The 57,671-nt window shown below is 30.6% G+C and carries 54 protein-coding genes and 1 other RNA gene (2 of these 55 running past the window's edge); 48 read left to right on the top strand and 7 right to left on the bottom strand.

The annotated features are described in order from the left end of the window. The 15 genes from B5S50_RS06495 to B5S50_RS06425 all read left to right on the top strand — a co-directional run. Positions 1-530: the 3' portion of a glycosyltransferase family 2 protein gene (locus B5S50_RS06495; RefSeq protein WP_217303388.1), read on the top strand. Its footprint begins 472 nt before the window's first position; only the last 530 of its 1,002 coding nucleotides appear in the window; its start codon lies beyond the left edge, outside the window; the stop codon is at positions 528-530. A 38-nt stretch (positions 531-568) separates the two neighbouring features. Continuing rightward, a complete protein-coding gene (locus B5S50_RS06490) occupies positions 569-1,858 on the top strand; it encodes an O-antigen polymerase (RefSeq protein ID WP_013240042.1) in 1,290 nt (429 codons plus the stop codon). 51 nt (positions 1,859-1,909) lie between these two features. Then, complete coding sequence (locus B5S50_RS06485) at positions 1,910-2,890, top strand: acyltransferase family protein (RefSeq protein WP_013240041.1); 981 nt, start codon at positions 1,910-1,912, stop codon at positions 2,888-2,890. A 180-nt stretch (positions 2,891-3,070) separates the two neighbouring features. Beyond that, positions 3,071-4,612 carry a murein biosynthesis integral membrane protein MurJ gene (murJ, locus tag B5S50_RS06480; protein ID WP_217303387.1) on the top strand — a complete coding sequence of 514 codons (1,542 nt, stop codon included), beginning with the start codon at positions 3,071-3,073 and terminating at the stop codon, positions 4,610-4,612. 40 nt (positions 4,613-4,652) lie between these two features. After that, a complete protein-coding gene (locus B5S50_RS06475; RefSeq protein ID WP_217303386.1) occupies positions 4,653-5,858 on the top strand; it encodes a maltose ABC transporter substrate-binding protein in 1,206 nt (401 codons plus the stop codon). Between the two features lie 81 nt (positions 5,859-5,939). After that, positions 5,940-7,256 (top strand): nucleotide sugar dehydrogenase, encoded by a 1,317-nt coding sequence (locus B5S50_RS06470; RefSeq protein WP_217303385.1) that lies wholly within the window; start codon positions 5,940-5,942, stop codon positions 7,254-7,256. A 29-nt stretch (positions 7,257-7,285) separates the two neighbouring features. Continuing rightward, positions 7,286-8,389 carry a Gfo/Idh/MocA family protein gene (locus tag B5S50_RS06465; RefSeq protein WP_217303384.1) on the top strand — a complete coding sequence of 368 codons (1,104 nt, stop codon included), beginning with the start codon at positions 7,286-7,288 and terminating at the stop codon, positions 8,387-8,389. Between the two features lie 68 nt (positions 8,390-8,457). Then, positions 8,458-9,207, top strand: a complete 750-nt coding sequence (locus B5S50_RS06460) for an acyltransferase (RefSeq protein WP_217303383.1) — start codon at positions 8,458-8,460, stop codon at positions 9,205-9,207. Between the two features lie 20 nt (positions 9,208-9,227). After that, positions 9,228-10,280: a non-hydrolyzing UDP-N-acetylglucosamine 2-epimerase gene (gene wecB / locus B5S50_RS06455; protein WP_217303382.1), complete on the top strand. Its 1,053-nt coding sequence runs from the start codon at positions 9,228-9,230 to the stop codon at positions 10,278-10,280. A gap of 34 nt (positions 10,281-10,314) precedes the next feature. Beyond that, entirely contained in the window at positions 10,315-11,574 is a 1,260-nt protein-coding gene (locus B5S50_RS06450; RefSeq protein ID WP_065077755.1) for an O-antigen ligase, read from the top strand. Positions 11,575-11,770: 196 nt separating this feature from the next. Then, positions 11,771-12,883: a glycosyltransferase gene (locus B5S50_RS06445; protein ID WP_217303381.1), complete on the top strand. Its 1,113-nt coding sequence runs from the start codon at positions 11,771-11,773 to the stop codon at positions 12,881-12,883. 14 nt (positions 12,884-12,897) lie between these two features. Further along, positions 12,898-14,448 (top strand): murein biosynthesis integral membrane protein MurJ, encoded by a 1,551-nt coding sequence (gene murJ / locus B5S50_RS06440; protein ID WP_217303380.1) that lies wholly within the window; start codon positions 12,898-12,900, stop codon positions 14,446-14,448. A 25-nt stretch (positions 14,449-14,473) separates the two neighbouring features. Beyond that, positions 14,474-15,481 carry an acyltransferase gene (locus tag B5S50_RS06435; RefSeq protein ID WP_254306722.1) on the top strand — a complete coding sequence of 336 codons (1,008 nt, stop codon included), beginning with the start codon at positions 14,474-14,476 and terminating at the stop codon, positions 15,479-15,481. A 105-nt stretch (positions 15,482-15,586) separates the two neighbouring features. Beyond that, positions 15,587-16,240: a sugar transferase gene (locus tag B5S50_RS06430; protein WP_217303379.1), complete on the top strand. Its 654-nt coding sequence runs from the start codon at positions 15,587-15,589 to the stop codon at positions 16,238-16,240. A gap of 1 nt (position 16,241) precedes the next feature. Beyond that, positions 16,242-16,955: a WecB/TagA/CpsF family glycosyltransferase gene (locus B5S50_RS06425; protein WP_065077751.1), complete on the top strand. Its 714-nt coding sequence runs from the start codon at positions 16,242-16,244 to the stop codon at positions 16,953-16,955. Between the two features lie 65 nt (positions 16,956-17,020). Here B5S50_RS06425 and B5S50_RS06420 read toward each other — a convergent pair whose 3' ends face one another. Both B5S50_RS06420 and pdaA read right to left on the bottom strand, forming a co-directional pair. Further along, positions 17,021-17,434, bottom strand: coding sequence for an Rrf2 family transcriptional regulator (locus tag B5S50_RS06420; protein ID WP_065077750.1), 414 nt, complete (start codon positions 17,432-17,434; stop codon positions 17,021-17,023). Positions 17,435-17,568: 134 nt separating this feature from the next. Beyond that, positions 17,569-18,435: a delta-lactam-biosynthetic de-N-acetylase gene (gene pdaA, locus B5S50_RS06415; protein WP_065077749.1), complete on the bottom strand. Its 867-nt coding sequence runs from the start codon at positions 18,433-18,435 to the stop codon at positions 17,569-17,571. Positions 18,436-18,589: 154 nt separating this feature from the next. On the opposite strand from pdaA, the gene B5S50_RS06410 reads away from it, so the two are divergent. From B5S50_RS06410 to sigF, 4 genes are all read left to right on the top strand, one after another. Beyond that, entirely contained in the window at positions 18,590-20,353 is a 1,764-nt protein-coding gene (locus B5S50_RS06410) for a TaqI-like C-terminal specificity domain-containing protein (protein WP_065077748.1), read from the top strand. A gap of 436 nt (positions 20,354-20,789) precedes the next feature. Continuing rightward, positions 20,790-21,125: an anti-sigma F factor antagonist gene (gene spoIIAA / locus B5S50_RS06405; protein WP_217303378.1), complete on the top strand. Its 336-nt coding sequence runs from the start codon at positions 20,790-20,792 to the stop codon at positions 21,123-21,125. A gap of 14 nt (positions 21,126-21,139) precedes the next feature. Continuing rightward, the gene (gene spoIIAB, locus B5S50_RS06400) at positions 21,140-21,568 is read left to right on the top strand and encodes an anti-sigma F factor (protein WP_065077746.1); all 429 of its coding nucleotides are present in this window, start codon (positions 21,140-21,142) and stop codon (positions 21,566-21,568) included. A 9-nt stretch (positions 21,569-21,577) separates the two neighbouring features. After that, the gene (gene sigF / locus B5S50_RS06395) at positions 21,578-22,333 is read left to right on the top strand and encodes an RNA polymerase sporulation sigma factor SigF (protein ID WP_065077745.1); all 756 of its coding nucleotides are present in this window, start codon (positions 21,578-21,580) and stop codon (positions 22,331-22,333) included. 78 nt (positions 22,334-22,411) lie between these two features. Here the strand turns inward: sigF and B5S50_RS06390 are convergent, their stop codons facing one another. Continuing rightward, the gene (locus B5S50_RS06390; protein WP_217303377.1) at positions 22,412-24,763 is read right to left on the bottom strand and encodes a transglycosylase domain-containing protein; all 2,352 of its coding nucleotides are present in this window, start codon (positions 24,761-24,763) and stop codon (positions 22,412-22,414) included. An 81-nt stretch (positions 24,764-24,844) separates the two neighbouring features. On the opposite strand from B5S50_RS06390, the gene yunB reads away from it, so the two are divergent. Further along, entirely contained in the window at positions 24,845-25,558 is a 714-nt protein-coding gene (gene yunB / locus B5S50_RS06385; RefSeq protein ID WP_254306721.1) for a sporulation protein YunB, read from the top strand. Between the two features lie 51 nt (positions 25,559-25,609). Here the strand turns inward: yunB and hpt are convergent, their stop codons facing one another. Next, complete coding sequence (hpt, locus tag B5S50_RS06380) at positions 25,610-26,131, bottom strand: hypoxanthine phosphoribosyltransferase (RefSeq protein WP_065077743.1); 522 nt, start codon at positions 26,129-26,131, stop codon at positions 25,610-25,612. Between the two features lie 336 nt (positions 26,132-26,467). Here hpt and hflX point away from each other — a divergent pair, with 336 nt between their 5' ends. From hflX to B5S50_RS06355, 5 genes are all read left to right on the top strand, one after another. Beyond that, complete coding sequence (hflX, locus tag B5S50_RS06375) at positions 26,468-28,255, top strand: GTPase HflX (protein ID WP_217303376.1); 1,788 nt, start codon at positions 26,468-26,470, stop codon at positions 28,253-28,255. A 155-nt stretch (positions 28,256-28,410) separates the two neighbouring features. Then, the gene (locus B5S50_RS06370) at positions 28,411-29,307 is read left to right on the top strand and encodes a nucleotidyltransferase domain-containing protein (protein WP_065077741.1); all 897 of its coding nucleotides are present in this window, start codon (positions 28,411-28,413) and stop codon (positions 29,305-29,307) included. Positions 29,308-29,449: 142 nt separating this feature from the next. After that, a complete protein-coding gene (locus B5S50_RS06365; RefSeq protein WP_065077740.1) occupies positions 29,450-30,871 on the top strand; it encodes a PLP-dependent aminotransferase family protein in 1,422 nt (473 codons plus the stop codon). Positions 30,872-30,925: 54 nt separating this feature from the next. After that, the gene (locus tag B5S50_RS06360; RefSeq protein WP_217303375.1) at positions 30,926-31,582 is read left to right on the top strand and encodes a YigZ family protein; all 657 of its coding nucleotides are present in this window, start codon (positions 30,926-30,928) and stop codon (positions 31,580-31,582) included. A gap of 124 nt (positions 31,583-31,706) precedes the next feature. Continuing rightward, the gene (locus tag B5S50_RS06355) at positions 31,707-32,447 is read left to right on the top strand and encodes a YebC/PmpR family DNA-binding transcriptional regulator (RefSeq protein WP_065077738.1); all 741 of its coding nucleotides are present in this window, start codon (positions 31,707-31,709) and stop codon (positions 32,445-32,447) included. 500 nt (positions 32,448-32,947) lie between these two features. Here B5S50_RS06355 and mltG read toward each other — a convergent pair whose 3' ends face one another. Continuing rightward, positions 32,948-33,742, bottom strand: coding sequence for an endolytic transglycosylase MltG (mltG, locus tag B5S50_RS06350; protein ID WP_242872141.1), 795 nt, complete (start codon positions 33,740-33,742; stop codon positions 32,948-32,950). A 316-nt stretch (positions 33,743-34,058) separates the two neighbouring features. On the opposite strand from mltG, the gene B5S50_RS06345 reads away from it, so the two are divergent. The 21 genes from B5S50_RS06345 (at position 34,059) to ssrS (ending at position 55,040) form a co-directional block, all read left to right on the top strand. Beyond that, positions 34,059-34,883, top strand: coding sequence for a ComEC/Rec2 family competence protein (locus B5S50_RS06345; protein ID WP_065078659.1), 825 nt, complete (start codon positions 34,059-34,061; stop codon positions 34,881-34,883). Positions 34,884-34,943: 60 nt separating this feature from the next. Beyond that, entirely contained in the window at positions 34,944-35,546 is a 603-nt protein-coding gene (locus tag B5S50_RS06340; protein ID WP_217303374.1) for a hypothetical protein, read from the top strand. Between the two features lie 276 nt (positions 35,547-35,822). After that, positions 35,823-36,419 (top strand): Holliday junction branch migration protein RuvA, encoded by a 597-nt coding sequence (gene ruvA / locus B5S50_RS06335; RefSeq protein ID WP_065078661.1) that lies wholly within the window; start codon positions 35,823-35,825, stop codon positions 36,417-36,419. Positions 36,420-36,433: 14 nt separating this feature from the next. Then, complete coding sequence (ruvB, locus tag B5S50_RS06330) at positions 36,434-37,480, top strand: Holliday junction branch migration DNA helicase RuvB (protein WP_065078662.1); 1,047 nt, start codon at positions 36,434-36,436, stop codon at positions 37,478-37,480. 28 nt (positions 37,481-37,508) lie between these two features. Then, positions 37,509-38,534, top strand: coding sequence for a tRNA preQ1(34) S-adenosylmethionine ribosyltransferase-isomerase QueA (gene queA, locus B5S50_RS06325; RefSeq protein WP_065078663.1), 1,026 nt, complete (start codon positions 37,509-37,511; stop codon positions 38,532-38,534). Positions 38,535-38,549: 15 nt separating this feature from the next. Then, entirely contained in the window at positions 38,550-39,674 is a 1,125-nt protein-coding gene (tgt, locus tag B5S50_RS06320; RefSeq protein WP_065078664.1) for a tRNA guanosine(34) transglycosylase Tgt, read from the top strand. Positions 39,675-39,710: 36 nt separating this feature from the next. Beyond that, positions 39,711-40,037 carry a preprotein translocase subunit YajC gene (yajC, locus tag B5S50_RS06315; protein ID WP_127722421.1) on the top strand — a complete coding sequence of 109 codons (327 nt, stop codon included), beginning with the start codon at positions 39,711-39,713 and terminating at the stop codon, positions 40,035-40,037. A gap of 60 nt (positions 40,038-40,097) precedes the next feature. Next, positions 40,098-40,466: a TIGR04086 family membrane protein gene (locus B5S50_RS06310; RefSeq protein WP_217303373.1), complete on the top strand. Its 369-nt coding sequence runs from the start codon at positions 40,098-40,100 to the stop codon at positions 40,464-40,466. Positions 40,467-40,562: 96 nt separating this feature from the next. Next, positions 40,563-40,700: a six-cysteine ranthipeptide SCIFF gene (gene scfA / locus B5S50_RS06305; protein ID WP_013240005.1), complete on the top strand. Its 138-nt coding sequence runs from the start codon at positions 40,563-40,565 to the stop codon at positions 40,698-40,700. 86 nt (positions 40,701-40,786) lie between these two features. Next, on the top strand, positions 40,787-42,154 hold the full coding sequence (scfB, locus tag B5S50_RS06300) for a thioether cross-link-forming SCIFF peptide maturase (protein WP_065078667.1): 1,368 nt from the start codon (positions 40,787-40,789) through the stop codon (positions 42,152-42,154). Between the two features lie 142 nt (positions 42,155-42,296). Continuing rightward, positions 42,297-43,571, top strand: a complete 1,275-nt coding sequence (gene secD / locus B5S50_RS06295) for a protein translocase subunit SecD (protein WP_217303372.1) — start codon at positions 42,297-42,299, stop codon at positions 43,569-43,571. A gap of 1 nt (position 43,572) precedes the next feature. Then, positions 43,573-44,448 carry a protein translocase subunit SecF gene (gene secF / locus B5S50_RS06290; RefSeq protein WP_217303371.1) on the top strand — a complete coding sequence of 292 codons (876 nt, stop codon included), beginning with the start codon at positions 43,573-43,575 and terminating at the stop codon, positions 44,446-44,448. A 158-nt stretch (positions 44,449-44,606) separates the two neighbouring features. Continuing rightward, the gene (locus B5S50_RS06285) at positions 44,607-45,455 is read left to right on the top strand and encodes a DHH family phosphoesterase (protein WP_217303370.1); all 849 of its coding nucleotides are present in this window, start codon (positions 44,607-44,609) and stop codon (positions 45,453-45,455) included. Positions 45,456-45,556: 101 nt separating this feature from the next. Further along, positions 45,557-46,075, top strand: a complete 519-nt coding sequence (locus B5S50_RS06280; protein ID WP_217303369.1) for an adenine phosphoribosyltransferase — start codon at positions 45,557-45,559, stop codon at positions 46,073-46,075. Positions 46,076-46,181: 106 nt separating this feature from the next. Continuing rightward, positions 46,182-48,359 carry a bifunctional (p)ppGpp synthetase/guanosine-3',5'-bis(diphosphate) 3'-pyrophosphohydrolase gene (locus B5S50_RS06275; RefSeq protein WP_217303368.1) on the top strand — a complete coding sequence of 726 codons (2,178 nt, stop codon included), beginning with the start codon at positions 46,182-46,184 and terminating at the stop codon, positions 48,357-48,359. Between the two features lie 14 nt (positions 48,360-48,373). Then, the gene (dtd, locus tag B5S50_RS06270) at positions 48,374-48,823 is read left to right on the top strand and encodes a D-aminoacyl-tRNA deacylase (protein WP_217303367.1); all 450 of its coding nucleotides are present in this window, start codon (positions 48,374-48,376) and stop codon (positions 48,821-48,823) included. Between the two features lie 282 nt (positions 48,824-49,105). Beyond that, the gene (locus B5S50_RS06265; protein WP_217303366.1) at positions 49,106-49,705 is read left to right on the top strand and encodes an MBL fold metallo-hydrolase; all 600 of its coding nucleotides are present in this window, start codon (positions 49,106-49,108) and stop codon (positions 49,703-49,705) included. A 551-nt stretch (positions 49,706-50,256) separates the two neighbouring features. After that, positions 50,257-51,687 (top strand): coproporphyrinogen III oxidase, encoded by a 1,431-nt coding sequence (locus tag B5S50_RS06260; protein ID WP_217303776.1) that lies wholly within the window; start codon positions 50,257-50,259, stop codon positions 51,685-51,687. 78 nt (positions 51,688-51,765) lie between these two features. Further along, a complete protein-coding gene (gene hisS / locus B5S50_RS06255; protein ID WP_217303365.1) occupies positions 51,766-53,016 on the top strand; it encodes a histidine--tRNA ligase in 1,251 nt (416 codons plus the stop codon). 15 nt (positions 53,017-53,031) lie between these two features. After that, positions 53,032-54,804 (top strand): aspartate--tRNA ligase, encoded by a 1,773-nt coding sequence (aspS, locus tag B5S50_RS06250; RefSeq protein WP_217303364.1) that lies wholly within the window; start codon positions 53,032-53,034, stop codon positions 54,802-54,804. Between the two features lie 59 nt (positions 54,805-54,863). Further along, a non-coding RNA gene (ssrS, locus tag B5S50_RS06245) (6S RNA) lies at positions 54,864-55,040 on the top strand. Here ssrS and B5S50_RS06240 read toward each other — a convergent pair. Next, entirely contained in the window at positions 55,038-55,706 is a 669-nt protein-coding gene (locus B5S50_RS06240; RefSeq protein ID WP_065078677.1) for a DUF6483 family protein, read from the bottom strand. The two genes, ssrS and B5S50_RS06240, sit on opposite strands and share 3 nt — an antisense overlap. 193 nt (positions 55,707-55,899) lie before the next feature. On the opposite strand from B5S50_RS06240, the gene B5S50_RS06235 reads away from it, so the two are divergent. Beyond that, positions 55,900-56,538, top strand: a complete 639-nt coding sequence (locus B5S50_RS06235; RefSeq protein ID WP_217303363.1) for a hemolysin III family protein — start codon at positions 55,900-55,902, stop codon at positions 56,536-56,538. Between the two features lie 263 nt (positions 56,539-56,801). Continuing rightward, a complete protein-coding gene (locus B5S50_RS06230; RefSeq protein ID WP_065078679.1) occupies positions 56,802-57,338 on the top strand; it encodes an MEDS domain-containing protein in 537 nt (178 codons plus the stop codon). A gap of 111 nt (positions 57,339-57,449) precedes the next feature. Here B5S50_RS06230 and B5S50_RS06225 read toward each other — a convergent pair whose 3' ends face one another. Next, positions 57,450-57,671, bottom strand: partial view of a hypothetical protein gene (locus B5S50_RS06225; protein WP_065078680.1) — the final stretch only. The gene runs 429 nt beyond the window's last position; only the last 222 of its 651 coding nucleotides appear in the window; its start codon lies off the right edge, out of view; the stop codon is at positions 57,450-57,452.

Here is a 57,671-nt window from a genome sequence, read left to right as displayed (position 1 = left end):
GATTTGTAGATACGGTTTGGAATGGAGCTTTTTGGAGATGGGTATTTGATAAAGTAGGACTTTACAATGAAAGTTTAGCTAGAAGTGAAGACAATGACATGAATAATAGAATATTAAAAGCTGGATATAAAATATACCAGAATAAAGACATAATATCCTATTATAAACCAAGAAGTAGTGTAAAAAAGATAATATCTCAAAATTTTGCAAATGGGAAGGAAATTGGAGGTTCTTTAATTACGAACAGGGAAATAGTTAGAATAAGGCATCTTGTACCTTTAATTTTTCTTCTTACCATACTGCTGTTTGGTGCAACATATAGATTATTTTTACTCAGCAAAGTTATAGAAATTTTAGCACTGGGGAGTTATTTCCTTGTGGATATACTGGAATGTATAAAGATAGGTTCAAAGAATGGCATAAAGTATATGCCACTTATGTTTATATTATTTTTCTTGCTGCATATTGCCTATGGAGCAGGAACTGCAGTTGGATTTTTTAAATCACTTGTACTTGGTAGATCTAAATGATAAGTCATAAGTGATTAGTGAAAATAGGAGGTTTCTGGATGATACATAAAATTTACAATATGATAAATAAGGATAGCAAGATATTATCTATTATCCTATATTTATTCATAATAGCTGCACTAACATTTGGATATATACATTCAATAGAGTACTATAAATCTTTTAATTTTATAATAAATCAGGGTATTTTGAAAAGGTCACTTATTATGCTGCCTTTGTTTGTAGTTATAATATATACGGCTGTTTTTTTACTGCCTCATAGAATTGAAGAACTGACAAGTTTGTATTGGCTTTTGTTTTTAATTTTAAGTACTACACCACTTCTAATAGTATATATTATGAGCGGACTTGGAGATAGTAAAAATTCACCAGTATTTATATATACAATAGCTGCAGTAGGATTAATAGGAGTTTTGCTTACTAGTAAGTTTGATTTTAAAATACCTCAAATAAATATTAGTCCTAAAACTTTTTGGATAGGCTTAATAGCATTTATGGTAGTTGGCTATGGTTATATAATCTATAAGCTTGGAATGCCTACTAAAATAATTCAGGCTTTTAAAGATGTATATTCGGTAAGGCTGGATTACAGGGATCATGCAGGGAAATTTGTAGATTATTTTGTACAGTGGCTTGGAAATATAATAAATCCATTTATACTTGCATTTTTAATGTACAAGAGAAAATATAAACTTGTATTCATACCTTTTGTACTGCAGCTTGTGTTATATGGATATGCTGCATATAAGACTCAATTTGCAGTTCTACTCTTAGCACCGTTTTTTGGAATGATATTGAGATATGGAATAAAGAGAAGCTTTATAGAAAAAATAATGGCACTTGCCGTAGCACTTGGAATTGCAGCATTGTACCTAAAAAAATTATCAATATATTTACTCATAATAATAAGAGTGTTCTTATGGCCTTCACTTATAGCACTAGAGTATTTTGATTTCTTTTCTATGTACCCTAAGATGAAGTTAGCTCAGGGCATACTAGGACATTTCTTTAAAAATATATACAATATGGATCCTAATTTCTATATGGCTACAGTTTATTATGGAAGACCGGATATGAGGCTAAATGTAACCTGGTATGGGGATGCCTATATGAATTTTGGAATTATAGGTATAGTCATATTTGCAATACTGCTTTATTTTATAATGATAATCATAAGATCTGTAGAAAGCAAAAATATACTTTTAGTATCAACGCTTCTCTTTGGAGGCATAATGGCACTATTTAATGGGCCTATACTTACTACACTGCTCACTAGTGGATTGGGTCTTGGAGTACTTTTGGCATATTTGCTGCCTAAGGAAATATAATTAATTTTACTAAGTTTTTAGTATTGATTGCTTGTGGAGGAGTAAAGAGTGATGAAGAAGTATTATAAGGATATGGATATAGCTAGAGGAATAGGTATATTTTTAGTAGTGCTGGGACATTCGTTTCCTGATTCAGCGTTTAATGGCAGTGCATTTTATGCCTATATATATAAACTCATATATTCATTCCATATGCCTTTCTTTTTTGTTATATCAGGTTTTTTCGCCTATAAGATATATAGTATAAAGACTGTAAGAGATTATGGCAGTTTTGTTTATGGAAAATTTAAAAGACTTATGGTTCCATATTTTGCAGTGTCACTAGTGGCGGTGCCTATAAAATTATATATGAATAACTATGCTGCGAGACCGGTAAAGCTAAACAGCCTCATAACAAATATATTGATTTATCCTTTAGATATTCCAATACAATATTTTTGGTTTATATATACATTATTTTTCATATTTGCAGTCGCACCAATTTTTAAAAAATTACCTATAAATTTGACTTTAGTAATAACTTTGCTTTTTAATCTGTTGTTTACAAAGCAAATAGGTTTATTTTATGTGTATGGTGTAATTCATTATTTGTTTTACTTTTTCTTCGGAGTATATTTGAAAAATACTTACGATAAATGGAATAATATTAAAAATAAGTACGCTATAGTTTTAGTATTTTCTATAGTTCTTATGGCTATGAATGTATTTGATGTGGGAAAGGAAGTGTATCCTTACTACAACCTAGTTACATCTCTTCTCGGAAGTAGTATATTTTTAATGGTATCCCAACTCATAATGAATACTTCAGGTGGAGAATTGTTTAGAAAAGTGGGAAAATACAGCTATGATATTTACCTCTTGTCCTGGTTTTCACAAACAGGAGCCAGGGTTTTATGTTATCAAATGTTGAAATTAAATTATAGCTTTGTAATTGTAATAATGATTTTAGTAGGATTTATACCTATTTTAATATGTAAATGGATACTTAATAAAATACCTATACTAAGTAAAGTATTTTTAGGACATAAGTAAAGATGTTAACAAGCTATTTTCAATTCGTTGTATATGGAATTGATTAGTGATAAAATACTTGAAGATATAATTTACACATTAGGCATTTAAAAGAAAATAGGATAGCATACTAACTGGCTATTTCTTTGAAAATGCTTTAGGCAGTGCTTAGATGCAGGTAGGATAATTTTGGAGGAAAATATGAAGAAAGATGGACTTGTTAAAGCTGCTGGTGTAGTAATGGCAATTTCAATGGCAAGCAGGGTAATAGGATTTGTAAGGGATGCACTTATTGCCAGTGCATTTGGAGCATCTGCTAGTTCAGATGCCTACACTATGTCACTTACCATACCAAATTTGATGTTTAATTTGTTTGGAATTGCAATTACTACCACTTTTATTCCAATACTCAGTGAAACATATAGTAAACATGGCAAAGAAGAAATGTTTAAATTTGCCAATTGCATAATGAACATCCTAATGATTATTTCGTTGTTTTTATGTGTTTTAGGATGGATATTTACTACAGATATAGTTAATGTAATTTCTAATTTTAAAGGTCAAAGATATAATTTAACCATATTATTAACTAAGATGAGTATGATAAATATACTTTTTTTGAGTTTAAACAGCGGCTACACGGCAGTGCTTCAAACTTTAGACGATTTTACAGCTCCAGCATTAGTTGGAATAGCAATGAACATACCTATAATAGCTTATGTGCTAATGGGAAGTCATTATGGAATTGTAGGCCTCACAGCAGCTACTATGATTGGAAACGGACTTCAGATAGTGGTACAAATCCCATGGCTTATAAAAAATAAGTATAAATATAGTCCTAAAATAAATTTAAAAGATCCTAAGATTAAAAAAATGCTTTCATTGATTGCTCCAGTTGTGATTGGAACTGGCGTTAATCAGGTAAATGAAGTAGTTCAAAAGAGAATGGCTTCTACTCTTGTAGTAGGAAGTATATTGGCACTTGATTATGCAAATAAGTTAAATATGCTTGTTTATTTCACTTTTGCATCTGCAATAGTTACGGTTATATATCCTTCTTTATCTAGGGACGGAAGTCTTAAAAATTACGAAGATTTTAAGTCACATATAAGCATAGCAGTAAATAATATCAATATCATAGTAATACCAGCTATAGTAGGAATGTTGATACTTAGAGTTCCTGTAATAAGTGCACTCTTCATGCACGGTGCCTTTAATAGGCAGGCAGTTAATATGACTGCTGATGCACTACTTTTCTTGGTATCTGGACTGGTATTTTGGGGAATAAGAGATGTATTTAACAGAGCTTTTTACGCTATTCAAGATACTACTACACCTATGATAAATGGTGCATTAGGTGTAGCTGTAAATATAGTTATGAGCATAGTACTTGTGAAAAAGATGGGTATAGGAGGACTTACTTTAGCTACAACAATTTCTGCATTTGTAAGCTGCGTGCTTTTAGCTAAGGATTTAAGAAAAAGAGTTGGAAATATAAATGGATTTAATATGTTTAAAGTTGGAATAAAGATAATGACAGCTGCAGGTACTATGGGAGTGTGTATATTTTTAATAAATAATTTCCTGGGAAATTTACTAGGTGGATTTAAGGGACAGCTTTTGACACTCTTTATTTGCATCATAGTTGGTATAGCAGTGTATGTGATTATGCTGCTTATATTAAAAGTACAGGAGCTTGCTAATATAATAAATTTGGTAAAAAAGAAATTAAAAATTGCATAAATTTGCTAATTAATGCGGTGAAAAGGAGAAGAAAGTTCTAATGAAGAGATTTTATAAACTTATATCTGTGGTTTTGGTATTTGCACTTTTTTTAACTGGATGCACCACAGCAGATACTGCAGGTACAGGTAAAAATGACAAGGAAATAGTAATTTGGTCACATCTTACAGATCCTGAAATAGCAGAACTTAGGACTTTAGCAGATCAGTGGTCCAAAACCTCGGGATACAAGGTGATAATTCATTCAGATAAAGGAGACAACAGGGCTTATATTGAAGCATCCTTACGTAATATGGAACCAGATATAGAATTTGGAGTATCACATGACAGGATGGAAAAACTTCATAATGAAAAATTACTAGCACAGGTTCCAGATAACATTATAGATAAAAATAAATATATACCATCGGCACTTGAAACTGTATCTTTTAAGAATAAGATGTATGGAATACCTATATCTGTGGAAACCTATGGACTTTATTATAATAAGGATAAAGTTAAAAAGGTACCTAATACACTGGAAGAGCTGATTTCAATGGGAGAAAAACAGGGATTTCAGTATGATATAAATAACTTTTATTTAAGTTTCCCTATCCTTCAAGCAAACGGTGCTTATATATTTAAAAAGGAAAATGGTGATTACAACGTAAAAGATATAGGACTTAATAATGAAGCTGCAATTAAGGGATATACCATGGTTCAGGATATGGTGCAGAAGTATAAGTTGATGCCCGAAAATATAGATAGTATAACTGCAAGAAACAATTTTAAAAGTGGAAAAACAAGTTTCTATGTAAGTGGATCCTGGGATCTTCAAGAACTAGATGCATCAGGGCTTAATTATTCTGTAGTACCTTTCCCAAAATACAATGGTAAACAGATGACATCCTTTGTAACGGCACAAGTAGGTTATGTAAGTTCTAAGTCCCAACATCAAAAAGAGGATTGGAGTCTTATGAAATATCTCATTAATCATTCTAGTACTCCACTTTTTAAAATAACAGGAAGAATTCCTCCGTATAAAGTGGATTACAACATAAAAGAAGTGAAAAATGACCCTAAGGAAAGAACTTTTGTACAGCAGTCTGAGTATGGGCAAATACTGCCAAATGTATCTGAGGTTCAGGCTCTTCAAAATGCAAACAAGGTAATGACAGAGCTTACTTCCGGAAAGATAACTCCAAAGGAGTGTGGACAAAAAATAGAAAAGGATATACTTGATTTTATTATAAAAGAAAAGCAATAGTATGTATATGAAGATGACAAAGAAATTGGGTTGTATTATAATGAAAAAAGTAGAAATGATGCTAAACTAGGAGGTAAAAAGATGTCGCAGTTGAGAGATGAATTAATTCAAAAATTAGAGAATAGGAAAGCTAAGTTAGGAGTAGTAGGATTAGGATATGTAGGACTTCCACTTGCAGTAGAAAAAGCTAAAGCAGGGTATGAAGTTATTGGATTTGATGTTCAGGATAAAAAAGTTGAATCGGTAAATGAAGGACATAACTATATTGGTGATATAGTGGATTCAGATTTAGAGAAATTAGTTAAGGAAGGAAGACTTAAAGCTACTACAGATTTTAGTTTTGTAAAAGATGTAGATGCAGTTTCTATATGTGTGCCTACTCCATTAGATTTATATAAACAGCCAGATATATCATATGTAGTTAGTTCCACTAAAAGTGTTGCAAAATATTTGCATAGAGGAATGCTTATAGTACTTGAGAGTACTACTTATCCAGGAACTACAGAAGAAGTGTTAAAGCCTATACTAGAAGAAGGCGGACTTAAATGTGGAAAAGACTTTTTCCTTGCATTTTCACCAGAAAGGGTAGATCCAGGTAATAAACAGTATAAGACAAAGAATACCCCAAAGGTAGTAGGAGGATGTACTCCTGAATGTACAGAAGTGGCAGCTACATTATATAGAAATATATTAGAAAGTGAAATATATACTGTATCCTGTCCTGCAGTAGCAGAAATGGAGAAAATACTTGAAAATACTTTCAGAAATATAAACATAGGTCTTGCTAATGAAATGGCTGTACTTTGTGAAAGAATGGGAATAGACGTATGGGAAGTAATAGACGCAGCCAAGACAAAACCTTATGGCTTTATGGCTTTTTATCCGGGACCAGGACTTGGAGGACATTGTATACCTCTTGATCCATTTTATCTTTCATGGAAAGCAAAAGAATATGATTATCATACAAAATTAATAGAGACTTCTGGAGAAATAAATGATTTTATGCCAGAATTCGTAGTTGATAATGCTATGAAGCTTTTAAATGGACATAAAAAAGCTATGAATGGCGCAAAAGTACTTCTTCTTGGAGTAGCTTATAAGAAGGATATAGATGATTTAAGAGAGTCACCAGCCCTTAAAGTAATAGACCACTTGGAGAAAAATGGAGCAGAGGTAATTGTAAGTGATCCATTTATTTCTGAATTCAAACGTAATGGAAAAGTATACCATACAGTAAAATGGGAAGATGTAATAGATGAATCTGATATAGTAATTATAACTACAGATCACAGCCCTTATGATTATGAGGCTATAGCAGAAAGAGCTAAAATTGTTTACGATACAAGAAATGCTACTAAAGATGTAAAAAATAACAGAGAAAAAATTCATAAACTATAAACAAATATTACTTTTTAAGAGGTGTTTTTATGAGTAAATTGAAATTTGCCATCTTAGGATGTGGAAGAATTTCTTACAAACATGTAGAAGCTCTAGCAGCTAATAAAGATGAAGCTGTTTTAGTAGCAGTTTGTGATTTAGTAGAAGAAAAAGCAGAGCAAAGAAAAAGTGAGTACATAGAAAAAGTTGGAGATGCTAAAGTAGCAGTTTATACTGACTATAAGAAAATGCTTGAAGAGCAGAATATAGATGTAGTTACTATAGCTACTGAAAGCGGATATCATCCTGAAATAGCAATGTACTGCATGAACGACAAAAAGCATGTAATATGCGAAAAACCTATGGCACTTTCAATAAAAGATGCAGATGATATGATAGAATGTTCTAAAAAGAACAATGTAAAATTGTGCGTAAGCCATCAAAATAGATTTAATAAACCAGTGCAGCAGCTTAGATCTGCTGTTGAGGAAAATAGATTTGGCAGACTTGTAAATGGTACAGCTAGAATACTATGGAATAGAAATATGGGATATTATCATCAGGCACCTTGGAGAGGAACCTGGAAGCTGGATGGTGGAACATTGATGAATCAATGTATACATAATATAGACTTACTTCAATGGATGATGGGAGGAGAGATAGACACTGTTTACGCTCAGTGTGATACTTTCTTAAGAGATATAGAAGCTGAAGATTTTGGAGCTATTGTTATAAGATTTAAAAATGGAGCTATAGGTATAGTTGAAGGTACTGCTTGTGTTTATCCTAAGAACCTAGAAGAAACTTTAAGTGTCTTTGGAGAAAAGGGAACAGTATGCATAGGTGGACTTGCAGTAAATAAGATAGAAACCTGGAATTTCGAAGATCATAAGGATTTAGATGATGAAATATTAAAATCACAAGAGGGAGATCCTGATACTGTATATGGTTTTGGACATATACCTCTTTTCAAAGATATGATAGATGCAATAAATAATAATAGAAAGCCACTTATAGATGGAGAAGAAGGCAAAAAGGGAATGTCTATAATTTTGGCGGCTTATAAGTCAAGGCTTACAGGTATGCCTGTAAAATTCCCTATGGGAGATTTTTCAACTATGGATATGGTTGGAGTGAAAAAAATAAACAATTAGCAGTTAAGAATTGAGAATGGAGGCCTTTCATTCTCAATTCTTAAATATGCAGGAAAAGGAGAATAAGTATGTCTGAAAATTATATATCAGATACTTCAAAAGTTGGCAATAATGTAAGTATAGGAAAGTTTGTAGTTATTGAAGACGATGTTACAATAGGAGATAACTGCATGATAGGTCATAATGTAGTTATACATAAGGGAAGTAAAATTGAAGCTAATGTAAGGATAGATGACAACAGCGTAGTAGGTAAAGAACCTATGAGATCAGTGAACAGTATATTTAAAGATGAGAAAAAATTTGATTCTGCTGTTATAAAGGATGGATGTCTTATTGGAGCTGGAGTTATAGTATACTGCGGTTGCGTTATAGGTGAAAATACACTTATTGCAGATTTGGCTACAATCAGAGAAAATGTAACTATAGGAAGTAAAACGATAATAGGTAGAGGGGCTGCTATAGAGAACTTCTCTAAGATAGGCTCTAACTGTAAAATTGAAACAAATGTATATATTACAGCTTACTCAGAAGTAGAAGACAATGTGTTTATTGCACCTGGAGTTGTAACTTCAAATGATAACTTTGCTGCAAGATCTAAGGAAAGATACAAACATTTCAAAGGTGTTACAGTAAAGAAGGGTGGAAGAATTGGAGCTCAAGCTACTATACTTCCAGGTAAGATAATAAATGAAGATGGATTTGTAGCAGCAGGCAGTGTTGTTACAAAGGATGTGGAAAAGGAAATTATTGTAGCAGGTAATCCTGCTAAACAATTTAGAAAAGTTCCAGAGGATCAACTTCTTAAAAATCAACAGTAAACTTTGCAGGGAGGAAAAACATGAAGGTATTAACAGTTGTAGGGGCAAGGCCTCAATTCATAAAGGCTGCTGCGGTATCAAATGTAATAAGAAAACACCATACAGAAATATTGGTTCATACGGGTCAGCATTATGATGAAAATATGTCAAAGGTATTTTTTGATGAACTCAATATACCAAAACCAGATTACAATTTGGAAGTGGGTTCTGGAAGTCACGGAAGACAGACTGGAATGATGCTTATAAAATTAGAAGAGATATATGAAAAGGAAAAGCCAGATTTTGTACTTGTATATGGAGATACAAATTCAACTCTTGCTGGAGCATTGTGTGCAAGTAAGCTTTTAATTCCTGTAGCTCACGTTGAGGCAGGACTTAGAAGTTTTAATAGAGATATGCCTGAAGAGCAAAATAGAGTTCTTACAGACCATTTGTCTAATCTTTTGTTTGTTCCTACAGAATCAGCAGTGGAAAACCTAAAAAATGAGGGAATTATAAAAGGTGTGCATAATGTAGGAGATGTAATGTTCGATGCAGTACTTAATTTTAAAAAGTTAGCAGAAGACAAGAATCAGATTATAAAAGAAATTGGACTTCAGGGTAAGGAGTATATACTAACTACTATACATAGAGCTGAGAATACAAATCACATAGATAGATTAAAAAATATAGTTGAAGCTTTAAATGAATGTAACAAAGTTGTAATACTTCCACTTCATCCTAGAACCAAAAAATATATGACAGATTACGGACTTAAATTTAATGAGAATATAAAGGTTATAGAACCTGTGGGATATCTAGAGATGATAAATCTTGAAATGAATTCTGAGAAGATAGTAACAGACAGCGGTGGAGTACAAAAAGAAGCCTTTTTCATGAAAAAACCTTGTATAACTATGCGAGATGAAACTGAATGGGTAGAAACCGTAAAAAATGGCTGGAACGTAGTAGTTGGAACTGATAAGGAAAAGATATTGGATAGTATAGTGAATTTTATACCTAATAAGGAACAAAAAGATATATTTGGAGATGGAAATGCTTCTGGAAAAATACTAGAAATATTAGATAAATAAATTCTACGGCAGCATTTCATATGGAGGTGAAGTTTTGTTTTTAGATAGATTTTTGTACTTATTGATCTGTGCTTATATAGTACTGCTTCCGCTTTTGCCGAATAAGATGGCACTAGGAAGAATAAATATTCCTCCTGCAGATTGTATACTAGCATTTATTTTGATTGGATACTTTGTAAAACTTCTTACATCAAAAGAGTGCAGAAGTAGGTTTTTTTCTGGAATAAGAGATTTTATCACTAATTATCTTACTGTTTTTATGAGCATACTGGCACTTATGATGTTAGTTTCAGTAAGTTATGCGGCAGATAAGAAACTTGCACTTAGTGAAAGCTTTAGATTTATATCCTATATTATATTGTTTTTTATGATCAAATATGAGTGGAATAGAAAAGAACTTTTAAATGGAATTTTAGGTTCTTATATATGCACCAATGTCATAATATGTATCTATGGCATATATCAAAATTTTACAGGGTTTGGACTTAGTGATAAATTCAAAAATTATGGATATACAAAGTTTAAGATAACTGCTACTATGGATAATCCTAATAATTTGGCAGCTTTCTTGATATTAGCCATATTTCCAATGATTATGCTAGCTATATATGAAAAGAAAAAGGCAAGAAAGTTGTTTTATTCCTTGCTGGCAGCTTTGATGTTTTTGAATCTAACATTTACAGGTTCTAGAAATGCTATTGTTGGAGTGGCAATAGGAATGGTTATATTAGTGATTATGTGTAGTCTTAAGTTTGTACTACCTCTTTGTGTAATTGCAGGGGCATCTTTATTTATACCAGAAATAAGGGAACGAATAATGGCTATAAATGATCCAGTTCAAAATCAATCTAGAATATACCTTTGGAAAATTGCACAAAAGATGATAAAAGATCATCCTTTGTTTGGGGTTGGAAATGGGAACTACGTTAGCTTGTATGACAAATATACGAATATATATCCTCAGTATAAATTTTATGGTTACAGTGAGTGGCCTTGCCATAATTCCTATTTGAAAATGGAGACAGAGCTTGGAATTATAGGAGGAGTATCTTTTGTTGCAGTACTTTTATCTTCATTAATAAAAGTTAAATCTTTTGTAGATACAACAAAAAGTAAATTTTATAAGCATTTCTATATAGGATTTTTAGCTTCTATGGTAGCTTTTTACGTTATGAATTTAGTTGACAACTTATTCTTCGTACCAAAGACTACAACTTACTTCTGGATACTCTTAGCAGTATCTCAAGGAATGATGTACAGGGATAAGAAAAACGAAGGCATGTTTTTGAGTTAATAATTAATAATTAAGAGTGAATAATGAATGGGGATTTTTCTCCACTATGCTGCGAAAATCTAAGATATAGAGCTTATTGAAGCATTGCTTCAATAGCGCTATGTTTTAGATTTAGATTTTCTGTAGTTTTAGCGGAAGAAAATCAACCATAACTCTTAACTCTTAATTTTTAACTCTTAACTATTTTAAAGTGGAGGTGAAAGATATGAAGGTGCTACAGGTTATATCAGGAAATGATATAGGCGGCGGTGGAAATTATGTGTTGAATTTGAGTTTTTATTCAAAGGATAAATTTCATTCAATTATAGGTACAATAGGCGGTGGAGGCCTTTATGATAAAAGTAAAAGTATGAATATAGATACAGTAAAGTTTAAAAGAGCTGCTACCTATGATAGATACTTAATAGATTATGTAAGAGAAAATCATATTGATCTTGTAAACTTTCATGGAGCAAAAGCATTTTTTATCCACTATTTTTTAAAAAATAAAATAGGTGTTCCTACAGTAGCCACAGTACATAGTGATTATAGGAGAGATTTTTTAAATAATAGGATTAAATACCTGTTTTTCACTCCACTTAGTGCACTAGGGTTAGGCAGCTTTAAAAAATATATATGTGTATCGGATTATATAAAAAGACTGTTGGATAAGCAAAAATTTATAGGAGAGAAATTTGTAGTAAATAGCGGAATGGATTTTAATAATAGAGTTATAAAGGAAAGTAGAGAAAGTATACGAGCAAGATACAATATATTAGAAAATGATTTTGTATATGTAAATGTAGCAAGATGTCATCCTATAAAAAATCAGTTATCCCTTATAGAGGCATTTAATATGCTGAAAAAGCAAGTTAAAGACGCCAAGCTTATAATAGTTGGAGATGGGCCTATGGAAGAGACTCTGAGACAAAAAGTAGCACAGCTTCATTTAGAGAATAGAGTAATATTTACAGGATATAAGCCCAATGCATTGGATTTTGCAAATGCAGGTGAAGTAGGAATTTTAACCTCCTTTAGTGAAGGTGGAGCACCTCCTATGACTTTGCTTGAAAGTGCAGCAGTGAAAAAATATTTCATAGCGCCAGATGTAGGAGACATAGGGAAAGTTTTAGGTGATAATTTAATTTCATTAATAAATCCTAATTCTGTAGAAGATATATACAAAAAAATGAGAAAAATTTATGAGGAAAGAAATGAGATATACCTAAAAGGAGAAAAATTATATGATGCTGTAGTTGAGAAATTTTCCATAGATAGCTTTTGCACAAAATATTACAATGCTTATACTAAAATACTTTCAGAAAAATAGTTGGAGTGAAAAATATGGCAGAAAAGAAATTAATAAAAAGTTCCATTATAGTAATGCTTTTTATAATTGGCGGAAAAGTTTTGGCACTTGTAAGGGATTCCCTTATAGCTGCAAAATTTGGAGCTACCTATGTTACGGATATATATAATTTTGCATTGGGTATGGTATACCTTTTAACTACTATAAGTTATGGACTTACTACTACTTTTATACCGCTTAATTCGGAACATATCGAAAATAGCACTATAAGTGAGAGAAATAAATTTGTAAACAATGTAATAAACATAGCTTCCCTTTTTACAATAGTTCTCACAGCTGTACTCATAATATTTTCAAAGCAGATAATATATGTTTTTGGACATGGTTTTACCTCCAACAGTGTAATATTTGCTCAGTCTGTTGAAATAATAAGGATAATGTTTTTATCACTTATATTTGTAACTTTAGGGAGTGTGGTTACAGGAGTGCTTCAGTCCCATAAAAGGTTTTATGAACCTGCTGCTATGGCATTTGTATCTAACTTAGTTTATATAGTGTATTTAGTGTTCTTAACTTCCAGGTATGGTATAAAGGGATTTGCAGTAGCTACAGTAATAGGATTTTTCGCTCAATTTGTAATAAATTTGCCAAGATATAGGAAACTTAAGTATAGATATAAATTTATATTGGACTTTAAAAGTAGTGACGTACATCAGATGTTTAAGCTAATGATACCTATAGTTATAAGTACCTCAGTAGTTCAATTAAACTTGTTTGTAAATAGGTGTTTTGCAAATAATATATATTTTGGAGCAGTTACAGTCCTGGACTATTCAAATAAAGTAAGTACCTTGGCTTATGAAGTTTTTGCCATAGGTATAGCTATGATTGTATATCCTACTTTATCTGAACTAGCAGTTAAAAAGGATGTTGTAAAGTATAAGAAATCCCTTATAAGTGCTATAAATACCATAATGATAATAATGATACCTGCATCAGTGGCTATAGGAGTTTTAAGAGATCCACTTATAAACTTAATTTTTAGGAGAGGGGCATTTACAGCACAAGCTGCAAATTTAACTTCCAGTGCCTTATTATTTTACTGCCCTGCAATGATTGCCTATGGAGTAAGAGATATTTTGAATAAAGCATTTTATTCTGTTAAAGATGCAAAAACCCCTATGTCAAACAGTTTTGTGGGCATAATTATAAATATAATTATAAATATAATTATAATAAAATATATGAAGGTTTCAGGGCTTGCTTTAGCCACAACTATCTCTGCAGTCATTACTACCTTGCTTATGATGTGGAACTTGAATAAAAAATTGGAAGGAATGAATATTAGAAAACTTGTTTTAAGTTTTGTTAAAATAGTTTGTTCTTCTGCTATTATGGGAATAGTTATATATGTTATAAATAATTTCTGTATGAATAAGATTTCATCTATTATGCAGCAAAGTATGATTTCAATTTTCATATCTTTTGTATTTGGCAGTGTAGTCTACTTTATATGTTTGTATTTTACTGGATTAGAAGAGTATAGGAACCTAATAAATGGGCTTAAAAATAAAATTACAAGGTAGGTATTAAATATTTTGTACAAGGAAGGTGGCAGACATTACAAAAAGACGTGTTTTGGAGATGGATGTAATAAGAGCACTTGCTATAGTTGCAGTAATAGTATTACATGTTTCTGCAACTATACTGTATAGGAGCACACCTTATTCTACCACTTACAATGCTAACTTTATATTGAATCAGTTTTCAAGGTTTTCCGTTCCTGCATTTATAATTATTTCTGGAATGGGACTCACTATAAGTTATAAAGAAGGATGCGGCTACTTTAAATTTATAATTAGAAGATTTTTAAAAGTAGTACCACAGTATATAGTGTGGTGCTTACTATATATAATCATTATAACTAAGGATTTTAACATACATACTGATTTAAACAACATAGTATATGGAAATGTATTTTATCACTTTTATTTTGTACCTTTAATTATTGAGCTTTACATAATATTTCCTTTCATATACAAATTCATGGAAAAAAAGTGGTGGCTATTACTTAGTTTTTTAATGACATCATTTTTTATTATATATACCTATTACTTTAAAGTAGTGACTCCAGATCAGTGGTTTTGGAATAAAAAAAATTTATTTTACTGGATCTTTTATTTCTCATTAGGAGGATATATGGGAAAAAATCTAGATAATATATCCCAGAAATTAAAGAGAATTAGACCTATAGTGTGTGTTATGTTTTTACTTTCAATTTTTACACTGCTGTATAGTTTTATAACGGGAAATCAGTACGGTAAAAGTATAGACTACATTACGACTTTTCAGCGTCCCTCAGTAATTTTTTATTCTACATTTTTTGTAATTTTCATATTCAGTTTCGAATGGAAAAAAGGATTGTTTATGAAAATTATAAGGTATATATCAAATACTTCTTATGATATTTATTTATCCCAGGCAGGTATACTATATTTGTATACTCAATATTATATAGGAAGATATGTACATCTGGATAATTTAAGCTTTGGTGTAAATGCTTTTGCAGTTACATTGATAGGATCCATAGTACTCAACGAGATAAAAAAACTTTTATAGAGAGGTAGTCGGATAAAGTATATGCAATATGATATAATAAGTAAAAATGTAATAAGGCAGGTGAAGTAACTGATTTGTAGGTTTAAATTTACAGATCATAAAATTATGCAGACAGAAGATATAAAAATAGATGTGGATAAAGATATAAAAAGTAAATCCTTTCAATTATTTCTCAAGAGAATAGCTGATTTTATATTATCTCTTGTAGGAATAATTATACTTAGCGTAGTATTTGTAATATTGGCTATATGGATTAAATTGGATTCGAAGGGCCCTGCTATTTTCAAACAGATTAGAGTGGGTAAGAATGGAAAGAATTTTACCATATATAAATTTAGAACTATGGTAGTAAATGCGGAAAAAAAGAGAGAATTAGACATTGATCCCGGTGACTTAGAAAATTTTGTATTTCAAAGTAAAAATGATAATAGAGTGACTAAATCAGGAGCTTTTTTAAGAAAAACAAGTTTGGACGAAATTCCACAACTTTTTAATGTATTTATTGGAAATATGAGCTTGGTTGGACCAAGACCTGAAATACCAGATGTAGTTAAATTTTATCCTGATTCGTATAAACAAAGATTACTTGTAACACCAGGAATAACGGGATTGGCACAAGTAAGCGGAAGAGGAGAAATAGAACTTGGAAAGACCGTATATTATGATTTGATGTATATAAAAAAGTTTTCGCTGTGGATGGATATAAAAATCTTACTAAGGACAGTCTCATCTGTATTTAAAAGTGAAGGTGCATTTTAATATGTTTACAAGATTGTTAAAATATAATGTATTTAATGGAAGTAAGATGGAGCTCATGGAGTATATAGAGAAGTTTTCTAAAGTAAACATAGTTTCTGGTAATCCAGAAGTACTCTATAATGGACTTAAGGATAATTTATTATTGACTAGTTTTACGGCAAGTAGAAGTGTAATAATTCCAGATGGAGTTGGAACACTTTTGGCTTCTAAAATGGTGAAAGTGCCTATAAAAGAAAAAATAGCAGGTATAGAAATAATGGAAGAAGTAATAAAAAAATGTAGTATGGAAAATAAACCTATATATCTTTTAGGTGCTAAGCAGGAAATACTTGAAGGATGTAAAGAAAATCTAAAACGGAAATATCCTAAGATTAACATAGCCGGAAGTCATAATGGATATTTTGATCTAGAAAATTGCGAAGATATAGTGTGTGATATAAAGAAAAGCAATGCTTATGCACTTTTTGTAGCTATGGGTGCTCCCAAACAGGATATATTTATAGCAAGGAATATGGACATACTTCCGTGTAGGGTGTATATGGGTGTAGGAGGAAGTTTTGATGTTTTGGCGGGAAAAACTAAAAGGGCTCCAAAATGGATGATAGAACTAGGACTTGAATGGTTGTACAGAGTTTGCAAGGAACCTTATAGAATAAAGAGACTTTCTTCTATACCCAAGTTTTTATTGAAGGTTGCAGAATATAATAAAAAGTAAATGTTAAATTATGAAAAGTTATATTTAAGGCTGTGTGATATTTAGTTATCAATGGCCTTAAAATTTTAAATTTTATCTTCCATTATATCTTTGAAATTAATACTCTCTAGTTCCTTAATTAGAGTGCCCTGTACCTTTGAAAGAGCATTGTGCACACCACAATGTCCTTTTTTATGGGCATTGCAATGCTCTGTATCGTATAGGCATCTGTTTAAGTAAATAGGCCCGTCTATGGCCTCAATAATATGTCTTAAAGTAATATCTTCAGGCATACGATTTAAAGCATAGCCTCCATTAACTCCTCTGAAAGATTTTACTATACCTGCCTGAGTCAGTTTCCTTAAAAGTTTAAGAAGAAATCTTAGAGGTACATTTTGATCTTTAGCTATGGTTTTGGCTTCAATTTTTTTACCGTATCCTAAATTTGACAAGTAAAGTACAACTCTAAATCCATAATCTGATTCCTGTGTAATTTTCATAATATCTCCCCAAACATAAATATATTTACCTAGTTCAAAATAACGCAAATTAGGTATAACATACAGTTATATACAAGTTAATTATACCTAATTTACAGAACATTATAAAGTATAATGTTTTGGAAAAGATATTTTTAAGGTAATTTATCCAAACTTTCTAAAACATACCCTTCATTTTTCCAGTCTTTTATAAGTGAATCCAGTATTTCAGAGTTTGTCTTTGATACTGCGTGAAGTAAAATAATGGCGCCATTATGAGTCCTGCGATTTATCATTTTTTTTGCTTCCACAGGTGAGGGCTGTTTTTGTCTATTCCAATCATTGTAGGCAAAACTCCAAAATATGGTCTTATATCCTAATTGCTTGGTATAAAATAAGGATAACTCACTGTATTTCCCCATAGGGGGTCTAAAGAATTTAGGCATTTCTTTACCTGTAATTTCTTTATAAGTATTTTCTGTCACTGTAAATTCTCTTTCAAATCTTATAGGATCTTTTGCAGCATCTGCCATTGAAGGATGTTTTTCTGAATGATTGCACACTAGGTGACCTTCATTTACCATTCTTTTTACAAGTTCCGCATTATCTTTTATATAAGGGGTAGTAGCAAAGAAAGCGGCCTTAACGTTGTTGGATTTTAATATATCTAAGATCTTAGAAGTATATCCGTTTTCATAACCTTCGTCAAAAGTAAGATAAAGTATTTTCTTTGAGGTATCTCCTAAATAATATCCAGAGTATTTGTTTAGGAGTTTTAGTATATCTGCAGGTTCCTCTGAAGGCATACCAGAATTATTAGGTTTGAAAAACCAATTTTTTTCTCTTCTATCTAAGTTTTGAGTATTTAGATTTTTTAACCTAGAAGAAGCATTATTATCATCTAGAGTAGTTATGTTTTTTGCATTTGTTAAAGTAGTTTTTCCTACCTGGTAGCCTTTAACACTATAAGGACATAGAAAAATTGTACATAGGAGAAATATAGACATAAATTTTTTGTTCAAATATAATCACCTACCTTATAAGATATATTTTATGGTATACTTAATTTAATAATTTATACTTGAGATTAATAGAGATTGTAAGAAAATTATAGCAGGGAAACGTTGTATAGCGATGTTTCCCTGTAATGCATATATTCAGCACGGAGATAGGAATATGAATAATTTTATTGAAGATATTGAAGAAATTTATAATTTTATTAAAAAAAATACAGATGTAGAAGAGAATATTCATTTTATAGAAACTTATAGGCAAAGACTTAATATGAAGAAAGAAATTAGCTTTTCAGAAGAATACTATAAACAGAAAATTATGAATGGAAAAAACGGAGTAGTGTATACTCCTCCGGAAATGGCAGCATTTATGGTTAAAAACTTGATAAATGTCAATGATGTAATTGAAAATCCATTTATAAAAGTAGTAGATCCTTCCTGTGGATCTGGAAATTTAATTTGTAAGTGCTTTCTATACTTAAATCAAATATTCATTAAAAATATTGAAGTTATAAATAGTAAAAATAATTTAAATTTGAAACTAAAAGATATAAGTTACCATATAGTACATAACAATCTATTTGGATTTGATGTAGATGAAACTGCAATAAAAGTTTTAAAAATAGACTTATTTTTGATTAGCAATCAGTTTAGTGAAAAAAATTTTCAAGTAAAGGATTTTCTAGTGGAAAATATAGATAGAAAATTTGATGTGTTTATAGGAAATCCCCCATATATAGGACATAAATCTGTAGATTCCAGTTATTCATATATTTTAAGGAAAATATATGGAAGTATATATAGAGATAAAGGAGACATATCTTACTGTTTTTTTCAAAAATCATTAAAGTGCTTAAAAGAGGGAGGAAAATTACTTTTTGTTACCTCCAGATATTTTTGCGAATCTTGCAGCGGAAAAGAACTTAGAAAGTTTTTAATTGAAAATACCTCTATTTATAAAATTATAGATTTTTATGGTATAAGACCTTTTAAAAGAGTAGGTATAGATCCAATGATAATATTTTTAGTAAGAACAAAAAATTGGGACAATAATATAGAAATCATAAGACCCAATAAAAGTGGAAAAGATGAAAAAAATAAATTCCTTGATTCTTTGCTTTTAGATAAATCTGAAAAATACAAAAAATTTTCTATTCCTCAAAAGTCTATAAATAGTGATGGATGGGTATTTGTTAATGAAGTTGAGAAAAATATAATGGATAAAATAGAAGCAAAAAGTGAATTTATTTTAAAGGATATATGCCATAGTTATCAGGGTATAATAACGGGATGTGATAGGGCTTTTATAGTTGATAGAGACACAATAAATAGTAGAAAAATTGAATTAAGGTTAATAAAACCCTGGGTGAAAAGCAGCCATATACGAAAAAACGAAGTAATTAAAGGTGAAAAATTTATTATATACTCAAATTTAATAGAAAATGAGATAGAATGTCCTAATGCTATAAAGTATATAGAGCAGTACAAAAAAAAGCTTATGGAAAGAAGAGAATGTAAAAAAGGAACGAGAAAGTGGTATGAGCTTCAATGGGGGAGAAAACCGGAAATTTTCGAAGAAAAGAAAATTGTATTCCCATACAAATCGTGTGATAATAGATTTGCTCTTGATAAGGGAAGCTATTTTAGTGCAGATATATATTCTTTAGTATTAAAAAAAAATGTACCTTTTACCTATGAAATGCTTTTAAATATATTAAATAGTTCTTTGTATGAATTTTACTTTAAAACTTTCGGGAAAAAATTAGGAGAAAATCTATATGAGTATTATCCTAATAATCTGATGAAATTGTGTATTCCTTCTATTGGTTTTCGAGAAGAAAATAATGTAGAAAAAAGGTTGTATGATTTTTTTGGGCTGACAGATAAGGAAATTCAGATTGTAGAAAAAATAAAAGATAATTGCTGAGTTCATATTTGGCAATTATCTTTTTAAATTTTACTAAAAAAATTATCAATATGTGTTTAAAAATATAATAGGTGGTAAAAATAAATAATAAAATTATTAATAAAAAAAGAAGGAAAATTATTCCAAACGGAGAATAGTATTAAAGTACAGGTTTTGACTTTATGGAGGGTTACTAATTAAAAATTACAACTATATTTACATATTTTTGGTTTATTGTAACTCTAGATTAAAAATGAAAGAAGGGGGGTAAAAGTGTCTGGCTCGGACTATGCATTATTATGCATATGACTAAAATTCTTAGTATGAATTTCAGTCATATAACAATATGCCTTTATTGTTATATGGTAAATTAAAGTTAAAATTGAGATTTTAACGCTGAGGCTATATATGGCAGGTATCTTATTTAGTATAGCTTTAGTAGAGCTTTAGATAATATATGAATTTGGAATTTAATGTAAAGGACAATAAACTTATAGTTTATATGAGAGGAGAACTAGATCATCATAGTGCAGAAGAAGTGAGAAATAAAATAGATGATAGATTGGATAGAGAGGGTTTAAACAAGCTGATAATGGATTTCTCAGGAGTAAGTTTTATGGATAGCTCTGGAATAGGGGTGGTAATAGGAAGATATAAAAAACTAAATTCTGCAGATGGTAGCGTATGTATTGTAGGTGCAATCAATTCAGTAAAAAGAGTATTTGAAATCTCAGGTATGTTTAAAATTATAGGACTTTATGACAGCGTTGCGGAAGCAGTTCAGAATATTTAATGGGGGGATAAATTATGTACGATAACAGTATGAAAATAGAGTTTATTAGTAAATCACAAAATGAAAGCTTTGCCAGGGTCTCAGTAGCAGCTTTTGTATCACAACTTGATCCTACAGTGGAGGAATTGGCAGATGTAAAAACTGCAGTTTCAGAGGCAGTTACAAACTCTATTATTCATGGTTATGAAAATAAAGAAGGTGTAGTTAAAATTCAAGCCTTTATTAAAGAAAAAGAACTTATATTGATAGTAGAGGACCAAGGTGTAGGTATAGAAAATATAGAACTCGCTAGACAACCCCTTTATACTTCAAGACCTGATCTTGAGAGATCAGGCATGGGATTTACTGTAATGGAAACCTTTATGGATTCCCTTAAAGTAGAATCTGAAAAAAACAAAGGGACAAGATTAACTATGAAAAAAGTTTTTAATTCATTAAGTTAGGTGAATAATATGAGTGAGGAAACAGCAAAAAAATTAAAATATAGTTATAATGATAATTTGGAATTGATTAAATATGCAAAAAAGGGAGATAAGGATGCCCTAAATAAATTGGTAGAATTGAATTTACCATTGGTGGCGGCTATAAGTAAAAAATTTTTAAACAGGGGATACGAGTATGAAGATATATTTCAAATAGGTTGCATGGGACTTATGAAAGCAGTAAATAATTTCAATGAAGAATACAATGTAAAATTTTCTACATATGCTGTACCAATGATATTAGGGGAGATAAAGCGCTTCTTAAGGGATGACGGAATGATAAAAGTAAGTCGAAGTGTAAAAAATACTGCAAAAAAACTCCACTATGACAGAGAAGCACTTACTAAAAAATTAAATAGAGAACCTACAATACAAGAATTAGCAGAGTATTCTGGAGTAGAAGTAGAAGAACTGATTTTTGCCACAGAGTCTGCTAGCAGTTTGCAGTATCTGTATGATACTATACATCAAGATGATGGTTCACCAGTGCTTTTGATAGATAAGATAAGTGAAAATCCAAAGGAAGATGTAGAGATGGTGGATAAAATTGCACTTAAGGAAGCTTTGAATAATTTAGATGTGAAGTCGAGACAAATTATAATGCTGAGATATTTTAAAGATAAAACTCAGGTACAGGTAGCAAAGATGTTAGGTATAAATCAAGTACAGGTTTCTAGAATTGAAAAAAAAGTGTTAAAAACTATGAGAGAAATTTTAACAGGTTAACATCAGATAAAAGGGGATGTTCAAAGCAATTTAAAAAATTGCCTTGCAACATCCCCTTTAAATTAAATTAATATAAAGTTAATTTCCTGTACTAGGAACTTTAGTAGGTAAATTGTTAACATCCTTTGAGTTTTCATCGTTGGTAGTGTCTTTTTTATCTTTAGTGTTTGTATCAGTATTTGCATCATTGTTTGTATTAGTATTATTAGGATTATCATTTATATTACTATCAGAATTCCAGTTATTTTTATTAGTAGCGCTATTTTTTTTACTTTTGCTCCCAGGTAAGTTATCAAGTGCATTCCATGAATGAGATACATTACAATAATCTGAGGGAACTGTTCCATCTATAAAATATTCAGTATAAACTTTATTACCTGTAGGATCTGTATGACAATCTGAAACAGGAAGTTTTCCTGATTTGGAACATATAGAAGAAGTTACAACTCCATCTGGAATTTCAATATCTTTTGCCTCTAAACCTTGATGGAAAGGAGACATTATGTTAGCCCAAAGCTGGGCTGCAGAGTTACTGCTTAAGGAGCCATCTAATACAGAATCATCATCATTACCAATCCACACTGCAGCGGAATAATAAGGAGTTAGTCCTACAAACCACAGATCTTTTCTATCTTCAGAAGTACCTGTTTTACCACTTACAGGCATGCCTCCTAAGTTAGCATTGCTACCAGTTCCTTCTGCACTTACAGGGCCTTTTAACATCTGATATAGCACATATGCACTTTGTGGAGAAAGTGCTTTTTTAGTTTGGGTTTTATTATCAAGTAAAACTGTACCATTTCTATTTACTACTGTAGTATAAAGTTTTGGAGTAGTGTATTTTCCAGAATTTCCAAAAGTTCCATAAGCAGCAGACATCAAAAGTGTATTTGTACCGTGATGGAGCTCTCCAAGAGAAAGTGCTGCTATACTGGATCTATCATGCTCGTCTAAAGTTATACCAAATTTTTCTGCATAATCAGCTCCGGTTTTTAAACCCATTCTATCTTCTACTTTGACTGCTACTGTATTTAAGGATTTAGTTAAGGCAGTTCTTAAAGTTACAGTTCCGAAATCAGTAGATTCATCATTTTTAGGGTCATAAGGTTCTCCATTAGAAGCATATTTGTTTGCAAGTTCAGGTGATAATGGAGAAGAATCTACTGTAGAAGCTGCAGTAAATTGCTTTGAATCTACAGCAGGGCTGTATACAGTTAAAGGCTTTATGCTGGAACCTGAAGGCCTTAAATATTTTTCAGATGCAGCTCTGTTAAAAGATCTGGCAGGCTGGCTTCCCCTTCCACCAATTAACGCTTTTACCTCACCTGTATGATAATTCATGACTACAGCAGAAGCCTGAGGTTGAATTATTCCATTTTTATCTGCAGATGAAGAATTAAAAATACTGTCGTTATTTAAGGTATTTTCAGTTTTTTCCTGCAAGTCTTTATTCATAGTAGTATGTATTTTTAAACCACCATACATAAGTAAATTCTCAATCTGCTCATCTGTATATTTGTATTTAGATTTTAGATCTTTTTTTACTGCATTTATAACAGGTACAGTAAACCATTCATTGTTATATCCATTATTTACAGTAGGTTGAGACATTATATCCAGTTTACCATTTGCAATGTCATTTACAGCAGTTGTGTACTGATCCTTTGATATATATCCATTCTCATACATTTTTTTTACTACAGTAGTAGTTCTATTTAAATATATAGATGGATTTTTTTTAGCTGTAGGAGAATAAGGATAATATACAGAAGGACTTTGAGGCATACCTGCAATAAAAGCACACTCAATTAAGTTTAAATCTTTTGCTGATTTGCCAAAGTACTGTTTGGCAGCGGCTTCAACACCTAATGCTCTTCCTCCTAAATAAATTGTGTTCATGTAAGCCTCAAGTATTTGAGTTTTACTCAATTTCTTTTCAAGTTTTAAGGAAAGATATATTTCTTGCATTTTTCTCTTATAAGATATTTGAGAAGATAAATATATATTTCTAACCAATTGTTGGGTTATGGTAGATGCACCTTGAATTCCAGTATTTCCACTAAATTTGCTTTTAATATCTATAAATACTACACCTATGAGTCTTTTTAAGTCTATGCCTTTATGTTTATAAAATCGTTCATCTTCTATACTTACGAAAGCATTTTTTAAATTTTGGGGCATACTGCTAAAAGGTATTACCGTCCTTTGCTGTGGGGTAACTAGTACGTCCATTGAATTATTTTTATCATCATATAGAACGGAAGGTTCGTTTAAATTCGATATTTGGCTTATGTCTAGTGGAGGAGAATTTTTTATAACAGCTGCAGTTAAACCCAATGCTGCAGCAAATACCAATGCTAATAATCCACATAAAATTGCAGCTCCATGTTTAAAAACCTTTTTTCGAGCCTTTTTACGCTTTTTGACCATAAATTTCCTCCTTATTTTGAAGTGTACATTTTTTAAATTATTATAACATAAATTAAATCTTTAGGTAAATACACGAGGTTATTGTCATATATATATTATGTATCAAATCATAAGGATGTGGAAGAGATAAAAAAATTTAAAGTTCCCATTAAGAAAATGAAAATTGTATTAATAATATCTGTTATAACTTTATCCACAGTAATGTGTCTTTATTTTGTAAATTCAAGGATAACCCCTGCTATAATTACAGCTTCAAATGTAGAAATCAGAGCTGTAGTTACACAAACTATAAATTCAGTTATAATGCAGGAGTATTCAAAACAATTTACTTATAAAGACATTATACAGGTGGAAAAAGATAAGGAAGATAATATAGTTATGGTTAGAGCAGATACACTAAAAATGAATAAAATAGCTTGTGATGTGGCATTGGAATCCCAAAACAAGCTAAGAAATGTAGGAAAAGTTGGCTTGAAGATTCCCATGGGATATATAATGAAAAACAATTTGCTAGCGTTTTTTGGACCTAGCATTACAATTAGGATGCAGCCTATAGGTTACATAGAGACTAAATATTTGTCAAGCTTTGAAAGTGCAGGTATAAATCAATCTAGACATAAAATAAGTGTACAGGTAAAGACAAACATGAGGGTGATGATTCCCTTTGGAAGTGAAGATATACAGGTAAAAAATGAAGTACCTATATCAGAAACAATTATAGTGGGAAAAGTACCAGAAACGGCCATAGATTTAGGCCTTGATAAAACTGGAGTTAAGTTAAAATCCGGTAATTAAAAAATGGCAAAGCTCAATGTTAAAAAGAGCTTTGCCATTTTTTAAACAAAATTATTCCCAGTTAAATATGTAAGGTACATTCCGATAATAATCTCCATAATTTAATCCATAACCTGCAACAAATACATCGGGAATTTCGAAACAACAAAAATCTGGGGTCAATGAAATTTTTCTTCTATCAGGCTTGTCTAGAAGAACGCAGCATTTTACACTGGAAGCACCTAGAGATTTTACATGGTCTATAGCAAAGTCCATAGTAATACCTGTGTCTGTTATGTCATCTACAATTAAAACATCATACCCTTTCATGTCGTCTAATATATCATTTACAATTTTTATTTTACCAGATGATGTTTCAGAATTTCCATAACTTGAAGTTGTCATAAATCCTATTTTTACGGGAAGTTTTATTTGTCTTACTAAATCTGCTGTAAATATGAAACTTCCTCTTAAAAGTGATAATACATATAAATTTTTATCTTTATATTTAGTGGTTATTATTTTACCTACTTCTTCTATTCTCTTTCCAATTCGCTCTTGAGTTATCAATATATTTTTTGATTTATTTTCCATAATATTCCTCCATGGTGTATATTAAATTAATGATTGCCATAATATAAAATTATATTATCAATATTAGCAAGATTTCTGTAAATTTTCAATGACTTGGAGTAATGTGTTTACAATGTTTTTTATTTAGTATAGAATTATACGATAGCTATAAACTCAATTTTTGTGTATACGAAATTTTGATTCAATATAAAAATAATATGAAGTAATCAATTTGTAATGCACGATGTACAATTCATAATACATAATTAAGAACGATTTTCTGTTGTCACAGAAAATCTACTGAAATTGTGCATTGCAAACTGTGAATTGTGAATTGATAGATATGGAGATGATATTTTGATATATGGAAATACAGAAGGAATAAAAAATTCGATATTAGATGAATTGGAAAAGATTTATGATATAAGAGTTTCAAAAGAAAGCATATGCAGCAGGGAGATTGTAGAAATGCTTTCTAGAATTACTACTTATTTAAATAGAGAATTAAGCCTAGCAATTGATAAAAGAGGAACAATTGTAAGCATATCTGTTGGAGATAGTAGTACTGTAAGTATTACTGAAATTGAGGGAAACCAAAATAAACTCTGTGGTATTAGGATAGTACATACCCATCCTAATGGAGATTCGAGACTTTCCGAAATTGATATTTCAGCCTTAGTAAAATTAAGATTGGATTGCATAGCAGCTATAGGGGTTGACGAGGATGGCATTACAGGTATTACCATAGGATTTTGTAAGGTAAAAGATGGAGAAGTTATAAGTGAAATTTCAGAAAAGCTTACTTTAGAGGACGCAGTTAACTTTAATATAGTACAAAAAGTAAATGAAATAGAAAAGTCGATGAATGATGAATATGTACTGCAACAAGAAGGAGAGAGAGCATTACTTGTAGGCACAGATACTGAAGATAGCTTGGATGAATTAAAAGAATTGGCAAAAGCTTGTAATGTTAACGTATTAGAAAAAATACTTCAAAAAAGAGATACTATAGATACTGCTTTTTACGTAGGAAAGGGAAAAGTAAGTGAGATAGCATTAATTGCACAGCTCAGTGGTGCAAATATAGTAATTTTTGATGATGAATTATCTGGCTCTCAAGTTAGAAACTTAGAAGAAAACCTAGGAATAAAAGTAATAGATAGAACTACTCTCATACTTCATATATTTGCTTCAAGGGCAAGGAGTAAGGAATCTAAGTTACAGGTGGAACTTGCACAGCTAAAATACAGGTTAGCTAGGCTTTCAGGACTCGGTATAGTTCTTTCAAGGACTGGAGGAGGAATAGGTACTAGAGGACCTGGTGAAAAGAAGTTAGAAACTGATAGAAGGCATATAAGAGAAAAGATATATGAAATTAGTAAAGAACTGAAAAAAATAAAGCAGGTTAGAAAAACTCAAAGAAAGAAGAGAGATGAGATAAACAAGGTATCACTGGTGGGGTATACTAATTCAGGTAAATCTACTTTAAGAAATAAATTGTGTGAAGTAGCTGTCACTAGAGAAAATGTAAATAAGGAAAAGGTATTTGAAGCAGATATGTTATTTGCTACTTTGGACACTACTACTAGGGCTGTGGAATTGGAAGATGGCAGAACAATTGCAGTGACAGATACCGTAGGTTTTATAAAAAAACTTCCTCATGATTTGGTAGAAGCATTTAAATCTACTTTAGAAGAAGTACAATATGCTGATTTATTATTACATGTAGTAGATGCATCATCCGATTATGCAGAAGAACAGATAGATGCAGTAAATGAAGTACTGAGCGAACTAGAAGTAAATGATAAACCTGTACTTATCGTGCTAAACAAAATTGACAAATTGGAAGATACTAAATTGAGCAGTATAAAAGATAAATATAAAAATTCAAATGCAATATTTATATCAGCTAAATATGGTATGAATTTAAATGAGCTTTTGAAAAAGATATTGGAAATGCTTCCTAACAGCATAAAAAAAGCAGAATATTTAATTCCTTATACAGAACAGTCTGCAGTGTCATTTATTCACAAATATTGTAAGGTAAAGAACGAAGATTATAGGGAAGATGGTACCTATGTAAATGCACTTGTAGATGAAAAAACATACAATAAATTTAAGAAGTTTATAATTAACGAAAAATAATTGCACATTTAAAAAGAGAGTATTAGTATGAAAATATTAGATGCTCTTTTTTGGTAAAATAGCAAAAAAATAATTTTACCATTGTATTTTTATAAAAATATATTATATAATATATAGAAATTCAAGTTGATAAAGTTCAAAAGGGGGACACTAAATTGGAAAAAACTATATTACAATATCAAAAGGCTTTTAACAGTACCATTGATAGACTTAAAGCAAATGATTTTGTCCTTGCAGTTATGGTTTTTGGAAGTATGGTCACTGGCGATTTGTGGGATGAATCTGATATCGACTTACTTGTAGTGTTTGATAATAAAAGGGGCAGTATTAAAAACATATACACTGAGGAAAAGGGAATTCAAATTCATGTTAAACTTGTAAGCAAGAGTAACTTCCTGCAGATGCCTGAAAAAAATTTAAAGGGTGGATTTATATCTAGAATAATATCTTCATCCAGACTGGTATTTTCAAAGGATAAGGAAATAACTTCAAAATATGATACTGGAAGATATTATTCAGATTTAGATAGAGAAAGATGGAATATGTATTATATTGGAGAGTTATTTAAAAGTATGGGCATATGTAAAAAATATCTTCAAAATGACAATGTATATACTGCATATATTGCTGCAGTACGTTCTGTTGAAGAGTTTTCTAAATTATATGTAAATTCTTCAGGACATATGATAAGTAAAGATTCTATGACTATTTCTATGAATTTAAATGACAACTTTAAAAAATGTGTAGACAAATTATTTTTTAAAAATGAAAATATAGTTGATTCTATAAATAGCACTATAGACTATTTAACAGAAAATGTAAATAGAGATATAAGAAATACGACTAAGTTATTATTAAATTATATGAGAGAAAAGGATTGTTTTTTAAGTTCAGAAGATATAAAAAATGATGAGTTATTTTATCATTACAACATAAATATGGAAGAAATATTAAATAAGTTATGGGAAAGGAATATACTAAAAAAAGAAACGAGAAACTATAAGTTAAAGGATGGAACTGTATTATTTAAGGAAAATGTATATTTTATTTAATTGGATAAATTAAATTTGTATTAACATAATGCAGTTATTGTTATAAAATAGAATTTAGCACTAGGAATGTTTTGTGATAATTGACAGTTGACAATTAACAATTGACAACTGTCAATTATCTATTGTAAATTATAGCAGGGAAGTGAATTTTATTTCTAATAAATATTTTGTGAATCTAAATAGAGAAGAAACTGTTAAATATCTATTAATAGAAAAACATATAAAAAAGTTGATAGATACAAATAAAATTGAAGACGGGGAGAAACTACCTTCTATAAGAGAAATGGCAGAATTTTTAAATGTAAATAAAATCACTGTGGTAAATGCCTATAAAAGACTTCAAGCTGAAGGCTATGCTGCTCAAAAAATTGGCAGTGGAACTTATGCTAAAAAGAGGGATATAAATAAGAACTTTAGTAGAGAATACTCAAAGGTTCTGAAAAAGATATCTAGCAATGAAGTAGAAAATTATATAGATTTTACCGGAGAAACTCCAAGTGGTGAATTTTTTCAAATAAGTTTCTTTAAAGGTGTTTTAAATGAGGTTCTGGATAGGGATGGCTCATCGGCTTTGATATGTCAAGAATCCCTCGGATATGATGGACTCAGAAATAGTATAAGTGATGTGTTCTGGAATGGAAATATAGATAAGGATGATATACTTATAGTTTCAGGAGCGCAGCAAGGTATAGATGTAGTTTCAAAGGCTATTTTAAATACAAATGATACTGTAATAGTCGAAAAACCAACATACAGTGGGGCACTATCTGTATTTAAATGGAGGAGAACTGAAATAATCGAAACTCCTATTGAAAAAGATGGAATTAATATAGACAACCTTGAAAAAATACTTAAAAAAAACAAAGTGAAATGTTTTTATACAATGAGTTATTTTCAAAATCCTACTGGGATAAGCTATAGCAATGAAAAGAAAAGGCAAATACTCAGATTAGCCGATATATATGATTTTTATATAATAGAAGATGATTATCTCTCAGAGTTAATTTATGATGATAACATAAAATATAATAGTTTTAAAAGCTTAGATAGTAGTGACAGGGTTGTTTATATAAAAAGCTTTTCAAAAATATTTTTGCCAGGAATACGAATTGGATATTTGATACCTCCTAAGAAATTTAAAGAAAGTATTCAAAATTCAAAAATAAATACAGATATATCTACATCCAGTCTTATGCAAAGGGCTCTGGATTTATATATAAGAAAAGGTTTGTGGCGAAATTATATAAATGATTTAAATGTAGTCTATAAAAAAAGATATGTATATATGAAAAAATGTATAGATAAATATTTAAAAAATCAGGTAGAGTTTGTAGAACCAGGTGGAGGACTGCATTTTTATTTAAAAATAAACCAGAACATAGTTATAGATTCTATAGAGCTTTTTAGAAAATCAAAAAATAGAAGAGTTCTAATTACACCAGGTACATTGTTTTATAAAGTACCTTCAGAAGGTAAAAAGTACTTTAAAATTGGTTTTTCACATGTGGATGAAAAGAATATAGAAAGTGGAATTCAAATATTAAGTGAACTTATAATTATGTAATTTGTAGTATATATTAAAATAGTTTAGAGGGATATTTTGAAAGGTGGGTTATCTGTGAGTTACTTTACAGTAAAGGATGAAGCTAGTTGTCAATTTGAGGAGAAAAAGTCTATATTTATAGGAAGTATAAAAAGAGTTTATACTGAAAACGAGGCTAAAAAATTTATAAGTAAAGTAAAGGAAAAAAATATTAAAGCAACACATAATGTATATGCTTATGTAATTGGAGAAAAAATGAATATACAAAGATACAGTGATGATGGAGAACCTCAGGGAACTGCAGGAATACCAGTACTAGATGTCATAAGGAAAAAGGGAATAACAGATGTGGTAATAGTAGTTACTAGATATTTTGGAGGAACCCTTCTAGGTAAAGGAGGATTAGTAAAGGCTTACACAAAGTCTGCTGCTCTCTCAATTGATGAATCTGGAATAGTGGAGAAAGTAAAAGGATGTCAGTTGGATATATTTATAGAGTATGATACTTTGGGAAAATTACAATACATGTTTGAACAAAAGTCGATTCACATAGAAAATATAGAATATACGGAGAAGATTTGTGTGTCGATAAACTACATTTCGGAAGATGTAGATAAATTAATAAATGAGATTATAGAACTGACAAATGGAAAATGTGAAGTGATAGTTGGAGATGAGGAGTTTTATTTTAAGATGGATTCAAGGCTTATTAAAGAACAAATAGCGAAGTAACATTGGACTCCTAAATGGCTAATTGCAAGTAGGGTACATTTGTGTTTAACAGCTTTTATATGATATAATACAATTTGCATAATTAATATAAATAATTATAACCGTAAGTTAGGGGGAAATTTGTATGTCAGGACATTCAAAATGGCATAATATACAAGCAAAAAAAGGTAAAGCAGATGCAAAAAGAGGTAAGATATTTACTAAAATAGGTAAGGAACTGGCAATTGCTGCTAAAGAAGGCGGATCAAATCCGGATTCCAATTCAAAATTAAGAGATGTTATAGCAAAAGCTAAGGCAAATAATATGCCTCAGGATACAGTACAGAGAGCAATTAAAAAGGGTTCAGGAGAGCTTACAGGAGTAAACTACGAGGAAATATCCTATGAAGGTTATGGACCAAGTGGAGTTGCTATGATAGTAAAAGCTTTAACTGATAATAAAAATAGAAGTGCTAGCAATGTAAGGGCAGCATTTTCAAGACATGGTGGTAATTTAGGTGCTAACGGCTGTGTAGGATGGATGTTCCAGGCTAAAGGCCAGATAGTAATAGAGAGAAAAGAAGACATGGATGAAGACGAAATAATGATGCAGGTATTGGATGCAGGTGCTGAAGATTTTACTGCTGAAGAAGAAGTCTTTGAGGTAATTACTGCTGTAGAAGACTTTGGTACAGTAAGGGAAAAATTAGAGGAACAGGGTTTTGAATTCCTGTCTGCAGATATTACAATGATACCAGATAATACTGTAGCCGTTGATATGGAAACTGCAGGAAAGGTTCAAAGACTTGTAGATAAACTTGAAGAAGACGATGACGTTCAGGACGTGTACCACAACGCTGAATTCCCGGAGGAATTTGAGGAATAAAGGATTTTAAGGCATTTAAGTGTGCTTAAAATTCCGTATATATTCCATCACTACATATGAACGTTCAAGTTTTAATACTTATTTGATTAAGGATACCATTTCTCGTGTGATATATATGAAATTTACATGAGGAGTGGTTTTTTGTTATTAACTTAGCTTTCGCAGTTTAAGAATAATGCGAAGCAATATTTTTAATTAATAGTTAAGAATGAAGAATTAATAGTTAATGTAGATTTTTTTCCGTTATACTACAAAAAATCTTTGATTAAGCTTTTCATCACTCGTTTCGCTAAAGCGAAACATTGCTTATTTATATAAGTTTAAAGATTTTTTGCGATAGCTAAAAATCATCTTTCACTATTAATTCTTCATTATTAATTCTTAACTTGACAAGCTTTACTTCGCATTGTTTTTATTAAGTCAAAATTTTATATGTGTGAAAATTTGAGTAAATTAATAATTAAACATTGAATATAAACGTTATTCAAGAAAAAACTTTTTTACTTTCCATATAAAGACACATTCTTAATATGCTGGGCATAGGTTTCTGCAAATACATGTGTATTGGTCTTAGTGTCCAATACATAATAAAGATAATTAGTTCTTTCAGGATGAATTGCAGCATTTATGGACTTTGTCCCTGGATTACATATTGGAGATGGCGGCAATCCTTTATTTAAGTAGGTGTTATAAGGAGATTTTACAGTTAAATCCCTATTATATACCTTATCTTTATGTCCTATTACGTAGAGAATAGTTGCATCTATTTGTAATGGCATATTTTTATTTAATCTATTGTAAATAACACTGGCTATCTTTGGCCTGTCCACATCTTTTCGGGCTTCTTTTTCTATTAGAGAGGCTGTTATTACAACATTTCTTATACTTAAATTATTTTTAGTTATATAACTTTTACTTGGTTCTATATTTGTTTCAAAAGTTTTAAGCATTTCATTTATGATTTCTTTACTTGATGTGTTTTTTTCAAAAGTATATGTAGCAGGATATAAAAAACCGTCCAGCCTATGTTTGTCCTGAGGAAGACCTTTTAAAAACCAGTAACTGTTATCTGACCAGTTTTCCACTTGATTTATAAAATCTTTTTCTGTAACTAATCCTGATTTTTCTAATGTCTTTCCTATTTGTTCATTTGTATATCCTTCAGGTATAACGACTTTTACTACAGCTCTGTTAACTCTATTATGCCTATTAATTAATTTATTCCTTACATAAAATGAACCGTATAATGCTAAAACAATAACAACGAATATAGATATGATTTTTTTAAGTTTCATAATTATAATGTCTATATCAACCATGAATTATTAGGTTAATAAGAACAACTTCACTCCTTTTTATTGTTTAAATATTTTTATTATTAGTATACCATATTTTACTTAGGCATATTTAAAAAAATAACTAGTCAGTATCTAGCATATTTTACTGGTTATTTTCTTTTATATACCTTAGATTATTTTTTGTGAAACTTTAGAATATAACTGATTTTTATACAAAAAATAAATACAATAATTAAGGCATTTTCAAAAAAATAACTAGTCAGTATGCTAGCCTATTTTTTCAAATGCCTAATATATGGAGGCTTGTATTAATTTGAAGAAAAAATTAATTGTTATGGTATTTATTATTATAATGTTTATGGGTAATAGTACTTTTGCTAAATATGGTATTTGTGAAGTACATTTTATAGATGTAGGCCAAGGTGATTGCACTTTAATAAAGTTAGCTAATAAAAATTATTTAATAGATTCAGGAGCTGCATACTATACTAACAGGGTTATAAAATATTTAAGTTCAAATAATGTAAATAAAATAGAAGGGATAATACTAACTCATTATCATGATGATCATTATGATGGTATATGTAATATAGCTAAATCGGTAAAGGTTCATAAAGTATATTTACCTGATCATGAAAACAATATTAAATATTCTATAGAAGATAAATTGATTAAAATGGGAGTATCTGTGGAATATATAAGAAGAGGTTGGAGTGTAAAACATTATGGTATGAATCTTAAAGTTGTTGGGCCTATCTTTAAAGATGACAGTGTAGAGAACAACAATTCAATTGTACTTCAAGGAAAAATAGGAAGTTTAAATTATTTATTTGCAGGAGATTGTGAGAAAAGAGAAGAGAATGACATGATAAGGACAAAACAACTTAAAAAATGTGATGTACTAAAGGTGCCGCACCATGGTCTTAATACCAGTACAATGAGAGAATTTTTAAATAAGTTACAACCTAAAGTAGCAATTGTAACTAGTGATGGAATAAATACACCAGATAAACGAGTTGAAAAAAGATTGATAAATAAAGGAATTACAGTATGGAGAAGTGATATACAGGGAAATATTGTGATTAAAAATGAAATATTATTCTGCGATAAGAATAATACTACTATAAAATTAAAATAATCCTAATATAGTGTATATAATTAAGATAAGTGTCCATAATATTCAAAAAGGAGGGATATTATGGATAATAGAAAAGTTCGTACAATAGTATTAGTTATATTTACTATTTTAATTTTAGGTTTAAGTTGCTACATATGTGTAGTTGGATTTCAAAATGTAAACATGGATAGAGAAATAAAACAAGTTAGACAAGGAAATAAAACTTATGACACTGTAAAGACAAATTCTAATATAAATACAACTGTTCCTGAAAAAGCTAAAATTATATTTAAAATAAAATATAATAAAAGTGGAGAACTTAAGACGGAAAAAGAAGAATTGGCTGGAAAATTAGCAGGTAAGACCAAAAATGAAGTTGAAAATATATACAAAACTGCTGGATATAAGGTTAATAAGTTCAGTGCAAAAGAAGTAGTACTTGTAAAAGAAGTGGATAAATATGAGCCTAATAAATATGTACTTGGAATAAAGAATGGTCTAATTGCTATATATAAGACAGATAATCAGGGGAATATGTTTATAGAAAATGAAAAGAGAGATGTAACTGATATAAAGACAAGCAAATTAAAAGAAGAAGATATAAGGCTTTTAACTAAGGGAGATAAGTACTTTGAGTGTAATACAAGAGACGAAGCAGAATCACGCCTTGAAGACTATGAATAATAGCCTTTGAGGCTTTTTTATTTATATTATTAAAAAATTTAAAAAAGATTAAAGTCCAAATAATGATGACTCCTTCGTACCTCAGGAAATCTATAATTTTAATACTTTCTGACGTTAGTGAAAAAAGTATCATTATCTGTTATTTGTTATTTAGCAAATTTTATATTGCCAATTGCAGTACTTGAACTAAAGTACTTAAAATGATAAAGTATTATATGTTACAATATAACGCTTTGTTTAATTTTAATAAGTCTCGATATTTTGGAGGAATTTTAGATGTATGAATATATAAAGGGAATATATAAAGGTGTAAATAAAGATTATATAGTAGTTGAGAATAATGGAATTGGCTATAAAATAAATACATCTGGCAGTACTATTGCAAAAACTCCAAAGGTAGGAGAAAACATAGTGTTGTATTTGCAGCAGATAGTGAGAGAAGATTTTATAGGGTTGTACGGCTTTTTAACTAAAGAAGAATTGAGTATGTTTAACCTTTTGCTTACTATAAATGGTATAGGGGCAAGAGCAGCACTTTCACTTTTATCAATAAGTGACGTAAATAATTTAAAATATGCTATAATATCTGAAGATGAAAAAAACTTGGTAAGGGCTCCTGGAATAGGTAAGAAAACCGCCCAAAGAATCATACTTGAACTTAAAGATAAGATAGATGTAGGTGAAATTACCAATGGAGAGGATAATATTGGCAATATAAATGCAACTCAAAATACTACTGAGGTTTTGGAGGCTCTTATAGCACTTGGATATTCGGAAAAGGAAGGAAATAAAGCCTTAGCTTCCATAGATAAAACAAAAGAAAGTTCTACTGAGGATATGATAAAGAAAGCTCTTAAATTTTTAATGAATTAGGTTAGGTGATAGGTATGGAAGATAGAATAGTTACCCCCCTTAACATTAAAGAAGATACAGAAAATGAGTACAGTTTGAGACCTAAGAGACTTAATGAATATATAGGTCAGAAAAAGGTAAAGGATAAATTAAAGATATTTATAGAGGCGGCTAGAAACAGAAAAGAAGCACTAGATCATGTACTTCTTTATGGACCACCAGGTCTTGGAAAAACTACTCTTGCTAATATAATTGCTATGGAAATGGGAGGAAACCTAAAAATTACTTCGGGACCAGCTATAGAAAGAGCAGGAGACCTGGCTGCAATACTTACCAGTTTAAATGATATGGATGTACTTTTTATAGATGAAATACACAGGTTAAATAGAAGTGTAGAGGAAATATTATATCCTGCTATGGAGGATTATGCACTAGATATAGTTATAGGAAAAGGAGCTGCAGCAAAGTCTATAAGATTGGATCTACCTAAATTCACTTTAATAGGTGCTACTACAAGGGTGGGACTTTTAACAGCACCACTAAGAGATAGGTTTGGGGTACTATGTCCTATGGAGTTTTATGGAGAAGATGAACTCAGTGAAATTATAGTTAGATCAGCTGATATACTTAAAGTAAAAATAGAAACGGATGCAGCTTTTGAAATAGGAAAAAGGTCTAGGGGAACTCCTAGGATTGCAAACAGATTATTAAAGAGAGTTAGAGATTATTCCGAGGTTAAGGGAAATGGTGTAATAGATATTAAAACAAGTCAAGCAGCTCTTGAAATGATGGAAGTTGATAATGAAGGTTTTGATAGTATAGACAATAAAATATTAAAAGCCATAATTGACAATTTTAATGGAGGTCCTGTGGGAGTAGAAACTTTAGCCTATTTTATAGGAGAAGAGCTAGATACTATACAAGATGTGTATGAGCCTTATCTACTCCAAAAAGGTTTTATAATAAGAACCCCAAGAGGTAGAGTGGCATCAGACAGTGCCTATAGGCATTTTAACAGAAAGAGAAGTACAAATTCTAAAAAAAATTTTAACCAGTCTTCATTGTTTGACGACAAAATGTGATTTACACAAGATGAATGGAGTGAAAATATTGAAAGTTACAGATTTTGATTTTTATTTACCAGAGGAATTAATTGCACAACATCCTTTAATGCAAAGGGATGAAGCTAGGCTTATGGTGCTTGATAAAAAAACTGGTGATATAGAGCATAAGGTATTTAAAGATATACTAGATTATTTGAATCCAGGTGACTGCCTTGTATTAAACGATACTAGAGTTTTGCCAGCAAGACTTATAGGTGCAAAAGAAGGCAGCGGTGGTAAAATGGAAATTTTACTTCTAAAGAGAAATGAAGATGATACCTGGGAAACTTTAGTTAAGCCTGGAAAAAGAGCTAAGGTAGGAAGTAGGTTTGGCTTTGGAGATGGAGAACTTAAGGCAGAAATAGTTTCAGTAAAAGAAGATGGAAATCGAATTGTTAAGTTTGAATATGAAGGAATATTTGAAGAAGTACTTGATAGGCTTGGTCAAATGCCTCTGCCTCCATATATAAAAGAAAAATTAGAGGACAAGGAAATGTATCAGACAGTGTATTCTAAAGAAGAAGGCTCTGCGGCAGCTCCTACAGCAGGTCTTCATTTTACCAAGGAACTGCTGAAAAAAATAGAAGATAGAGGAGTAAAACTTGCGTTCTTGACTTTACATGTTGGACTTGGAACTTTTAGACCTGTAAAGGTTGAAAATATAGAAGAACATAATATGCATTCAGAGTACTACTGCATGACGAAAGAAACTGCAGATATGATAAATGGAACTAGAGAAAAAGGAGGAAGTATAATTGCAGTGGGTACTACTTCCTGTAGAACACTTGAAACCATTGGAGATGAAAATGGAAGAGTCAGAGAACAATCTGGTTGGACGGATATATTTATATATCCTGGATATAAATATAAAGTAGTAGATAAACTTATAACAAATTTTCATTTACCCGAGTCTACACTTATAATGCTTGTAAGTGCGCTTTGTGGAAGAGAAAAAATACTAAATGCATATAACTGTGCAGTTAAAGAAAAATATAGATTTTTTAGTTTTGGAGATGCTATGTTCTTAAAATAGATTTGAGGTGTTTGAATGTATAAATTACTAAAGAAACAGGGAAGTGCTAGAAGAGGTGAATTTACTACACCTCATGGAGTAGTTCAAACTCCAGTTTTTATGAATGTAGGTACCTTGGCAGCTATAAAAGGAGCAGTTTCTACCTGCGATTTAAAAGAAATTGGATGCCAGGTGGAACTTTCAAATACTTATCATTTAAGTTTAAGACCTGGAGATAAGATCATAAGAAAACTTGGTGGATTACATAAATTTATGAATTGGGATAGACCTATTTTAACTGATTCTGGAGGATTTCAGGTATTTTCTCTGTCAAAGATTAGAAAGATAAAAGAAGAGGGAGTATATTTTAATTCACACATAGATGGAAGTAAAATATTTATGGGACCTGAAGAGAGTATGCAAATTCAAAGTAATTTGGCATCTACTGTAGCTATGGCTTTTGACGAGTGCATAGAAAACCCGTCTCCCAAAGATTATGTTGAACGTTCTGTTGAAAGAACCACAAGATGGCTCAAAAGATGTAAAGTTGAAATGGATAGATTGAATTCTTTGCCAGATACTATAAATAATAAGCAGATGCTGTTTGGTATAAATCAAGGTGGTGTCTACGATGATATAAGAATAGAGCACGCTAAAATAATAAGTGAAATGAATTTAGACGGATATGCTATTGGAGGTTTAGCTGTAGGGGAAACTCACGAGGAAATGTATAGAATTATAGAAAAAGTAGTTCCTCATCTTCCACAGGATAAGCCTATATATTTGATGGGAGTTGGAACTCCAGCAAATATACTTGAAGCAGTGGAAAGAGGAGTAGATTTCTTTGATTGTGTACTTCCTGCTAGAAATGGAAGGCATTCTCATGTATTTACATCACAAGGAGAGCTAAATCTTTTAAATGCCAAATATCAGTTGGATGATTTCCCTATCGACAGAGGATGCCAGTGTCCTACTTGTAAAAATTACACTAGGGCATATATAAGACATTTGTTTAAGGCAAAAGAAATGCTTGCTATGAGGCTATGTGTGCTTCATAATTTGTATTTTTATAATAATTTAATGAAAGAAATAAGAGATTCTATTGATGGAGACTATTTTCCTAAATATAAAAGGGAAAAGCTCGAGGAATGGAATCAATAAAATTAAAAACTCTGTTAAAAAAAGGAGGTGAAAAAATTGGATTCATTGGTTAGATTAGCACCACTTTTATTTATAGTAGTAATCTTTTATTTACTTATATTTCTACCAGAAAGCAAGAGAAAAAAGAAATATAATGCAATGCTTGAAAGCCTTAAGGTTAATGATGAGGTTATGACTAAAGGTGGCATAATAGGAAAAGTTGTAAATATTCAGGATAGAAATATAACTATTCAAACAGGACCAGATAGAGTTAGGATAAAGTTAGATAAGACAGGAGTACTAAATATTTTATCTGAACCTAAAAGTCAAGAAAATTCTTCTAAGAAAATAGAGGAAAAAAAAGAAGAAAAAAAAGAAGTTTAAAAATTAGGTATAAAGCACCTTTTATCTACATAAATACTATTAGATGGGAGGTGCTTTAATTTGGAAAAAGGTAGTAATTATCTTCCTGCAGTGGAAGGAGTTCTTAGAGGTTTTATAATTACAGTTGTTTTACTTTTAATTTTTGCAGTTATAATGACTTTTATAGATATAGGTTCAAGAGTAAGATACATATTTTATGTGATTACAAACATACTTAGTATAATGTATGGGGTTATTTATGCAGTGCGAAGAATAGGTAAAAAAGGATGGCTTGTAGGTATTGGAGTAACTCTTTTATATTTGTTTATACTGTATATAGTTTCTGTAGTCTCTGGAAACTCTGCAGCTATAAGTTCCTATGGAGTAAAACGATTGTTGCTTGACCTTATAGTAGGAGCTTTATCAGGTATGATCGCAATTAACTTATAAGGAATTTCTTGAATTTCACATTTGTGGACAACTTTATTTTATTATAGGTTTATGTTATAATCAAACAGATAACTTTATTAATTGGAGGAACTTAGTATGAAACATATAAAAACTTTAAATAATGCTAATATAAAAGAAAGTTTAAAAAAACCAGGATGCAAGGAATGTGCTAATTCATGCCAATCAGCATGCAAAACTTCTTGCACAGTTGCCAATTTAGCTTGTGAAAACTAATATAAATTTTAGGCAGTAACAAAAATAGTTACTGCCTAAAATTTATATAACGAAAAATTATACACTTTTATTAGGAGGAGAACAATTTGGCTAATATTCATAAATTTGTCCAGGGTGGATATAGATATGTTATAGATGTAAACTCTGGTACACTTCATGAAATTGATGAACTAGTATATGATATTTTAGATGATGAAGGACTGCCAGAACTTGAAAAGGCGGTAGAACTTCTTAAAGATAAATATAAGAAAGAAGAAGTTGAGGAGGCTTATGGTGAGATACAACAGCTAATTGAAAAAGAAATGTTGTATTCTAAAGATTTATATGAAGGAATTGCAAAAAAGCATGAAAGTGAACCTTCATTTATAAAAGCATTATGCCTTAATATTGCCCATGATTGTAATTTGAGATGCAAATATTGTTTTGCAGATGAAGGTGAGTACAAAGGACGAAGAAAACTCATGTCTGCAGAAATAGGAAAAAAGGCCATTGATTTTGTCATAGAAAAATCAGGACCTAGGAAAAATATAGAGGTTGATTTGTTTGGTGGAGAACCACTTATGGCCTTTGATGAAGTAAAGGAAATTGTAGAATATGCTAAGAAGCAGGAAAAGCTGCACAACAAAAATATAAGATTTACAATGACTACTAATGCTACCCTATTAAACGATGAGATAATGGATTATCTTGATAAAAATATGGGAAATATAGTACTTAGTATTGATGGAAGAAAAGAAGTAAATGACAAAGTAAGAGTTAGAATTGATGGAAGTGGAAGTTTTGATTCCATACTGCCTAAAATAAAAAAGATGGTAAAAATGAGGGACAAGTCTAAACAATATTATGCAAGAGGTACTTTTACTAGAAACAATACTGATTTTTTTGAAGATATAAAATACCTTGCAGATCAGGGATTTGATGAAATATCTGTAGAACCTGTTGTACTCCCAAAGGATGATCCATTATCTCTTAGAGAAGAAGACCTTCCGGTTATTTATGAACAATATGATAAATTGTATGATGAAATGATTAGAAGAAACAAGGAAGGAGGAAAGTTTAAATTTTACCATTTTAATATAGATATTACAGGCGGTCCTTGTGTATATAAAAGAATATCAGGATGTGGGGCAGGACATGAGTATGTAGCTATAACACCAGATGGAGATATATATCCTTGTCATCAATTTGTAGGTAATGAAGATTTTAAGATGGGAAATTTAAGTGACGTTGACAACTTGAGGAAAGACATTCCTAAGCAATTTAAGTCTGCTCATATATACAATAAACCGGAATGCAGAAAATGTTGGGCAAGATTTTACTGCAGTGGCGGCTGTCAGGCTAATAATTACAATTTCAATAAAGATATGAACATACCATATAGTCTTGGATGTAAAATGCAGAAAAAGAGAATTGAGTGTGCCATTGCACTTAAAAGTAGAATTTTGAAAAAATAGCAGTAACATTTACAAAAACTTAATACATCATATTACTTTATTTGTAATATGTGTATTGACGGTGTTTTTTTTAAGTAATATAATTGCTAATGTAAATAGATGAGGATAAGAGGTAGTTGGTTATTGACGAAGGAGGATAAAAATGAAATCTAAGGCGAAAAGTACCGTAGTTTTCTTTCTATGCGTAATTTTAATAGGCTTTTTAGCTTATACGGGAGCATATGGAGTAACTTTTGGTGGATATAAATTAAAGCCATTTAGCCAAGTAATAAATAAAGGACTTGATCTTCAAGGTGGAGTTTCCGTACTTGAAGAAATACAGTCTAAAAATGTAGATCAAGATACTGTAAATAGAACTGTAGACATGATATCACAAAGGGTTAATAAATTAGGAGTAAGTGAAACTACGACTGTAAGAGAAGGAAAAGACAGGATAAGAATTGATATACCTGGAAAATTTGATGCAAAAGAAGTAGTGGACGGTGTAGCAAAAACTGGTGATCTTAAGTTTGTTGGGCCAGACAACAAAACTATACTTACAGGTAAGGATGTAAAAAATGCCACAGCTTCTATTGACTCTCAAAATGGTAATCAGGGTGTAATAAATCTGGAACTAAATCAATCAGGTGCTCAGAAGTTTGCAGATGCTACTCAAAAATTTATGGGACAAAAAATTACCATTTACTTAGATAAGGATAAACTGTCAGATCCGCAGGTAGATGCACATATAACGGATGGTAGAGCTATTATAAGCGGTCACATGACTATGAAAGAGGCTCAAACAAAGGCAAACTTGATAAAATCAGGTGCACTTCCAGTTACTGTAAAACCAGTACAGGTTAAAACTGTAGGAGCTTCTCTTGGTGCAAATGCACTTCCACTTAGTATATTGGCAGGTAAAATAGGTATAGGACTAGTAATGATATTTATGCTTCTATATTATAGATTACCTGGACTTGTTGCAGATATAGCGCTTGTACTATACGTATATATAGTTTTAGCAGCTTTTGCTAACGTAAATGTAACTTTGACATTAGCTGGTATTGCAGCGTTTTTGTTAACAGTAGGTATGGCAGTAGATGCCAACATACTTATATTTGAGAGAACTAAAGAGGAGCTTAAAAGTGGTAAATCTATTAGGGCTTCTGTAGATGCGGGATTTAGAAGAGCTATGACTTCAATACTGGATTCAAATATAACTACTATTATTTCAGGATGTGTCCTTTATAATATTGGTACGGGTTCCGTAAAAGGATTTGCACTTACCCTTATTATAGGTACAATTTTGAGTATGTTTACGGCTATAACGGTAACTAGAACTCTTATGAAGTTACTAGCTAATATGGGTTGGTTTAACCATAAGGAGACAATTGGAACCTTTGGTGTGCATGACTTTAGAAAGGGGGTAGTAAAGTAATATGTATAAGATTATTGAAAAAAGAAAAATATGGTTTACTATATCCCTTATAATAATTGCTATTGGAATATTTACTATGGCCACTAAAGGTCTTGAATATGGACTGGATTTTAAAGGCGGTACAGTAGTTGAAATAAATGTGGGTCAGGATTTTAATAAACAGGATGCAGATAATATAGTAAAGAAATACTCCAGTGATTTTCAATCCAATAAAGTAGATAATAAGTCTATATCTATAAAGGCTGCCACTTTAAGCAATAATGATGTTAGTGGTATTGTAAAAGCTATGAAAGCAAAGTATAAAAAGAGCAGCTTGACGAATCAAGAAAATATAGGTGCGGTTATAGGGCAAGAAACAAGGACCAAAGCTTTGCAAGCTGTTATAGTGGCAATTATAGCTATGTTTATATATATAGGTATAAGGTTTGAGTTAAGTTTTGGTATAGCAGCTATAATATCATTAACTCACAATGTACTTGTAATGCTTTCTGTATATGCAGTACTTAGAGTTCCTATAGACTCTAACTTTATAGCAGCAGCCCTTACGGTTATAGGTTATTCTGTCCATGATACTATAGTTGTTTTTGATAGAATAAGAGAAAATCAAAAATACATGAGAGGACAGGAACCTATAGTAGTTGCAGATGCCAGTGTAACTCAGACATTGGCAAGATCTATAAATACAGTATTGACTGTTGTAATAACATTGACATCAGTATATGTTTTAGTACCTTCTGTAAGAGTTTTTTCAGAACCAATACTTATAGGAATAATTACAGGATGCTACTCTTCTATATGCATAGCTAGTCCGTGCTGGGTAATTATAAAGAAACATATGCTTCGAAATAAAAAAAAGTTGCATACAGTAAGTGAATAAGCTATAAAATATACATTAAATATGATAAAATAAAAAATCTAGAGTATATTGGTACTCTGGATTTTTTTATTGCAAATAATCTAACCATAATGTATTTGTAATAGAAGACAATATCATTTATAATATAAGTGCTTTCGATAAATTTGGAGGATTTTATTATGGAGAGGCAAAAAGATAATATACAGGATTTTAATTTTTTAGGTATGCATAACCCTTTTCTTTTAAAGGATATGGAGAAAGCTTTAAAAAGAATAATAAAAGCAGTAAATGAGAGAGAAAAAATTGTAATTTATGGTACATGCGACTTGGATGGTATAACTTCGGTGTCACTTATGTTATTAGTGTTAAAATATTTAAATGCAGATGTAGAATATTTTATCTCTGATAAAATTAATGATTATAGTATAAAGTCAGATATAATAAAAAACCACATAAAATTTTTAGGTGCAAAGGTTATAATAACAGCTGGCTGTGGAATTCAAAGCGTTTCACAGATAGAGTTATGCAAAACTTTGGGTATTGATGTTATAATAACAGATTACCATAAATCTGGGGAAATTTTGCCGAAAGCCATTATTGTGAATCCCAATCAGAAGCAGTGTACATATCCATTTAAAGATTTAACAGCGGTAGGTGTTACCTTTAAGTTATCTCAGGCTATATCAATGTATTATGATATGAAGTACATAAGTAAGTATTTAGATCTTGTAGCTTTAGGTATTTTTTCTCGGGGAATTGATATAACTGGTGAAAATAAGATAATGGTAAATGAAGGTATGTATTATTTAAAATGTACAAATAATTATGGAGTAAGGGCACTGCTTAAAGTGAACGATATTTCTAGTGTGAATATAGAGAATGTACGTGAATTGTCAAATAAAATGATGTGCTCAATTAAGAACAAGAGATATATAGATAATGCAAGGATTGCAGTAGAGCTTTTTATAACTGAAAATATGGATAGAGCAGAACAAATAGCTAAATATTTGAAAAATGAGATTATATAAAGGTAAAATATCTTAAACTTGAATATATATCAATATTTAATATATAATTGTAAAGTAGGTTTCTATTGGAATGATTAAGTTATTTTTAGGGGGGATTACAGGTGGATTTAAAAGATAAAATAAGAGTAATAGATGGGTTTCCAAAGGAAGGAATAAGTTTTAAAGATATAACTACTTTGCTGCAGGATAAAACAGCTTTTAAGCATACAGTAAATAAAATAGCTAGATATTTAAAAAATAAACATATTGACGTAGTAGTAGGGCCTGAAGCAAGAGGATTTTTATTTGGAGCACCTATAGCCTATGCCATAGGTGCAGGTTTCGTTCCTATAAGAAAAAAGGGAAAGTTGCCTTATGATACTTTTAGTGTTAGTTATGACTTAGAATATGGCAGTGATATACTTGAAATGCACAAAGATGCAATAAAAAAGGGAGATAGAGTGGTAATAATTGATGACTTGCTTGCAACAGGTGGCACTACTGCTTCTGTGGTGAAACTTATAGAACAAGCAGGTGGGGAAGTTGTTACTATAGGATTTGTTATAGAATTGACGGATTTAAAAGGCAGGGAAAAATTAGAAGGCTATGATGTAATTTCTCTTACCAAATATAATATTTAGGATATATAAAATTTCAAATTGCAAGTTTTTTTAGTATATAATATAATATTAGTAAAAAATAATGGCTGGTTTGTTAAACCAGCCATTGATTTTAGGGAGTATCGGTATGTTAGAAAAATTAATGGAGTTAATAGATAAAAACTGTAATAATGTAGATAAAAAAATAGTAGAAAAGGCTTATTATTTTGCCGATGAAGCTCATAAAAAACAGAAAAGAGAATCTGGAGAACCTTATATAAGCCATCCTGTAGAAGTAGCTTATATATTGGTAGAAATGGGACTCGATACTAGCACCATAGTAGCAGGACTCCTTCATGATGTAATAGAAGATACAGAATTTAGCTATGAAGACATAGAAAGGGAATTCAGTGTAGAAGTTGCAAACTTAGTAGAAGGTGTTACTAAATTAGGCAAAATAGAATGCAAAACTAAGGAAGAACAGCAAGCTGATAACGTTAGAAAGATGCTCCTTGCAATGGCAGATGACATAAGAGTAATACTTATAAAATTAGCAGATAGACTTCATAATATGAGAACACTTAAATACATGCCTGTGAAAAAACAGAAAGAAAAAGCAAAAGAAACTTTTGACATATATGCACCTCTTGCCCATAGGCTTGGAATGTCTAAAATCAAATGGGAACTTGAGGATTTAGCTTTTAGATATATAAATCAAAATGAATATTATTTTATAGTTAGAAAAATTGCTGAAAAAAGAGTAGAAAGAGAAAAGTATATTGATGAAATAATATCTCAATTAAAAGATAATCTTAAAAAATCGGGAATAGATTCAGACATTGAAGGAAGACCAAAGCATTTTTATAGTATATATAGAAAGATGGTAAAGAAAAATAAAACTATAGATCAAATTTTTGATTTAACTGCTGTAAGAATTTTAGTAAATACAGTAAAGGATTGCTATGCTGCACTTGGAATAGCACATACTATATATAAGCCTATGCCAGGAAGATTTAAGGATTATATTGCTATGCCAAAACCAAATATGTATCAGTCACTACATTCTACAGTTATAGGGCCTCAAGGCAAACCTTTTGAAATACAGATAAGAACTTTTGAAATGCATAAAACAGCAGAATATGGAATAGCAGCTCACTGGAAATATAAAGAGGGCGTTGATACAGCAAATGATATAGATAAGAAACTTACATGGCTAAGGGAAATACTTGAGTGGCAGAGAGAAACTTCAGATGCAGAAGAATTTATGGAAAGATTTAAAATAGATTTGTTTTCAGATGAGGTATTTGTATTTACTCCAAATGGAAAAGTAATAAATTTACCTTATGAAGCAACCCCTATAGATTTTGCTTATAAGATACATACTGAGATAGGAAATAGTTGTATAGGTGCAAAAGTAAGTGGTAAGATGGTACCTCTTGACTATCATTTGAAAACAGGGGAAATTGTAGAAGTGCTTGTATCAAGTACACCCAAAGGTCCAAGTATTGATTGGCTAAATATGGCAAAAAGCAATCAGGCAAAAAGTAAGATAAGATCCTGGTTCAAAAAGGCTAAAAGAGAAGAAAACATAGTAAAAGGAAAAGATCTTCTTGAAAAGGAAACGAAAAAGCAGGGATATAATTTTGGAGAAATTGCAAAGAAGGAAATCCTAGATACAGTTCTTAAAAGATATAATATGAATTCCGTAGATGATTTGTATGCTTCTGTAGGAATTGGTGCTGTAACCTCTTCTACTATAGTTTCGAGAATAAAAGATATTTATATGAAAACTTCAAAGATGGATGAAATTGACTGGAAGAAGATTCAAGAAAATCTGGATCAACCTATGGGTAAGTCTCATAAAGCAGAAAAAAAATCTCCAGGGATAATAGTAAAGGGTGAAAGCAATGTATTAGTTAGATTTGCCAAGTGTTGTAATCCTGTTCCAGGCGATGACATAATAGGGTATATAACAAAGGGAAGGGGAGTGTCAATCCATAGAAAGGATTGTAAAAATGCAGAATTTCTATTAAAGAATAAAGATAACATGGTGGTTGAAGTTTCTTGGGGAAGACCAAAAGGAGCAGAGTATATTGCTCAGATTAAAATAGAAGCTGAAGATAGGGGAAAACTTTTGGCTGAATCTATGGAAGTTATAAGTAATAGTAAGACTGCACTTTATGCTGTAAATGCTAAGCCAGTAAAAAATGGATTGGCTGTTATAGATATAAAATTAAAAATATCAAATGTAGATGACTTAAAAGATGTAATGAAAAAGTTTAGAAAATTAGAGGGTGTTATTCAGGTTTATAGAACCAAAAATTAAGGAGATATGTTATTATGAGAGCAGTAGTTCAAAGAGTCAATAGCTCTAAAGTTGAAGTGAAAGGAAAGGTTATAGGACAAATACAAAAGGGGTTAAATGTACTCCTTGGAATATCTAAAGAAGATACAGATGAGGATATAATTTATATGAGGGATAAAATATTGAACCTCAGAATATTTGAAGATGAAAACGGAAAACTAAATAAATCTTTGCTGGATGTAAACGGAGAAATAATTATAATTTCTCAGTTTACTTTATATGGAGATTGTAGAAAAGGTAGAAGGCCTAGTTTTATAGAAGCTTTGGGTGGCGATGAAGCCGAAAAAATATACGAAAAATTTGTAGATCAATGCAGAAATTTAGTAGGCAAGGTTGAGACAGGAAAATTTGGTGCAGATATGTTAGTGAGTATAGAAAATGATGGACCTGTCACTATTATGATAGACAGCAAGAAGAAATTTTAATTAATAGTTAAGAATTAAGAATTAATAGTTAATGTGGATTTTTTTAGGTACACTACAAAAAATCTTTAATTAAATTTTTGAAGGCTCGTTTTGCTAAAGCAAAACATTACTAAGTGCTTGCTTATATAAACTTAAAGATTTTTTGTGATAGCTAAAAATCATCCTTTACTATTAATTTTTCATTATTAATTCTTAATTTGATAAGCTTTGTTTTACATTGTTTTTAAATTATGTAAATTGAGCTAATTATTAAAATAAATGAAAAGATGAGGAGGTATTTTTATGAAACTGACAAAAGTCATAGTAGGGGTATATGCAGCTAATTGTTATATATTGGTAGATGAAAAAGAGGGTAAGTCTGCAGTAATTGATCCTGGTGATGATGTAAAAGATATAATAGATGCTATAGATGCTTCAAAGACAAAAGTAGAATATATATTGCTAACTCACGGTCATGCAGATCATACGAGCGCAGCTGAGGAAATAAGAAACAAATATAATGCACCTATAGCAATAAGCAGAGAAGATTATAATATGATGAAATCAAAAGAACTTATGTATGGAAAGCTTATAGATGAAGTTGATATATACATTGAAGATAACCAGGTGTTTGAATTTGGAAATATAAAGTTAAAAGCACTTTATACACCTGGACATACACCTGGGGGAGTGAGCTTCTTAGGAGAAAATATGGTGTTTACAGGAGATACACTTTTTCATGGTTCTGTAGGAAGAACTGACTTTACAGGAGGAGATTTTAATGCAATCATAGACAGTATAAAAAATAGGCTTATGACTTTACCGGATGAAATGGTTGTATTTCCAGGTCATGGTTCTAAAACTTCTATCAAAGAAGAAAAAATGCATAATCCATTTTTATAGCTTTAAATAGCCATAGTAGAAAATTAATTTATTCTCCGTATATTTTTACAACATTCATAACGTTAAATATTTTGATAAGTCTAAGCAAAAAATTAAAAAAATACTAAGAACTTTTGAAAACTCGTACCTCAAACAATTCAAAAGTTCTAGATTTTTAAAAAATTTTTTACTAAGACTTATGTGCAAAATATTTAAATGTTATTCATTCATGTAAAAATATTCCTAGGAATAAATTAATTTTTACTAAAATGTCTATAAATTTGTAAAAATTCAAGTGAAATTTAAATCTATACCAGAGAAATATGCTGACAAAATAGAAAACACCTTTAAAAACTTTTTCATAAGTCTTAGTGAGGTATTTTAGAAAATCTTAGGAGTTTAGGTATGTTTGAGGTACGAGTTTAACTAAACTCCTTTAGATTTTCAAAATACCGAACTTTAGACTTGTCAAAAGTTTTTATGGTGTTGAGATTTGTCAGCATATGATCTGGTATAATTTAATTTTTTACTTAAGATTTTTATAAAGAAAAGAGATGACAATTTTAATTGATATGGAGATAAAAGTAAAACTAAATAGTAAGGAATATAGATATCACATATTTCAAATGATAAATTTGTTTTATGATTTTGCAGATATAAATTTTGTAGAAGATGAAAGTTGGAATTTTAATATAGAGTTATTGCAGAACGAAGTTATTATAGATGATAAAAATGACATATGCAAAATGCAATTTGAAAGTGGTTTAAGTGAGAGGGAAAATATAAAAAAAGCAGTATTTTTGTATTTTACCAATAGAACAGGGAAGACTTTACCATGGGGAACTTTAGTTGGAATAAGACCTAGTAAGATAACTTTAAAGTTTATAAAGGATGGCAAGAGCAGGGATGAAATAATAAAATATTTTGATAAACATTTTTGTTGTAATAAAAGTAAGGCAGAACTTTGTATAGATATAGCAAATTCGGAAAAAAACTTAGTGAATTCAAATAGCAGAAATATAAGCGTATATGTAGGGATGCCTTTTTGCCCAACTAAGTGTCTCTATTGTTCCTTTGCTTCAAATCCTATAAAAGGTTGTAAGGACTTAGTAGAACCCTATCTTAAAAGTTTGACTTATGAGATAGAAAAAATGTCTGAATACATAAAACAACATGAGTTAAATATAGAATGTATATATTTTGGAGGAGGGACTCCAACTTCTATAGATAATGAAAAATTTGAAAAATTAATGCATGAAATATATAATAGTTTTGTACGGGACTATAAAATAAAAGAATTTGATGTAGAATGTGGCAGACCTGACAGTATTACTTCAAGTAAACTTGAAACCATGAAAAGATATGGAGTAAATAGGATGAGTATAAATCCACAGACTATGAATGACAGCACATTAAAATTTATTGGAAGAAATCATTCAGTAGATGAGGTAAGAGAAAAGTTTCATATGGCAAGAAAATATGGATTTGACAACATAAACATGGATTTGATTGTAGGATTGCCTGGAGAAGGAATAGAGGAGGTAAATAAAACCTGCGATGAAATTGAAAAACTTGGACCAGATAACTTAACTGTGCATGGTATGTCTATAAAAAGAGCATCTAGACTATATGAAAATATAGTGAATAATATAAGTTATTCTATTGCAGGTCATGAAGAATTACATCTCATGTATGAAAGAACTGCACTTTTGGCTAAATCAATGAACATGAAACCATATTATATGTATAGACAAAAAAATATGGTAGGTAATATGGAAAACATAGGATATACCTCAGGAAAACATAGAGGGCTTTATAATGTGGAAATGATTGAAGAAAGGCAGACTATAATAGCTTGTGGAGCAGATGCTGTTACAAAAGTCATGTTTTTAGATGAAAATAGATTCGAAAGACAGGCAAATATAAAAGATGTAGGAGAATATGTGAGAAGAATAGATGAAATGGTGAAAAAAAAGATAGATCTTTTAAATACTTTATATTAAAATTTTTAAATGTACTTTTAAATTTCACTTATAATCTATAATTTAAGAAAATATAAAACAAAGAAGGAGTAAATTAATATGGCTATACAAGCACCTAAGGGCACTAAAGATATATTACCTACGGAGTCTTATAAGTGGCATTATTTAGAAGATAAGTTCAAAAATATAGCAGCTTCTTATGGATATAGAGAAATAAGGACACCAGTATTTGAATATACGGAACTTTTTGAAAGGGGAGTAGGTGAAACTACAGATGTTGTTCAGAAGGAAATGTATACCTTTCAAGATAAAGCTGGCAGAAGTCTAACCCTTAAAGCAGAAGGTACATCCCCTGCAGTAAGGGCTTTCGTGGAGAGCAGTTTATATAATGAAGTTCAGCCAACCAAATTATTTTATTTTACCCCAGTTTTAAGATATGAAAATGTTCAAAAAGGAAGACTTAGAGAACATCACCAATTTGGTATAGAGGCATTTGGAGCAGAAAATGCTTCACTGGATGCTGAAGTTATAAGTTTGGCTATGCGAGTATATAAGGAACTGGGAGTAAAGGGAATTGAGTTAAATATAAACAGTATAGGATGTGCTACTTGCAGAAAAAAGTACAATGAGGCATTAAAAAAATTCTTAAAAGAAAATTATGATGCATTATGTGACACCTGTAAAAGCAGATTCAGTAAAAATCCTATGAGAATACTGGATTGTAAAGTGGAAAGCTGTAAGAAGATAGTAAAAGATGCACCTTTGATGATTGATTACTTATGTGATGACTGTAAGGATCACTTTGAAAGTTTGCAGAAGTATTTGTCTGCTGTAAATATAGAGTTTAAGATAAATCCTTTAATAGTAAGAGGACTTGATTATTATACTAAAACCGTATTTGAAATAATAAACAATGATATAACAATATGCGGTGGTGGAAGGTATGATTATCTAATAGAGGAAGTTGGAGGCCCTAAAATGCCTGCTGTAGGTTTTGGAATGGGAATAGAGAGGACACTTCTTACTCTGGAAGAAAATAGAATAGAGATACCTAATAGACCATACATAGACTTATATGTAGGAGCTATGGGAGATGATGCTAAGTTAAAGGCTCTTAATTTAGTAAATCAATTGAGAGAAAAAAATGTAAGATGTGAATGCGACCATACAAATAGAAGCGTAAAAGCTGAAATGAAGTATGCAAATAAAATAGGAGCTAGGTTTACAGTAATACTTGGAGACAACGAACTAGAATGTGGAATTGCTAAATTTAAGAGAATGGAAGATGGCAATCAATTTGAAATTAAATTAGAAGAACTAGACAAAATTTCAGATTTAATTAGATTATAAACGGAGTGTGTTAACATGGGAGAATCATTAAATGGACTAAAGAGAACCAACATGTGTGGTGAACTGAGAGAAAGTAACATAGGTGAAAAGATTACAGTAATGGGATGGGTTCAGAGAAAAAGAAATTTAGGTGGACTCATATTTGTAGATTTAAGAGATAGAACAGGAATACTTCAAATTGTATTTGGAGAGAAGATAAATAAAGAAGCTTTTGAAAAATCAGATAATGTAAAATCTGAATACTGTATAGCAGCTACAGGAACTATTGTAAAAAGAGAATCCCCAAATACGGAAATTCCAACAGGTATGGTAGAAGTAAAAGGAGAGTATATAAAGATATTTTCAGAGTCTCAAACACCTCCTATATACATAAAGGAAAACTTAGATGCAGCTGAAAATATAAGACTAAAGTATAGATACCTGGATCTAAGAAGACCAGATATGCAGAGAATACTTATGACAAGACATAAAACTGCAAAGGTAGTAAGAGATTTTTTAGATGAAGAAGGATTTTTAGAAATAGAAACTCCAATGCTTGGAAAAAGTACACCAGAGGGTGCTAGAGATTATCTTGTACCAAGCAGAAATTACAATGGAAAGTTTTATGCGCTTCCTCAATCACCACAGCTTTTTAAACAGCTTTTGATGGTTTCAGGATATGACAGATATTTTCAGATAGTTAAATGCTTTAGAGATGAGGATTTGAGGGCAAATAGACAGCCTGAATTTACCCAGATAGATATGGAGCTTTCTTTTGTAGAACAAGATGATGTAATGAATTTGAATGAAAGGTTTATTCAAAGGGTATTTAAGAAAATCCTAAATGTGGATGTAAAGCTACCTATAGAGAGAATGCCTTATAAAATTGCTATGGAGAAATATGGATCAGATAAACCTGATTTAAGATTTGGCATGGAAATAAATGATATAAGTGAAATCGTAAAAAATATAGATTTTAAGGTGTTCCAAAATGCCATTGAAGCTGGTGGCTCTGTAAGAGCTATAAAGGTACCAAATTCAGCTCAAATGGGAAGAAAACAGATCGATAAGCTAGTTGAGTTTGTAAAAGATTATGGTGCCAAAGGACTTGTATGGATGGCATATAAAGAAGATGGGATTAAATCTTCTATATCAAAGTTCTTAACTGAGGAAGATACTAAAAATATATTAAATAAATTGGAAGCAATACAAGGAGATCTTATTCTTATAGTTGCAGACAGAAATAAAGTTGTATTTGAAAGTCTTGGTGCACTCAGAGTTCATATGGCAAAAGAAACAGGTATATTGGATGGAAATGATGAGTTTAGATTTGTATGGGTAACTGAGTTCCCTCTTCTATCCTATAATGAGGATGAACAAAGGTATCAGGCAGAACATCATCCATTTACAGCACCTATGGATGAAGATATACAGTATTTAGAGAGTGATCCTGGAAGAGTAAGAGCAAAAGCTTATGATATAGTTTTAAATGGAGAAGAATTAGGCGGAGGAAGTATAAGAATACACGATACTAAACTTCAAGAAAGAATGTTTAAAGTAATTGGTATTTCACAGGAAAAAGCTTGGGAGAAGTTTGGATACTTGCTTGAAGCATTTAAGTTTGGACCACCACCACACGGCGGACTTGCTTATGGATTTGATAGGATGGTAATGTTTTTAGCAAAGACAGATAACATAAAGGATGTAATAGCTTTCCCTAAAAATCAGAATGCATTTTGTCCACTTACGGAAGCTCCTAATGTAGTAGATGAATCTCAGTTAAAAGAATTGGGTATATCTATAAAATAATATGAATTATTCAAAGAGTAAACATAAATATTAAAAAGTGTAGTATAATAAAGTTAGAAATATTCCTGCTGTGTGCGTGGAATGAGTTAGTCTTGACCGAACATTTTATAAACGGGAACCGGACTCTTCTTGTGGAATGATATCCATTTATAATGGAGACAGGAAGCAAGAAGGAGATTCCCACCTGCTCTGGGGCGGGTTCAAAATAACTCATAATACGGCATGGTGGGATTTTATTTGTTTTGTAACATGTTTCTTAAAGAAGACAAGGAATCTTCTATTTCTTCTCTTGGTAGGTTCCCAGAGTTTAGATCATTATCAGTTTTTAAAAGTAATTTTTCGTAAAATTCTATTGAAAATTTTACACATTTTGCATCATGGTTATTTTCTTCAAGCATTTCATAGATTATATCATCTGATTTATCATATTTTTTGGTCTCTGCATAGTAATCCGCTATTTTGCTTAAAAGAGTAAAAGAAAGCTTATATTCACAAAGTTTATTTATTAAAGGATCTATATCTGAAAAATAATTTTTTAAATCACAGTTGGTGCTTTCATTTAAATAAGCTTCCAAAAACAAATTTAATGATTTTTGATGTATATAAAAAGCATCATCCAATTTGCACTGGAACTCCAAGGCATTTCCTTCTTCTTCCAACAATTTAGCCATGATTATACACTTATCTGTAACTATGCTCCCATTAATTTTTACCATTTCCATTATATTTTCTAGAGATAAGGAATTAAAAAATTTTATGCTCAATCTAAAAATATCTTTAAAGGCGGTATCTATTAAATCTAAGGCTCCTTCATAATTTTCATTATCCATATCATCTAGTATTTTATATAGCATTTCATTAAATTTCTTAATTAATTCAGCAGTAATAGTTCTTTTTAACATTTTGTATGCCTCCATAAATTTTGCAAATAATAATATAACAATACTTATTATACTAAAAAATCAATCTATTTACTATAAAAATAGAAATAGATATTGAACTTATGTATATATCATGTTATCATATATACATATCACAAAGTAGTTTTAATAACTACATGACAAACATACAAAATTTATTAAGGAGTGGTTTAATATGGATAATCAACTTAAATTTTATACAAGAGGAGAGGAAATAGCTAATGCTGTAACACATGGAATAGGCACACTTCTGTCAATTGCAGCTCTTGTATTATTGATTGTATTTTCCGCTAGAATGGGAGATAAGTGGTATATAGTAAGCTATACTATCTATGGCATTTCTATGCTTATTCTATACCTAGAATCCACTTTATACCACAGCATAACTAACTTAAAGGCAAAAAAGGTTTTTAGAATATTTGATCATGCATCTATTTATCTATTAATAGCTGGAACTTATACTCCTTTTACACTTACTATTTTAAGAAGTTCTATAGGATGGATGATATTTGCTATAGTATGGATTATGGCTATTTGTGGGATAGTAATGAAAATATTTTGGATAGGCAAACATGAGGTTGTGTCTACACTGATATATATTGCCATGGGATGGATAATAATTTTTGCTATGAAAAGACTTTTGTTGCTTCTTCCTCCAGCTGGAATAGCTCTTTTGGTGGCAGGTGGAATCATATATACGGTGGGGGCTTTTTTATACATGTTAGATAAAATACCTTATAATCATGCCATATGGCACCTTTTTGTCATAGGTGGAAGTGCTTGTCACTTCTTCTGTGTGCTTTTATATCTATAAATGACAGAAAAAGTTCTATCCGATGCCAAGAAACTTGTTTATCTTATTATGAGAAAGAGGGAAGTCCTGGAGAAAAATTTTCTGATACAATAAGTAGAACAGGGTGGAACAATGTGAAAAATGAAATACTTTATAAAAATTAAAGTATAAAAATACAAATACGTGACGAAATATTTTGTAATATACTTATGAATATTAAGAGGAGTATTTATATATTATGTAGAATACATAAGCAATAAACTTATTGTAAAGGATAAAAAGGTATGATTAATCGTAGTATTTTTGGACTTAATTCTTCATTTTATTATTTTGGCTTAGAACATTTAATTATAAATATGTATCAATATATAAAAGAGGGTATTGAAAAGAAAGAGAAAACCTGCGTATACACGGATTTAAAATTGTATAAGAAATTATTAAAGTATTTTGACACAAAAAATAATTGTGTGGAATACGTTGATATGACACAAGTGATTAATGAATATCCAAAGTTGGGAGTAGACAACATAAGAAAAGAAGTTTTAAAGTGTATAGATGAAATTAATAAAGAGGGATATGTGGGCGTAAGATTTATTATACAGGTTGATTATGCCATCTATAGTACCTCTCAGAATAATTTCTTAAATTTTAATAGAAATATATTAAATATAATTTTAGAAATGAGCGCTTCTTGTATGTGTATTTATAATTTTGAAGATTACTTAAAGAATAAAAGGTTTATAAATGAAAAGGTTATCAAAGAATCCTATAAAATTCATAATTATAGATTGTATGATAGAAAATTAATGAGTATAAAATAATCCTAGTTTAAACTAGGATTATTTTATATAGAATTAATGGGAGTTATCATATCATCAAGGCAGTATAAGTTTAACCTAAATTAGCAAAAAGTATTCTTAAAAATTTAAAGTTTAGGCACTATGATGACATGTAGAATAATCTATGTAAATATTTTGCAATTTTCTAGGCTGAAAAGGAGGTAATGTGGAAGAATTTAATATATCCAAAGATTCCTCTAAATTATCTGATAGGGTTGTATTATTAGATTTTAAGTCTTCTTTTAAGCACTCATTAAAATAGTTACAATAAGCATAATAATCCTTTCGTTCTCGAGAATACATGGTGTATTCTTT

This window comes from Clostridium sp. 001 (genome assembly GCF_019056555.1).
In the GTDB taxonomy this organism is placed as follows: Bacteria; Bacillota; Clostridia; order Clostridiales; family Clostridiaceae; genus Clostridium_B; species Clostridium_B ragsdalei.
Note: the sequence above shows the minus strand (reverse complement) of the source record. Positions and strands in the feature narration are given on the sequence as shown.

Bases quoted from the DNA above. Each gene is read 5' to 3' on its own strand.
- B5S50_RS06240 (WP_065078677.1), bottom strand. From the start codon at position 55,706: ATGTTAAAAAGAACTATTACTGCTGAATTAATTAAGAAATTTAATGAA.
- scfA (WP_013240005.1), top strand. From the start codon at position 40,563: ATGAAACATATAAAAACTTTAAATAATGCTAATATAAAAGAAAGTTTA.
- ruvA (WP_065078661.1), top strand. From the start codon at position 35,823: ATGTATGAATATATAAAGGGAATATATAAAGGTGTAAATAAAGATTAT.
- sigF (WP_065077745.1), top strand. From the start codon at position 21,578: ATGAGTGAGGAAACAGCAAAAAAATTAAAATATAGTTATAATGATAAT.
- B5S50_RS06355 (WP_065077738.1), top strand. From the start codon at position 31,707: ATGTCAGGACATTCAAAATGGCATAATATACAAGCAAAAAAAGGTAAA.
- spoIIAB (WP_065077746.1), top strand. From the start codon at position 21,140: ATGTACGATAACAGTATGAAAATAGAGTTTATTAGTAAATCACAAAAT.
- secD (WP_217303372.1), top strand. From the start codon at position 42,297: ATGAAATCTAAGGCGAAAAGTACCGTAGTTTTCTTTCTATGCGTAATT.
- secF (WP_217303371.1), top strand. From the start codon at position 43,573: ATGTATAAGATTATTGAAAAAAGAAAAATATGGTTTACTATATCCCTT.
- B5S50_RS06230 (WP_065078679.1), top strand. From the start codon at position 56,802: ATGATTAATCGTAGTATTTTTGGACTTAATTCTTCATTTTATTATTTT.
- murJ (WP_217303387.1), top strand. From the start codon at position 3,071: ATGAAGAAAGATGGACTTGTTAAAGCTGCTGGTGTAGTAATGGCAATT.
- B5S50_RS06470 (WP_217303385.1), top strand. From the start codon at position 5,940: ATGTCGCAGTTGAGAGATGAATTAATTCAAAAATTAGAGAATAGGAAA.
- aspS (WP_217303364.1), top strand. From the start codon at position 53,032: ATGGGAGAATCATTAAATGGACTAAAGAGAACCAACATGTGTGGTGAA.
- B5S50_RS06265 (WP_217303366.1), top strand. From the start codon at position 49,106: ATGAAACTGACAAAAGTCATAGTAGGGGTATATGCAGCTAATTGTTAT.
- B5S50_RS06410 (WP_065077748.1), top strand. From the start codon at position 18,590: ATGAATAATTTTATTGAAGATATTGAAGAAATTTATAATTTTATTAAA.
- dtd (WP_217303367.1), top strand. From the start codon at position 48,374: ATGAGAGCAGTAGTTCAAAGAGTCAATAGCTCTAAAGTTGAAGTGAAA.
- wecB (WP_217303382.1), top strand. From the start codon at position 9,228: ATGAAGGTATTAACAGTTGTAGGGGCAAGGCCTCAATTCATAAAGGCT.
- tgt (WP_065078664.1), top strand. From the start codon at position 38,550: ATGTATAAATTACTAAAGAAACAGGGAAGTGCTAGAAGAGGTGAATTT.
- B5S50_RS06420 (WP_065077750.1), bottom strand. From the start codon at position 17,434: ATGAAAATTACACAGGAATCAGATTATGGATTTAGAGTTGTACTTTAC.
- B5S50_RS06340 (WP_217303374.1), top strand. From the start codon at position 34,944: ATGGATAATAGAAAAGTTCGTACAATAGTATTAGTTATATTTACTATT.
- B5S50_RS06285 (WP_217303370.1), top strand. From the start codon at position 44,607: ATGGAGAGGCAAAAAGATAATATACAGGATTTTAATTTTTTAGGTATG.
- B5S50_RS06465 (WP_217303384.1), top strand. From the start codon at position 7,286: ATGAGTAAATTGAAATTTGCCATCTTAGGATGTGGAAGAATTTCTTAC.
- B5S50_RS06460 (WP_217303383.1), top strand. From the start codon at position 8,458: ATGTCTGAAAATTATATATCAGATACTTCAAAAGTTGGCAATAATGTA.
- B5S50_RS06275 (WP_217303368.1), top strand. From the start codon at position 46,182: ATGTTAGAAAAATTAATGGAGTTAATAGATAAAAACTGTAATAATGTA.
- B5S50_RS06425 (WP_065077751.1), top strand. From the start codon at position 16,242: ATGTTTACAAGATTGTTAAAATATAATGTATTTAATGGAAGTAAGATG.
- B5S50_RS06490 (WP_013240042.1), top strand. From the start codon at position 569: ATGATACATAAAATTTACAATATGATAAATAAGGATAGCAAGATATTA.
- hisS (WP_217303365.1), top strand. From the start codon at position 51,766: ATGGCTATACAAGCACCTAAGGGCACTAAAGATATATTACCTACGGAG.
- B5S50_RS06390 (WP_217303377.1), bottom strand. From the start codon at position 24,763: ATGGTCAAAAAGCGTAAAAAGGCTCGAAAAAAGGTTTTTAAACATGGA.
- hpt (WP_065077743.1), bottom strand. From the start codon at position 26,131: ATGGAAAATAAATCAAAAAATATATTGATAACTCAAGAGCGAATTGGA.
- spoIIAA (WP_217303378.1), top strand. From the start codon at position 20,790: ATGAATTTGGAATTTAATGTAAAGGACAATAAACTTATAGTTTATATG.
- B5S50_RS06260 (WP_217303776.1), top strand. From the start codon at position 50,257: ATGGAGATAAAAGTAAAACTAAATAGTAAGGAATATAGATATCACATA.
- B5S50_RS06475 (WP_217303386.1), top strand. From the start codon at position 4,653: ATGAAGAGATTTTATAAACTTATATCTGTGGTTTTGGTATTTGCACTT.
- B5S50_RS06430 (WP_217303379.1), top strand. From the start codon at position 15,587: ATGCAGACAGAAGATATAAAAATAGATGTGGATAAAGATATAAAAAGT.
- murJ (WP_217303380.1), top strand. From the start codon at position 12,898: ATGGCAGAAAAGAAATTAATAAAAAGTTCCATTATAGTAATGCTTTTT.
- B5S50_RS06485 (WP_013240041.1), top strand. From the start codon at position 1,910: ATGAAGAAGTATTATAAGGATATGGATATAGCTAGAGGAATAGGTATA.
- B5S50_RS06235 (WP_217303363.1), top strand. From the start codon at position 55,900: ATGGATAATCAACTTAAATTTTATACAAGAGGAGAGGAAATAGCTAAT.
- ruvB (WP_065078662.1), top strand. From the start codon at position 36,434: ATGGAAGATAGAATAGTTACCCCCCTTAACATTAAAGAAGATACAGAA.
- mltG (WP_242872141.1), bottom strand. From the start codon at position 33,742: ATGAAACTTAAAAAAATCATATCTATATTCGTTGTTATTGTTTTAGCA.